The organism is Lysobacter capsici (assembly GCF_018732085.1).
In the GTDB taxonomy this organism is placed as follows: Bacteria; Pseudomonadota; Gammaproteobacteria; order Xanthomonadales; family Xanthomonadaceae; genus Lysobacter; species Lysobacter capsici_A.
In genome coordinates this window covers 458477-516147 of the sequence record NZ_CP076103.1, presented here as the reverse complement: position 1 = coordinate 516147, position 57671 = coordinate 458477, and the positions used below count along the sequence as shown (strand labels likewise).

At 66.0% G+C, this 57671-nt stretch carries 42 protein-coding genes, 2 tRNA genes, 3 rRNA genes and 3 pseudogenes (2 of these 50 running past the window's edge); 28 read left to right on the top strand and 22 right to left on the bottom strand.

Annotation, left to right across the window (positions count from 1 at the left end; translation table 11 throughout):
* Positions 1-612: pseudogene (locus KME82_RS02095) on the bottom strand (MOSC domain-containing protein); it reaches 95 nt to the left of the window's first position.
* Between the two features lie 390 nt (positions 613-1002).
* Here KME82_RS02095 and KME82_RS02090 point away from each other — a divergent pair.
* The 7 genes from KME82_RS02090 (at position 1003) to KME82_RS02060 (ending at position 7995) form a co-directional block, all read left to right on the top strand.
* On the top strand, positions 1003-1401 hold the full coding sequence (locus KME82_RS02090; protein ID WP_036112518.1) for a heavy metal-responsive transcriptional regulator: 399 nt from the start codon (positions 1003-1005) through the stop codon (positions 1399-1401).
* Entirely contained in the window at positions 1398-1655 is a 258-nt protein-coding gene (locus tag KME82_RS02085) for a YHS domain-containing protein (RefSeq protein WP_215497060.1), read from the top strand. Before KME82_RS02090 ends, KME82_RS02085 begins: the two co-directional genes overlap by 4 nt.
* Before the next feature lie 217 nt (positions 1656-1872).
* Positions 1873-2892, top strand: a complete 1020-nt coding sequence (locus tag KME82_RS02080; protein ID WP_215497059.1) for an HOASN domain-containing protein — start codon at positions 1873-1875, stop codon at positions 2890-2892.
* A 35-nt stretch (positions 2893-2927) separates the two neighbouring features.
* Positions 2928-3980, top strand: coding sequence for an HOASN domain-containing protein (locus KME82_RS02075; protein WP_215497058.1), 1053 nt, complete (start codon positions 2928-2930; stop codon positions 3978-3980).
* The gene (purB, locus tag KME82_RS02070; RefSeq protein ID WP_215497057.1) at positions 3964-5334 is read left to right on the top strand and encodes an adenylosuccinate lyase; all 1371 of its coding nucleotides are present in this window, start codon (positions 3964-3966) and stop codon (positions 5332-5334) included. The genes KME82_RS02075 and purB overlap by 17 nt, the downstream gene beginning before the upstream one ends.
* Positions 5335-5392: 58 nt before the next feature.
* Complete coding sequence (locus KME82_RS02065) at positions 5393-6850, top strand: class-II fumarase/aspartase family protein (protein WP_215497056.1); 1458 nt, start codon at positions 5393-5395, stop codon at positions 6848-6850.
* 71 nt (positions 6851-6921) lie between these two features.
* Positions 6922-7995: a class I SAM-dependent methyltransferase gene (locus tag KME82_RS02060; RefSeq protein ID WP_215497055.1), complete on the top strand. Its 1074-nt coding sequence runs from the start codon at positions 6922-6924 to the stop codon at positions 7993-7995.
* Positions 7996-8082: 87 nt separating this feature from the next.
* Here the strand turns inward: KME82_RS02060 and KME82_RS02055 are convergent, their stop codons facing one another.
* Entirely contained in the window at positions 8083-9456 is a 1374-nt protein-coding gene (locus KME82_RS02055) for an OmpP1/FadL family transporter (protein ID WP_215497054.1), read from the bottom strand.
* Between the two features lie 267 nt (positions 9457-9723).
* Here KME82_RS02055 and KME82_RS02050 point away from each other — a divergent pair, with 267 nt between their 5' ends.
* The 3 genes from KME82_RS02050 to KME82_RS02040 all read left to right on the top strand — a co-directional run bounded on the left by KME82_RS02050 (position 9724) and on the right by KME82_RS02040 (position 11567).
* A complete protein-coding gene (locus KME82_RS02050; RefSeq protein ID WP_036112535.1) occupies positions 9724-10419 on the top strand; it encodes a rhomboid family intramembrane serine protease in 696 nt (231 codons plus the stop codon).
* A gap of 147 nt (positions 10420-10566) precedes the next feature.
* Positions 10567-10884 carry a DUF1820 family protein gene (locus KME82_RS02045; RefSeq protein WP_036112538.1) on the top strand — a complete coding sequence of 106 codons (318 nt, stop codon included), beginning with the start codon at positions 10567-10569 and terminating at the stop codon, positions 10882-10884.
* Positions 10885-10925: 41 nt separating this feature from the next.
* Complete coding sequence (locus KME82_RS02040) at positions 10926-11567, top strand: hypothetical protein (RefSeq protein ID WP_215497053.1); 642 nt, start codon at positions 10926-10928, stop codon at positions 11565-11567.
* Positions 11568-12276: 709 nt separating this feature from the next.
* Here KME82_RS02040 and KME82_RS02035 read toward each other — a convergent pair.
* The 3 genes and pseudogenes from KME82_RS02035 to gpmI form a co-directional block, all read right to left on the bottom strand.
* On the bottom strand, positions 12277-13788 hold the full coding sequence (locus tag KME82_RS02035) for a S41 family peptidase (protein ID WP_215497052.1): 1512 nt from the start codon (positions 13786-13788) through the stop codon (positions 12277-12279).
* Between the two features lie 338 nt (positions 13789-14126).
* Positions 14127-15397: pseudogene (locus KME82_RS02030) on the bottom strand (murein hydrolase activator EnvC family protein).
* The gene (gene gpmI / locus KME82_RS02025) at positions 15397-16932 is read right to left on the bottom strand and encodes a 2,3-bisphosphoglycerate-independent phosphoglycerate mutase (protein WP_215497051.1); all 1536 of its coding nucleotides are present in this window, start codon (positions 16930-16932) and stop codon (positions 15397-15399) included. The pseudogene KME82_RS02030 and the gene gpmI overlap by 1 nt, the downstream one beginning before the upstream one ends.
* Positions 16933-17172: 240 nt before the next feature.
* Here gpmI and KME82_RS02020 point away from each other — a divergent pair, with 240 nt between their 5' ends.
* The 7 genes from KME82_RS02020 (at position 17173) to KME82_RS01990 (ending at position 24429) form a co-directional block, all read left to right on the top strand.
* Positions 17173-17838 carry a hypothetical protein gene (locus KME82_RS02020; protein ID WP_215497050.1) on the top strand — a complete coding sequence of 222 codons (666 nt, stop codon included), beginning with the start codon at positions 17173-17175 and terminating at the stop codon, positions 17836-17838.
* Between the two features lie 179 nt (positions 17839-18017).
* Complete coding sequence (locus tag KME82_RS02015; protein WP_252255589.1) at positions 18018-19796, top strand: M28 family metallopeptidase; 1779 nt, start codon at positions 18018-18020, stop codon at positions 19794-19796.
* A 137-nt stretch (positions 19797-19933) separates the two neighbouring features.
* Positions 19934-20395 (top strand): MAPEG family protein, encoded by a 462-nt coding sequence (locus KME82_RS02010; protein ID WP_215497049.1) that lies wholly within the window; start codon positions 19934-19936, stop codon positions 20393-20395.
* A 68-nt stretch (positions 20396-20463) separates the two neighbouring features.
* Positions 20464-21198, top strand: a complete 735-nt coding sequence (locus tag KME82_RS02005; protein WP_215497048.1) for a 2OG-Fe dioxygenase family protein — start codon at positions 20464-20466, stop codon at positions 21196-21198.
* Between the two features lie 109 nt (positions 21199-21307).
* Positions 21308-22423 (top strand): DJ-1/PfpI family protein, encoded by a 1116-nt coding sequence (locus KME82_RS02000; RefSeq protein ID WP_215497047.1) that lies wholly within the window; start codon positions 21308-21310, stop codon positions 22421-22423.
* A gap of 6 nt (positions 22424-22429) precedes the next feature.
* Positions 22430-23116, top strand: a complete 687-nt coding sequence (locus KME82_RS01995; RefSeq protein WP_215497046.1) for a response regulator transcription factor — start codon at positions 22430-22432, stop codon at positions 23114-23116.
* The gene (locus tag KME82_RS01990) at positions 23113-24429 is read left to right on the top strand and encodes a sensor histidine kinase (protein ID WP_215497045.1); all 1317 of its coding nucleotides are present in this window, start codon (positions 23113-23115) and stop codon (positions 24427-24429) included. The genes KME82_RS01995 and KME82_RS01990 overlap by 4 nt, the downstream gene beginning before the upstream one ends.
* 302 nt (positions 24430-24731) lie before the next feature.
* Here the strand turns inward: KME82_RS01990 and KME82_RS01985 are convergent, their stop codons facing one another.
* From KME82_RS01985 to tyrS, 7 genes are all read right to left on the bottom strand, one after another.
* Positions 24732-25955, bottom strand: a complete 1224-nt coding sequence (locus KME82_RS01985) for a right-handed parallel beta-helix repeat-containing protein (protein WP_215497044.1) — start codon at positions 25953-25955, stop codon at positions 24732-24734.
* A gap of 543 nt (positions 25956-26498) precedes the next feature.
* Positions 26499-26613 (bottom strand): 5S ribosomal RNA (gene rrf / locus KME82_RS01980).
* A gap of 171 nt (positions 26614-26784) precedes the next feature.
* A 23S ribosomal RNA gene (locus KME82_RS01975) occupies positions 26785-29650 on the bottom strand.
* A gap of 261 nt (positions 29651-29911) precedes the next feature.
* Positions 29912-29988: transfer RNA gene (locus tag KME82_RS01970), tRNA-Ile, on the bottom strand.
* Between the two features lie 19 nt (positions 29989-30007).
* A tRNA-Ala gene (locus tag KME82_RS01965) sits at positions 30008-30083 on the bottom strand.
* Between the two features lie 105 nt (positions 30084-30188).
* Positions 30189-31733 (bottom strand): 16S ribosomal RNA (locus KME82_RS01960).
* Together the 16S, 23S and 5S rRNA genes with 2 tRNA genes alongside form the textbook arrangement of a ribosomal RNA operon.
* Positions 31734-32530: 797 nt before the next feature.
* Positions 32531-33754 (bottom strand): tyrosine--tRNA ligase, encoded by a 1224-nt coding sequence (tyrS, locus tag KME82_RS01955; RefSeq protein WP_215497043.1) that lies wholly within the window; start codon positions 33752-33754, stop codon positions 32531-32533.
* A 196-nt stretch (positions 33755-33950) separates the two neighbouring features.
* Between tyrS and KME82_RS01950 the strand changes: the two genes are divergently transcribed.
* Both KME82_RS01950 and KME82_RS01945 read left to right on the top strand, forming a co-directional pair.
* Positions 33951-35432 carry a M23 family metallopeptidase gene (locus KME82_RS01950; protein ID WP_215497042.1) on the top strand — a complete coding sequence of 494 codons (1482 nt, stop codon included), beginning with the start codon at positions 33951-33953 and terminating at the stop codon, positions 35430-35432.
* Between the two features lie 285 nt (positions 35433-35717).
* The gene (locus tag KME82_RS01945) at positions 35718-36896 is read left to right on the top strand and encodes an anhydro-N-acetylmuramic acid kinase (RefSeq protein WP_252255588.1); all 1179 of its coding nucleotides are present in this window, start codon (positions 35718-35720) and stop codon (positions 36894-36896) included.
* Positions 36897-37048: 152 nt separating this feature from the next.
* On the opposite strand, the gene KME82_RS01940 is transcribed toward KME82_RS01945, so the two are convergent.
* From KME82_RS01940 to KME82_RS01930, 3 genes are all read right to left on the bottom strand, one after another.
* Positions 37049-37390: a hypothetical protein gene (locus KME82_RS01940; protein WP_235567800.1), complete on the bottom strand. Its 342-nt coding sequence runs from the start codon at positions 37388-37390 to the stop codon at positions 37049-37051.
* Positions 37391-37506: 116 nt separating this feature from the next.
* A complete protein-coding gene (locus KME82_RS01935) occupies positions 37507-38928 on the bottom strand; it encodes an AmpG family muropeptide MFS transporter (protein ID WP_215497041.1) in 1422 nt (473 codons plus the stop codon).
* Complete coding sequence (locus KME82_RS01930; RefSeq protein WP_215497040.1) at positions 38918-39691, bottom strand: exodeoxyribonuclease III; 774 nt, start codon at positions 39689-39691, stop codon at positions 38918-38920. The genes KME82_RS01935 and KME82_RS01930 overlap by 11 nt, the downstream gene beginning before the upstream one ends.
* 56 nt (positions 39692-39747) lie before the next feature.
* On the opposite strand from KME82_RS01930, the gene KME82_RS01925 reads away from it, so the two are divergent.
* From KME82_RS01925 to KME82_RS01915, 3 genes are all read left to right on the top strand, one after another.
* Positions 39748-40311 carry a GNAT family N-acetyltransferase gene (locus KME82_RS01925; RefSeq protein WP_215497039.1) on the top strand — a complete coding sequence of 188 codons (564 nt, stop codon included), beginning with the start codon at positions 39748-39750 and terminating at the stop codon, positions 40309-40311.
* Positions 40308-40964, top strand: a complete 657-nt coding sequence (gene pyrE, locus KME82_RS01920) for an orotate phosphoribosyltransferase (protein ID WP_215497038.1) — start codon at positions 40308-40310, stop codon at positions 40962-40964. The genes KME82_RS01925 and pyrE overlap by 4 nt, the downstream gene beginning before the upstream one ends.
* Before the next feature lie 146 nt (positions 40965-41110).
* Entirely contained in the window at positions 41111-41764 is a 654-nt protein-coding gene (locus KME82_RS01915) for a hypothetical protein (RefSeq protein WP_215497037.1), read from the top strand.
* An 842-nt stretch (positions 41765-42606) separates the two neighbouring features.
* Here KME82_RS01915 and KME82_RS01910 read toward each other — a convergent pair.
* The 4 genes and pseudogenes from KME82_RS01910 to coaBC all read right to left on the bottom strand — a co-directional run bounded on the left by KME82_RS01910 (position 42607) and on the right by coaBC (position 47259).
* The gene (locus tag KME82_RS01910) at positions 42607-44922 is read right to left on the bottom strand and encodes a phosphomannomutase/phosphoglucomutase (protein ID WP_215497036.1); all 2316 of its coding nucleotides are present in this window, start codon (positions 44920-44922) and stop codon (positions 42607-42609) included.
* A 231-nt stretch (positions 44923-45153) separates the two neighbouring features.
* On the bottom strand, positions 45154-45612 hold the full coding sequence (gene dut / locus KME82_RS01905) for a dUTP diphosphatase (protein WP_215497035.1): 459 nt from the start codon (positions 45610-45612) through the stop codon (positions 45154-45156).
* Between the two features lie 102 nt (positions 45613-45714).
* Positions 45715-45996: a hypothetical protein gene (locus KME82_RS01900; protein WP_215497034.1), complete on the bottom strand. Its 282-nt coding sequence runs from the start codon at positions 45994-45996 to the stop codon at positions 45715-45717.
* A gap of 31 nt (positions 45997-46027) precedes the next feature.
* Positions 46028-47259, bottom strand: a pseudogene (coaBC, locus tag KME82_RS01895) (bifunctional phosphopantothenoylcysteine decarboxylase/phosphopantothenate--cysteine ligase CoaBC).
* Between the two features lie 198 nt (positions 47260-47457).
* Here coaBC and radC point away from each other — a divergent pair.
* The 4 genes from radC (at position 47458) to KME82_RS01875 (ending at position 51774) form a co-directional block, all read left to right on the top strand.
* Positions 47458-48132 carry a RadC family protein gene (gene radC / locus KME82_RS01890; protein WP_215497033.1) on the top strand — a complete coding sequence of 225 codons (675 nt, stop codon included), beginning with the start codon at positions 47458-47460 and terminating at the stop codon, positions 48130-48132.
* 178 nt (positions 48133-48310) lie between these two features.
* A complete protein-coding gene (gene argS, locus KME82_RS01885) occupies positions 48311-49999 on the top strand; it encodes an arginine--tRNA ligase (RefSeq protein ID WP_215497032.1) in 1689 nt (562 codons plus the stop codon).
* Positions 50000-50896 (top strand): SPOR domain-containing protein, encoded by an 897-nt coding sequence (locus tag KME82_RS01880; RefSeq protein WP_215497031.1) that lies wholly within the window; start codon positions 50000-50002, stop codon positions 50894-50896.
* Between the two features lie 464 nt (positions 50897-51360).
* Entirely contained in the window at positions 51361-51774 is a 414-nt protein-coding gene (locus tag KME82_RS01875; RefSeq protein ID WP_215497030.1) for a hypothetical protein, read from the top strand.
* Positions 51775-52832: 1058 nt separating this feature from the next.
* Here the strand turns inward: KME82_RS01875 and KME82_RS01870 are convergent.
* The 3 genes from KME82_RS01870 to speA form a co-directional block, all read right to left on the bottom strand.
* The gene (locus KME82_RS01870; protein ID WP_215497029.1) at positions 52833-53717 is read right to left on the bottom strand and encodes an NAD(P)-dependent oxidoreductase; all 885 of its coding nucleotides are present in this window, start codon (positions 53715-53717) and stop codon (positions 52833-52835) included.
* A gap of 214 nt (positions 53718-53931) precedes the next feature.
* A complete protein-coding gene (locus tag KME82_RS01865; RefSeq protein ID WP_215497028.1) occupies positions 53932-54183 on the bottom strand; it encodes a YciI family protein in 252 nt (83 codons plus the stop codon).
* 14 nt (positions 54184-54197) lie between these two features.
* A complete protein-coding gene (gene speA, locus KME82_RS01860) occupies positions 54198-56087 on the bottom strand; it encodes an arginine decarboxylase (protein ID WP_215497027.1) in 1890 nt (629 codons plus the stop codon).
* A 253-nt stretch (positions 56088-56340) separates the two neighbouring features.
* On the opposite strand from speA, the gene speE reads away from it, so the two are divergent.
* Positions 56341-57195, top strand: coding sequence for a polyamine aminopropyltransferase (gene speE / locus KME82_RS01855; RefSeq protein ID WP_215497026.1), 855 nt, complete (start codon positions 56341-56343; stop codon positions 57193-57195).
* A 153-nt stretch (positions 57196-57348) separates the two neighbouring features.
* On the top strand, positions 57349-57671 hold the 5' portion of the coding sequence (locus KME82_RS01850; RefSeq protein WP_215497025.1) for a hypothetical protein. It continues 187 nt past the right edge of the window; the window shows 323 of its 510 coding nt (coding positions 1-323); it begins with the start codon at positions 57349-57351; its stop codon lies off the right edge, out of view.

Below are 57671 nucleotides of genomic sequence, written 5' to 3'. Positions count from 1 at the left end.
ACGGCAGCGCCAGCGCGGCGCGCAGCTCGTCGATGTCCAGGGTGCGCGTGTACAGCAGTGTCGCGATGCGCTGCAGCGTCCACCGCGGCCAAGGTCGTTCCAGCAGCGTGATGACCTCGCCGGTCTGGAGCACTCGGTAGTACCAGCCGGTGCGCCCGCTGGCCTGCATCTGCCGCGCCATGTCGGCCACCTCGAAACGATCGTTGAGCTTCAGCACGGCTGCCGGCCCTGGCTCACCTCCAGCAGCACGCCGCCGATGCGATAGCGATCGCCCAGGCAGACCAGCGCCTCGGTCAGTCCATGACTGCTGAAGTTCTCGCCGAACGCGCCAGGCTCGCGCAACAACGGGTGATCGCCGATCCGCTCGGCCCACCACGCGTAATGATCGCGCGGATAGTGATGCACCGCCTTGTCCGGCCCGCCATGCACGCGCAGATCGCCCTGCTCGTCGCCGTCCAAACCCGACTCGCCGACCCGCACGCGTCCTTGGAACGCGCGCTTGGCGATCGCGCTGACGCTGCCCGGACGCGTGTAAGGCCGGGCGCGGCCGCGCAGCAGCGCGTCGATAACGGTGTCGGGCTGGATCAAAACGATGGCGCTCTCTGACGTCATGGCCGGCGCGTACCCGGACCAGGTCCGCATCGCGGCGATGGCCGCATGCGGGTCGGCGTGGCCCGTGCCGCCATTCTCGCACCTGCGCGGGTCATGCCGCTGCGGACCAATCGTGCCCATGCGAAACCCGCAGCGCACTTGTCCGCGTTGCGCACGCCAATCCATCCACGACGAGCGCGCGGATGGACCAGACCGGGACTGCGATCGCGGGCAGCGTTCACGCGAACGCGGTCGCTCCGGTCCGGCCCGTTCAGCTCATCGTCCGGATACGCCGACTGTGAGAACTCGGTCAACGTTGCTGGAAGTCGGTCGCAAAAAGGCTTGACTCTGGACCATGGTCCAGACCGAACACTGTTTCAATACCCGCCACTGTGAACATGGAGGTGCGCAATGAAGATTGGGGAACTCGCGCAGCGCGCCGGGGTGGGTATCGACACGGTGCGCTATTACGAACGCCGCGGCTTGCTGCCGCTGCCGATGCGCCAATTGTCGGGCTATCGGCGTTTCGAGGCGAAGGACATCGCCCGGCTCCAGTTCGTGCGCAAGGCCAAGGCGCTCGGATTCACCCTGGAGGAAATCCGCGAATTGCTGGCCCTGTCCAGCCGGCGCGGCGGCGACATGGCGGGGGTCAAGGCGACGACGACCCAGAAGCTGGCCGACCTGGAATCCAAGATCGACGAACTTACACGCATACGCAACGGCCTGCGGACGCTGCTCAATTCGTGCCCCGGGCACGGAGCGGTGGAACGCTGCCCGATTCTCAACGCCCTGGGAGGGGATGAAACATGAGCGATACCCACGCGTCGGATACGCAATCCGACCAGGCCGAAGACGCGCCGCGCGATTGCTGCTCCGCCGCGCGAACCTGCAGCACCGTCGAGGCGACGCCGACCGCCAGCATCGATCCCGTCTGCGGCATGCAGGTGGACCCGGCCGCAACCCCGCACCGCCTCGCGCAAGCCGGTGTCGAACACTACTTTTGTTCCGCGCACTGCCTGCAAGCGTTCGCCGATTCCAACGCGCAGGCCTCGGCGGCGCGCTGAGGTCGGATTCCAGCGAGGTATGGGGAACGACTCCGGTAAGCGCAGCGGCCGCGCATAGCGACGCTATCCGCGCAGCCTGACACGCCGCCGAGTACCGCGCGGCATCCGGGGTTCTTGATTGCCAACCAACACCATGGTCGCGAGTCGATCGCGGCGCGTGTGCCTGCGCGCCGTTCATTCACAGCCAGCGGCCATTCGCCAGCAAACGGGGATACTCATGAACGAGACCAGCACGTTTCGCGATACCCAGCACGACCAACATCCTTCCGCTCAGGCCAATCCGGCGCCGGCCGAGGCATCGATCCTGCTGGCCGAGGCGCTGAAGCCGGGCGCGGCCAGTTCCCGGACCGCGCTCGCGGCCGACGCGCTGCTCGCGCTCACCCAGAAAGGACTCGAGGGCGACGCGGCCTGCTACGCGCAGTACCAATCCATCCTGCTCGACTTGCACGTGCCCGGCGAGCCTCGTACCGAACCGACCCGGCGCTGGCTGGCCAGCCAGATCTACCAGGTCGAGGACCGGTTCGCGCCGACGCTGCCCGACTTCCGCGTGTTGCCGGTGGATCAGTTCCGCGCCGCGGTCGATGCCGAGATCGCCTCGCGCACGCGGGTCAAGCATCCGATGTCGCTGCACCTGTTCCAGGGCGCGCCGCCGCTGCGCGACGTGCGCCTGTTCCTGCGGCATCACTGGAACCGCTCGTACAACTTCTACAGCCTGCTGGCCGAACTCGCGTTCCGGTTCGAGGCCATCCACGACGCCTCGGTGTTCTACCGCAACCTCTACGGCGAAGCCGGCGCGGAGACGCCCGACCGCGCGCACCCCACCTTGCTGTCGCAGCTGATGGCGTATTTCGACATCCCCTTGCGCATCGACTTCGCCGCGCTCGATCCGCTGGAAAAGGCCTACATCAACAACCGCATCCGCTGCGTCCGCCACACCGACATCGCCTGGGGCCTGTCGCTGGTGTACGCGGTCGAATCGGTCAGCTGCGTCAACCACCTGCGGATCTACGAACTGCTGCAGCGCATGGGCGTGCCCGAAGGCCCGAGCGAGTTCCATCGCCTGCACGGAACTCAGGACGAGATCGACACCGAGGAGATGTGGGAGCTCATCGCCAAGTTCGCCCATAGCGAATCGTTCCAGCGCACGTTCATGCAATCGCTGACGCGTCACTTCGACATCAATCGGGCCTACTTCGACATGTTGTGGCGACAGATGCAGGGACAGCACATCCACTAAGCCCCATTCCGCAAGGCGCCTGCCAAGGAGCGCGCATGTCGAACACTCGCAATCATTCGTTGCCACAGCTCGAAGCCCTTCAGACCAACCGCGCGCGCATCCTCGCCCGCGCGCTGGACCCCAGGGCGTCGTTCGCCCATCTGGAAACGGCGGCCAAAACATTGACCGAGCTCGCCGAAACCGCGCTCACGGGCAATACCGACAGCCAGGCCGAGTACCAGAAGCTGCTGTACATCCTGTCGTTGAGCGACGACACCGCCACCGCGCTCGCACGCCGCTGGCTGTGCAATTGGGCGTATCGCGTGGAGGAACGTTTCATTCCTCCCGCCGACATTCCCACGGCCCTGTCGGAGGCCGAGTTCCTCGCGCGGATCGAACAGGAGGTGGCCTCGCGCTCGCGCGAGAAGCACCCGATGTCGCAGTACATTTTCGAAGGCTCCGCCTCGCCCGCGCAGCTTCGGGTGTTCTTGCGGCGGCAGTGGTTCCGCACCTTCCGCCTGTACCGCGAAGCCGCGGACCTGCTGGTGAATCTGGTCGACGTGGACGACGCCGCGGCGCTCGGCCGCTACCTCTACGGAGAACTGGGCGAAGAGGACGACGTGCGCTCGCACCCGCGCCTGCTGGCCAAGCTGCTCGACGCCGTCGATCTCGAAGCGGACTTCCAGGCCGTCAGCACGATGCCCGAGGAAATCGCGTACTTGAACAACCGCGTGCGCAGCTTCCGCAATCCGGACGTGGGCTGGGGCCTGGCGGTGTTCTACATCACCGAGATCGTCGTGCCGGGCAATCACGAGAAGCTCTACAACGCGCTGCTCCAGGCCGGCCTGAGCGAAGACGCCGCCGAGTACTACAAGATCCACGTCAGCCTGGTGCCGCCGCGCGCCAAGCGCGAGTGGCAGCTGATCGCGCGGCGCATTCCCGATCCGGCCTTCCAGAAATCGTTCCTGACCTCACTGGCGCAGCACTTCCGGGTCGAGCGGGCGTACTACGACGCGGTCTGGAACGAAATGCAGCGCGTGGAAGTGCCATTGCTACAGCCAGTCAGTCAGCCAAGCAGCCGGACCCGCGACCATGCCGAGCCACGTTAGCGAATCGCGTATCTATGGCGGCGTGTATTCCGATCCCGAGTTCGCGGCGATCTTCAGCGATTGCAATCAGGTGCAGAAGTGGCTCGATGTCGAACGCGCGCTCGCGCTGACCCAGGCGCAGATGGGCCTGATCCCGCACGAAGCGGCGCAGGAGATCGCGCGCCGCACCGATGTGGAGTTGTTCGATATGGAGCGGCTGGGCCGCGAGAGCCGCGAAACCGGGCACATCCTGATTCCGACGATCTGGGCGCTGGCCGAGCGTTGCCAAGATGGATGGGGCGAGTACGTTCACTACGGCGTGACCACGCAGGACATCCTCGACACCGGACTGATGCTGCAGATCGCCGAAGCCTGGGAGCTCGTGCTGGCGCGGCTGCGTTCGATCCAGACCCATTTGCTCGCACTGGCGCGCAAGCACCGGCGCACGCCGATGGTCGCGCGTACTCACGGTCAGCACGCGCTGCCCACCACCTTCGGCTACAAGGTCGCGGTCTGGGTCGACGAGATCGACCGACATCTGCAGCGCTTCGACGAGGCGCGCGCGCGGGTGATGGTGGGCAACCTGACCGGCGCGGTCGGCACCATGGCCTCGTTCGGCGCGCAGGGATTCGAGATCCAGCGGCGCACCTTGGCCAGTCTCGGCCTCGGCGCGCCACGCACCAGTTGGCATTCCGCGCGCGACCGGATCCTGGAGGTCGGCGGATTGCTGGTGCAGCCCGCGGTCACGCTCGGGCGGATCGCCAACGAGATCTATCACCTGCAGCGCACCGAAGTCGACGAGGTCCGCGAAGGGACCGCGCCGGGAAAGATCGGCAGCAGCACCATGCCGCACAAGCAGAACCCGTCCACCGCCGATCTGATCAGCGCGCTGTCGCGCCTGATCCGGGCGCAGATGGTCGCGCTCACCGACGCGGCGTTTCACCTGCACGAACGCGACGGCACGGCCTGGCGGATCGAATGGGCCGCGTTGCCCGAGTTGTTCGTCTACACCGGCGCATTGCTCGCGCGCATGGACGAGATGTTGGCGGCGGGCCTGGACGTGCGCGAGCAGCGCATGCGCGACAACCTCGATCTGCTCGGCGGATTGATCCTGTCCGAGCGCGTGATGCTCGCGCTGGGCGGCCGATTCGGCAAGCAGACCGCGCACGAACTGGTGCATGAGATATCCATGGAGGCGCGCCGGCACGATGTTCCGTTCCGCGACGCCTTGCTCAAGGACGAGCGCCTGCGCGGCAGCTTCACGCCTCAGGCACTCGAAGATCTGCTCGATCCGGTCACCTACGCAGGACTGGCCGTGGAGATGGTCGACCGGGTCGCACGCGATGCGACCGGCCATCTGCGCGGCCGATCCTGAGCGGGCGACACCACGAAACGAGTTTCCAGTCAGCCCATTCTTGGATGGAGGGTATGCGATGGAACCACAGACCTTGAACGTGACGCCGCACCCGGCGTTCGCCGCGCGCCGCAGTTGCTCGGTGAGCGAGCCGGCGCTGGTGGACGACTGCCGGCACGAACACAGCCACATCCTGGATTCGAAGGTGCATGGCGGCGGCTATGCCGGCTCCGCGAGCCGGGCGATCTTCTGCGGCCGATGCCGGCTGCAGCGCTGGCTCGACGTCGAATCGGTGCTCGCGATGGCGCAGGCGGAAGTCCACATGATCCCGCTGCAGGCCGCGCTGGAAATCCAGCGCAGCGCGAAATTGTCGGCGATGAATCTGGACCAGATCGCCGACGGCGTGAGCAAGACCGGGCACTCGCTGATGCCGCTGCTGCGCGCGTTGCAGGACAACTGCAGCCCGAGCGCGCGCGAGTACGTCCATTACGGCGCGACCACCCAGGACATCCAGGACACCGCGCAGTCGCTGGAGATGCGCGACGTGCTCGACAGCGTCGACGTCGCGCTCGATGCCTTGATCGCACAACTCGCGGCGCTGGCGAACGCGCACCGCGGCTCGCTGATGGTCGCCCGAACCCATTCGATACCGGCCTTGCCCACCACGTTCGGGCTGAAAGTGGCCGGCTGGATCGACGAGTTGCTGCGCCATCGCGATCGCCTCGGACAGGCGCGGCAACGGGTGCTGGTGGTGCAGTTGTTCGGCGGGGTCGGCACGATGGCCGCGTTCGGCCCCGACGCGATGGCGCTGCTGAACGTGTTCGCCCGCCGGCTGTGTCTCGGCGTGCCGGACGCCGGCTGGCATGTGGCGCGCGATCGCGTCGCCGAGTTCGTCAGCGCGCTGGCGATGATGACCGCGTCGCTGGCGCGCGTGGCGGACGAGATCCGCACCTTGAACCGCTGGGAGATCGCCGAGGTGGAAGTGGGCTGGTCGGACCAGCAGATCGGCAGCAGCACGATGCCGCACAAGCGCAATCCGGAAGGCTGCGAGCAGGTCGTGGTGATGGCCCGCCTGGCCAAGGCGCAGGTCGTGCTCGCGCTGGACGCGATGATCCTCGAACACGAACGCGACTACCGCGGAACCCGCCTGGAGTGGTGCGCGGTCGCCGACGTCTCCCACTACGCGCTGACCGCGCTCGCCCTGCTCAGCGACACGATCGGCAAGCTCACCGTCAACGACGCGGCGATGGACCGCAACGCACACGCCTACGGCGATGCCATCTGCATGGAAGCGTTCGTGTTCGAGATGGCGAAGACACTCGGCAAAAGCAGCGCCTACGAAATCATCTTCGAACTCACCCAGGCCTGTCAGCGCGATCGGGTCTCGATCCGCGAAGCGGTCGAGGCCGATCCCAGAGTGCTCGCCGCCGTGGACGGGGGAAAACTGGCGCGACTGTTCGAGCCCAGGGCGCATCTGGGCATGGCCGAGACGATCGTCGACGGCGTACTGACCCAGATCGGCAACCGCCGTTTCTGAAGCATCCGATTTACCGGCCGCGATTTACCAGCCACGAACTACAAGCCGCATCACTCATCGGGGAGAAAGCAATGTCAGTGAGCATCGAAGCCGATCCGGCCAAGGTCCAGCAGTTTTCCGCGCGCATCATGGAGGATTACGGCAACACGCTGCGCGGCGCCATGCTCTATATCGGCGACCAGTTGGGCCTGTTCAAGGCCCTGGCCCAGACCGGCGCGGTGACGCTGGAGGAACTCACCGCGCACACCGGCCTCAACGCGCGTTATCTGCGCGAGTGGCTGGGCAGCATGGCGACCGGCGACTACGTGACCTACGACCGCCACAGCAAACGCTATCGCCTGCCCGACGAGTTCGTCCCGGTGCTGGCCGACGAGGATTCGCCCTACTTCGCCGGCGGCATCATCCAGCTGAGCGTTCCGTTCGTATCGATGGCGCCGCAGATCATCGAGGCCTTCCGCCACGGCGGCGGCGCGCCGGAAGAGGCCTACCCGGTTGAAACCTGGCAAGGCATGGAGCGCATGACCATGCCCTGGTACAAGCACTTCCTGGTCCAGCACTGGATACCGTCGCTGAGCGGGGTCAAGGAAAAGCTCGAAGCCGGCGGCAGCGTGCTCGATTTCGGATGCGGCAGCGGACTGGCCGCGATCACCATGGCGAAGGCCTTTCCCAACGCCACTGTCCTGGGCTGCGACTTCCACCTGCCCTCGATCGAACGCGCGCGCGCGAACGCGCACGCCGCCGGACTCGGCGACCGGGTGCGTTTCGAGGTCGCCGATTCCGATGCGCTGCTGGGCAAGAAATTCGACTTCGTAACCACCTTCGTGGTGATTCACGACGCCGCCGATCCGCAGCAGATGATGAAGGACCTGCGCACCTCGACCGCCGACGACGGCACCTACCTCATGGTCGAACTCAATCTGTCCGAAGAGCTGCACGAAAACATGAACCTGTTCGGCCGGGTGATGTACCCGCAGAGCACGCTGTACTGCATGACTTGTTCGCTGTCGCACGGCGGCGCCGGGCTCGGCGCGTTCATGGGCGAGACCCGTGCGCGCGACATGGCCGGCAAAGCCGGCTTCAGCCGCGTGCGCAAGGTCCCTTCCGATCGTCCGCCGCTGCCGGCCTTGTTCGAACTGCGGCCCTGAGCCGGGCGCCGGCCGTCGACCGGCCGGGCGCGGACAAAGAAAAACCCCGCCGAGGCGGGGTTTTTCGTCAAGCGATACGGCGCTGGATCAGAACTTGTACTGAGCGGCGATACCGAATAGATCGGCGTGGCCCTTGAACTTGCCGACCAGGGTCGAGCTGCTCGAGGACACCACGTTCACGTCCGGGCTGTCGATGGTGATGCGGGTGTAGGCCGCATCGACGCTCAGGTGCTCGTTCGCGTTCCAGGTCAGGCCGACCGAGTACAGCATGCGGTCGTTGTCGGGCAGACGCGGGGTGCGGTGAGTGTCGTTGGTCGGCGACTCATCCTTGGCGACGCCGCCGCGCAGGGTGAACGAATCGCTGAAGTCGTACTCGGCGCCGAGTGCGTACATCATCGTGTCGTCCCACTCGAACTTCTCGCTGGTGATCAGGTTGCCGTTGGCGCGCTTGATGTCCACCGACTGCAGCGAATGCCAATCGGTCTGCTGCGCGTCGAACATCATGCGGAACTGGTCGTTGAACGCATACGTCACGCTGACCGTATCGGTGCTCGGCGTGGTCAACGCCGCGCCGCCCGGGCCGCTGTCGTAGGTGGTCACGCGGCCGGCGGCGAACACCGCCGCGACGTTGCCCGGCTTGGTGAAGGTGATGTCGCCTTCCAGGTCGTGGTCGATTTCCGAGCGGTGCGAGTAGCCGATCGACAGCGCGTCGGTCGGCTTCCACTGGAAGCCGAGGATCCAGCCGATACCGGTGTCGTCGCCCTTGACCTTGGCCAGGCCGTCGTTCTTCTGCGGACCGAACGCGGCAGTCGCCGGGGTCGGCGTGAGGCACAGCGGACGGGTCTGCGGATTGGCGCAGATGCCCGAACCGAAATCGACGGCGTTGGTAAGCGTCGCTTCCGCGCGCTCGTAGACGAAGCCGGCGCCGACCGAGAAGCGGTCGGTGATCTTCAGCGCGGCCGACAAGGTCAGATCGATGGTCTTCACTTCCGACTCGATCGCGTTATAGCGGCCGACCCAGCTCGGGTCGTATTCGGTCTTCAGGCCGAACGGAGCGCTGAGCTGCGCGCCGAGGGTGAGCTTTTCGAACGCGCCGTGCAACGGCACGACGATCGACATCGCCGGAACCGGGGTCGCGTCGCCCGGGTCGCCGCCGTTGCCGCCGGTCAGCGGGGTGCCCGCGCCGCTACGTCCGCCGCCTTTGAACTTCGCGGTCAGGTCGATCAGGGTGACGTCGGTGCGGATGGTGGTGGTGTCGAGATTGACCATCGCAGCCGGGTTGTTCGACACGACCGAGGCGTCGTCCTGGCCGGTCGCGCTGCCGGCGAAAGCACGGCCCTGGTTCTTGACGCTGTTCTCGCGAATCTGGAAACCGGTAGCGCCGGCCGAACCGAAGCTGATGACGCCAGCGATGCCGAGCGCGATCGCGGTCAGGCGGGTGTAGCGGTGTGAGGGTTGCATGCGTGTAGTCTCCGTTGGAGTATTTTTAGTCTGTCTCGGCCGTGTGCGCGGAACCGCAAAATGCGAGCTCCGTGCCGCCGGAAACCCCTCCCGACGTACGACGCCGTATGCACTATAGCGCGGCTATTAACCGAACGCTAACAATACGCCCAAGACCGCAAAGCCGTCCCGTACCGATGTCGCAAAGCCAAGCCCAGCAACCACTTACCCATCTTTCGTGCCTTAATAGGGTAACTGTCGGCATTCCCGGCCGGCGGAGCTGAGCGCGTGTTCGTCACCATTCCCACGCGCGAGCGCACCCGGCTGCGTTGGGCCACTCCGCTGCTGTTCGCCTTGCTGTGGCTGTGTTTCATCGTCTCGGCGGTGGTCTTGCCGGACCCGGAGCAGCGCCGGCTGATGCTCGAGTGGGGTGCGCTGTCGGGCGGCCTGTCCAGCCCGCTGGCGTGGTGGGACGCGGTCCGCGACGGCAGCCTGCTGCGCCTGTTCAGCGCACTGTTTCTGCATGCCGACTGGGCCCATCTGCTCGGCAACCTGGTGTTCCTGCTGATCTTCGGCCTGCCGGCCGAGCGCGCGATGGGGCCGTGGCGGCTGCTGGCGCTGTTCCTGTTCGGCGGCGCGGTCGCCAACCTGGCCGCGGTGATCGCGATCGGCACGCCGGATCGCCTGATCATCGGCGCGAGCGGCGCGGTGTCGGCGTTGATCGGCGCCTACCTGGCGCTGTTCCCGAGCGCCAAGCTCGGCGTGGTGGTGCCGCTGGGCCTGTTCCTGCAATTCGTCAAAGTGCCCGCGCCGCTGCTGATCGGCGTGTGGGCCGCGTTGCAGGTGGTGTTCACCTTCATCGGCCCGGCCTTCGGTGCGGTGGCATGGTCGGCGCATCTGGCCGGCTTCGCGTTCGGCGGCGCGTTCGCCCTGATCGCCCGCGCCGGCATCGCGCGGCGGTTGCGGCGCAAGCGTGGGTATTGAGGGGCGGGAATCGGGAATGGGGAGTCGGGAATCGCAGGAGCCGCCCCGATGCTCTTGAGTTGCACCCGCAAGCCCCAACGCTGTTTTCAGATCGCGTCATCGCCGCTTTTACGATTCCCGACTCCCCATTCCCGATTCCCGGCCCTCATGCCCACCCTCTACAAAGTCACCTTCCTCAACGCCGGCAAGATCTACGAGCTGTACGCGCGCAAGATCGGCTCGGGTTCGCTGTGGGGGTTCACCGAGGTCAGCGACCTGGTGTTCGACGTGCATGAAGGCCTGGTCGTCGATCCGACCGAAGAACGCTTGCGCGACGAGTTCGGCAACACCAAGGTGTTGCACCTGCCGATGCAGAGCATCGTGCGGATCGAGGAAGTCGAGCGCAAAGGCCAGTCGGCGATCCGCGATGCGGCCACCGGCGAGAAAGTCGTCACCCCGTTTCCGTTTCCGGCCAAGCCGCGCTGATTGACTAGACTGAGGGCCGGCGAGACGCGGAGCAGCACGCGATGACCGGTAGCCCCTCCGACACGATCGAACTCAAGGACCGGCGCTTCGCGGTCGAACGCGCGCAGGTGCACGGCTGGCTGAACGACGATGCGAGCGGCGAGATCTGCTGGTCGATCGACGTGCGCGGCGTGGCGATGCGCTTCGGCGATGGCGAATTCAGCCAGGACCTGAGCCCGCATTTCTACGACGAAGCGATGCCGCTGCGGATCGACGACTGGCGCAAGCTCGAACACAGCGGCTACGTGTTCGATCTGGAAAGCGACGACGACGAGGGCGACAGTCTGCCGACCCTGTACCTGTGCTCGCACCTGTCGCTACCGCGCTCGCACCTGCGCCTGGGCGCGCGCCGTGGCCATCGCTTCGCCTTGGAGTGGCATGGACTGGCCGAGGCGAACTGGGACGAGGCGTTCGGCCGCGACCTGCCGTTCCGGATCGCGCTGGAGATCGAGTTCGCGCACCAGGAGGTGCGGTTCTGGCATCGCCATGACGAGGAAGACTTCGAAGCCGCCGCGCGCGCGGTGATGGCGCGACGCGGTTTGTCCGGCCAGTATTTGCGCTATCGCGACCACCGGCGTTTTCGCGACGATCCCGATGACGAGCATTACCGGTTGATCCGCGCGTTCTTTACGCCGATCGACTGAACCGCGCCGCGCGTTGCTGCGCGCCCAGGCCAAGACATCGGGACATCGAGGTCTATTGTGGGAGGGGCTTGAGCCCCGACGCTTTCGGCTCAGATGATGCGGATGTTTAGCAAACTGATCGAAAGGCGTCGGGGCTCAAGCCCCTCCCACAAAAAATTCCGCGACTCCATCGCGGGTCATTCGATCGAATCGATCGCGCGCCATCAATCGTGCGGACAAAGAAAGCCACGCGCGAACTTGGCACCGGCCAGCTCCACTTGTCGGCGAGATGGCGAGGTCTGTTGTGGGAGGGGCTTGAGCCCCGACGCTTTCGGCTCGGATGATGCGGATGTTCAGCCAACTGATCGAAAGGCGTCGGGGCTCAAGCCCCTCCCGCAAAAAATTCCGCGACTCCACCGCAGGTCATTCGATCGAATCGATCGCGCGCCATCAATGGTGCGAACAAAGAAAGCCACGCGCGAACTTGGCACCGGCCAGTTCCACTTGTCGGCGAGATGGCGAGGTCTGCTGTGGGAGGGGCTTGAGCCCCGACGCTTTCGGCTCGGATGATGCGGATGTTCGGCTAACTGATCGAAAAGCGTCGGGGCTCAAGCCCCTCCCACAAAAAAGGCTGAAGCTCCGCCCACAAAAAAAAGCCCGCAAACGCAAACACCCAGCCTGAGCCGGGTGTTTGTCTGCGAGCTGCAACCGCAGGGCTTCACCGCATCGATCAGCGCTTGCTCGCACCCGGCGTCACCGCCTTGCTGACCGCCGTCGGCGTTTTCGCGCCCGCGGGTTTCTTCAGTTCGGCCAGCGCCGATGCGATCGGCGCGTCGCCTTCGAGCACTTCGCCGGCATTTGTGCCGGGCGTGTCCTCTTCGTCGCCGTGCAGATGCCCGGGCAGGGTCGCTTCGGTGTAGCTCGGGCGGCCGTCGGCATCGGGCGCCTTCGGCGCGCGCAGCACCACGTCGGGCACGATGCCCAGCGCCTGGATCGATTTGCCGCTGGGCGTGTAGTAACGCGCGGTGGTGAGCTTGACCGAATCGCCGTTGTCCAGCGGCAGCACGGTTTGCACCGAGCCCTTGCCGAAGGTGCGGCTGCCAACCACGCGCGCGCGGCCGTTGTCGCGCAAGGCGCCGGCCAGCACTTCCGAAGCGCTGGCCGAACCGGCGTCGACCAGGACCACCAGCGGCGCGCCGTCGAGACGGTCGCCCGGGGTCGCGCTGAATTGCGCGTCGCTGATCGCGATGCGGCCGCGGGTGCTGACGATCTTGCCGCTGTCGAGCAGGTCGTCGGCGATCTGCACCGCCGAGGTCAGCAGGCCGCCGGGATTGCTGCGCAGGTCCATGACCAGGCCGCGCAGCTTGCCGCCCGACTGGGTCTTCAACTTCTCCAGTTGGGTTTCGAAATCCGCGGCGGTGTCGGCCTGGAACGCGCTGATGCGCAGATAGGCGTAGCCGGGTTCGAGCAGGCGGCTCTTGACGCTGGTGACGCGGATGGTTTCGCGCGCGACGGTCAGGTCGAAGGGTTTGTCGCGGCCTTCGCGCACGATGGTCAACACCACCTTGCTGCCGGGCGCGCCGCGCAGGGTGCTGGAACTGTCGCCTTCGTCGACCTTGAACGGCTTGCCGTCGATGGCGATGATCAGGTCGCCGGCCTTGATCCCGGCGCGCGTCGCCGGCGTGTCGTCGATCGGCGAGATGACTTTCAAGGTGCCGTCGGGCTGGCGCTGCAGTTCCACGCCGATGCCGTCGTAGTTGCCGCGCGATTGTTCGTCGAAGTCCTCGGCCGCGACCTTGTCGAGGTACACGCTGTGCGGATCGAGGTCGAGCAGCAGGCCGCGGATCGCCGCGTGCATGAGCTTGGCGTCGTCGACCGGTTCCACGTAGGCCTGCTTGACCGCGTTATAGACCGCGACGTAGCGGCGAATTTCCTCGATCGGCACCTTGGACTCGACGCTGTCGCCGTCCTTGCCGGGCTTGGCCTTGGCGGCCGGCGCGCGCGCGGGCGGCACCGGCTGGGCCGGGGTGTCGGTGTCGTCGGTCGGGTCGGTGTCGGCCGGGTTGGGCGCGGACTTGGGTTCGGGCTTGGTGTCGGTCGGCTGGGTGGCCGGGGCGGTCGAAGGTGCGGACTGGGGCGCGCTTTGCGGCGCGGCCGGCGCCTGCTGCGCGAACGCCAGCGGAGCGGCGCCCAGCGCCAGGGCGAGCGGTAGCAGACTACGCAGGGGGTGACGCAGGGACATGCACGCGCTCCAGAACGGGTACGAATCAGGTAGCGATAGGACCGCGCGAGGCGACCCGGGTTCGATCGATTATCTGCGCACGTTAAGCCGCGCGCTTGCAAGCTTTTGTTAAATCGTCGGCGAGGTGCGGATTTCGACTCCTCCGCGCGCGCTTGAGGTCTTTTGTGGGAGGGGCTTGAGCCCCGATGCTTTCGGCTCAGGCGAAGCAGTTGTCCGGCGATCTGAGCGAAAAGCATCGGGGCTCAAGCCCCTCCCACAAAAGACCTCTCAGTGCGCGGTGATCGGCATAGGTTCCGGCAGGGATATGGATCAGGCCCTTACCGCCGTAGCGTCACAGTTCAACGCCGCAGCCAGGTATTCGGATTGACCGGCTGCCCGCCGCGGCGCAATTCGAAATACAGCGCCGGCCGGCCGTGGCCGCCGGAACTGCCGACCGTGGCCACCGCGTCGCCTTTCTTGACCGTCGCGCCGGCGTCCTTGAGCAGGGCGTCGTTGTTCGCGTACAGGCTCATATAGCCGTTGCCGTGGTCGACGATCAGCAGCAGGCCGTAACCGGTCATCCATTCCGAATAGACCACGGTGCCGTCGGCGACCGCCTTGACCGTGGCGCCGGCCGGCGCACCGATCAACAGCCCTTCGCTGCTGCGGCCGTCGGGCATGGTGCCGCCGAAACCGGCCAGCAGGGCGCCCGACACCGGCCAGCCCAGGCCGCCGACCTGCGGCGCGGGCGCGCTGGCGACCTGCACCGGCGGTTTGCGCACCGGCGCGGGCTTGCCTTGCGCCTTGGCCGCGGCGGCGGCGGCGCGCGCGCTTCGCGGGCCTCGCGTTCGGCCTTGGCCTTGGCGGCGGCGCGACGTTGCGCCTCGGCGCGCGCGGCGGCCGCGCGCAACTTGGCCAGCAGTTGTTCCAGACCCTTGGCGTCGCGGCCGAGTTCGCGCTCGCGGGTGCTGCGGTCTTCGTATTTTTCGTTGATCTGGGCGACCAGCGCGGCGCGGGTCTTGCGGTCTTTTTCGAGCTGACCGAGCTGGTTGCGCTGCTGCTTGCGGGTGCTGTCGAGGCTGGCGCGGCGTTCGACGATCTGGCGCTCGAGCGCGTCGAGTTCGCGCAGTTGCGCGCTCAGTTCGGCGATGCGGCGGGCGCGATCGCGCTGCACATAACCGTGATACGCCAGGATGCGGCTGCTGTCGGCGACCTTGTCCTGCGACAGCAGTACTTTCAGCGGCGCGTCGTTGCCTTGCGCATACGCGGCGCGCACCAGCCTGGACAATTCGTCGCGCTTGGAACCCAAGGTCGCGTTGAGCGCATCGCGCTTGCTCTGCAGATCCTTCAGCGCGGCCTGCTCGCGCGCGAGCCGGGTCTCGGTATCGCGCAAGGCCCGATTGGAATGGCCGACCTGTTCGTCGGCCTGGCGCAATTGCTGCGAGGCGTCGCCGCGCTGGCCTTCCAGCTTGCGCCGTTCGGCCGCGACCGATTTGAGTTCGGTCTTGATCTTCTCGAGCTTGCGCTCGGCATCGCGGCTGTTGCTCTGCGCGGCCGCGTGGACGCTCAGGCTCATCGCCAGCGACCACGCCGCCAATCCCGCCAGCCACCACGCGCGCGCGCTGGCCATCAGCGCTCCAGCAGGCTCGTGCCGGTCATCTCGACCGGCTGGGCGAGGCCGAGCAGGTCGAGAATGGTCGGCGCGACATCGCGCAAGGCGCCGCCGCTGCGCAGGGTGGCCTTGCGCGGGCCGAGATAGACCAGCGGCACCGGGCCGACGGTGTGCGCGGTATGCGGCTGGCCGGTGCTCGGGTCGCGCATCATTTCCAGGTTGCCGTGATCGGCGGTGATCAGCAGCGCGCCGCCGACCTCCTGCACCGCGGCGGCGATCGCGCCGATCGCCTTGTCGACCGCCTGCGCGGCGAGGATCGCGGCCTGCAGGTCGCCGGTGTGGCCGACCATGTCGGGGTTGGCGATGTTGCAGATCGCAACGTCGATCGTGCCCGAGTGAATCGCCTCGACCAGCTTGGCGGTCACTTCAGGACAGCTCATCTCCGGCTGCAGGTCGTAGGTCGCGACCTTCGGGCTCGGCACCAGGATGCGGCTTTCGCCTGCGTAAGGATCTTCGCGCCCGCCGCTGAAGAAGAAGGTGACGTGGGCGTATTTCTCGGTCTCGGCGATGCGCAGCTGGGTCAGGCCGTTGGCGGCCAGCAATTCGCCCAGGGTGTTGTGCAGATCGTCGGGGCCGAACGCGACCGGCGCCGGCAGGCGCGCGTCGTATTCGGTCAGGCAGACGAAACGCGACAGCTTCGGCCGGCGCGCTGCGTAGCCGTCGAAGTTGGGATCGACGAAGGCCGCGCTCAGCTGGCGCGCGCGATCGGCGCGGAAATTCATGAACACCACCGCGTCGCCGTCGGCCATCGCGGTGGCGCCGTCGATCACGGTCGGAGCGACGAACTCATCGGTTTCGCCGCGCGCATACGCCGCTTCGAGCCCGGCCAACGCGGTCGGCGCGTGCTCGGGGCTGTCGGCTTCGACCATCGCGTTCCAGGCGCGCAACTGGCGATCCCAGCGCTTGTCGCGGTCCATCGCGTAGTAGCGGCCGCTGATCGAGGCGATGTGCGCGTTGCCGAGGCGGTCGCAAACATCCTGAAGGCGTTGCAGGCTCGGCGCGGCCGACTTGGGCGGCATGTCGCGGCCGTCGAGGAACGCATGCACCGCGACCCGCGCCACGCCTTCGCGCCGGGCGAGTTCGAGCATCGCGAAGATGTGCTTCTCATGGCTGTGGACGCCGCCAGGCGAGAGCAGGCCCATGACGTGCAAAGTCCCGCCCGACGCCTTCGCTGCCGAACAGGCCGCGCGCAATTCTTCGTTGACGTAGAAACTGCCGTCCTCGATCGCCGCGTCGATCCGGGTCAGGTCCTGGTAGACGATGCGGCCGGCGCCGAGGTTCATGTGGCCGACTTCGGAGTTGCCCATCTGCCCGTCCGGCAGGCCGACATGGCGGCCTTCGGTGTGGATCAGGGTATTGGCCTGCGACGCCAGCAGCGCATGCCAGTTCGGCAAGCTGGCCTGGGCCAGGGCGTTGTCGGCGGGGTCGTCGCGATGGCCCCAACCGTCGAGGATCAACAGCACTACGGGCTTGGGTCGGGCATTCGCTGACACGTGGGGGATTCCTATGACCAGGGGCAGGGGCCGCCGCAGGCGGATTCTGCGATTGTAGCGAAGCGGGCGATGAAGCCCCGGGGAACGCGGCGCAAGGTTGGGATCGGTATCCGCAAGTGCTTGATAGTGCTTGGCCCGGCACGCCCTGCGTCCACCGACATCACGAAATGCGCATTCGCCTTAAACCGATCGCGCGCTCGCCGCATCACAGACCTTGCCCACCAGACAACGGAACACGCCATGACGCGCACCCGCCTCACCCTCAGCCTGTCGGTCCTGATCGCCCTGTCCTCGCCGCTGGCGTTCGCCGACGACGGCATCAGCAAGGTCAACGGCAGCATCACCGTCGAAGCCAGCCAGCGCCAGGGCGACCTGGACACCGTCAACGGCAGCATCAAGATCGGCGACAGCGCCCGCGTCGGCAAGGCCGAGACGGTCAACGGCAGCATCAACGTCGGCAACAGCAGCCAGACCGGCGGCCTGGAAACGGTCAACGGCAGCATCCGCGCCGGCACCAACCTGACCGCGAACGGCGGCATCGAAACCGTCAACGGCAGCATCTTCGTCGATCGCGGCGGCACCGTGCGCGGCGACCTGGAGACCGTCAACGGCGCGATCGGCCTGGTCGATACCGACGTCACCGGCGGCATCGAGACGGTCAACGGCGACCTCACCGTCGGCGTGGATTCGCACATCAGCGGCGGCGTGCGCTACACCAAGCCCAACGGCATCCGCCTGACCAAGCAGCGCGACCCGCGCGTGATCATCGGACCGAACGCGCGCGTCGACGGCGCCTTGGTGTTCGAGCGCGACGTGAAGCTGTACGTCCACAGCACCGCCAAGACCGGCCCGATCCGCGGCGCCACCGCGATCGCGTTCAACACCGCGACCCCGCCGGCCGAGTAAGGCGGCGCCCGCGCCCCGTCCGGGTCGCCACGGCCACGGCCGCGACGATCCGGGCGGGGCGTTCGCATTGCGCCCGACCGCTCGGCGAGCGAACTGATCGGGACAACACCGCGAAACCGCAGCACCTAGAATGGACCTCCCCCACCCCCGGCCCCGCGCCGCTCCTGGAGGTCTCGACCTTGTTGCCGAAGCATCTGTCCCGAACCACCCCGCTGCTCACCGCCACCTCGCTGGTTGCCGCCGCCCTGGTCCTGTCGGCCTGCGACAAGACACCGTCCAAGCCCGATACCGGCGCGAGCGCCGCCACACCGGCCCCGGCCGTACCCGCCGGCGAGCACGGCTTCGACGGCGCGATCAACGCCGCCGACTTCGCCCAGCACGTCAAGATCCTGGCCTCCGACGAGTTCGAAGGCCGCGCGCCCGGCAGCGCCGGCGAGGACAAGACCGTCGCGTACCTGCAGGCGCAGTTCCAGCGCATGGGCATGAAACCCGGCAACGGCGACAGCTACTTCCAGACCGTGCCGATGGTCGAAACCACCGCCGACGAAACCACCTCGCTCAAGCTCGAGGTCAAGGGCCAGCCGCGCGAGTTGAAGTTCGGCACCGACATGGTGGTCGGCACCCGCACCGGCCAGCCGGAAGTGAAGGTCGACGGCAGCGATCTGGTGTTCGTGGGCTACGGCGTCAACGCGCCCGAGCAGCAGTGGAACGATTACGCCGGAGTCGACGTCAAGGGCAAGACGGTGGTGATGTTCGTCAACGACCCGGGCTTCCACGGCCAGGACGCGACCTTGTTCGAAGGCAAGCGGATGACCTACTACGGCCGCTGGACCTACAAGTTCGAAGAGGCCGCGCGCCAGGGCGCGAAGGCCGCGCTCATCATCCACGACACCGCCGGCGCATCGTACGGCTGGGACGTGGTCAAGAATTCGTGGTCGGGCGCGCAGTTCGACCTGCCGGCCAAGGACGATCCGGAACCGCGCCTGCCGGTGCAGGGCTGGATCAGCAACGACGCCGCGCGCAAGCTGCTCGGCGATCTGGGCCAGAACCTCGACCAGTTGTACCAGGCCGCCGGCAAGCGCGGCTTCAAGGCGATCGCGCTGCAGGCCAAGGCTTCGGTCGATCTCAAGAGCAAGATCAGCGAGAAGTCCTCGCGCAACGTGATCGCGCGCCTGGACGGCGCCAAGCGTCCGGACGAAGCCATCGTCTACATGGCGCACTGGGATCACCTGGGCAACCACACCGGCGAAGGCGGCCATGAAGGCCACGGTGCCGACGCCAAGACCACCGGCCCGGACACGATCTACAACGGCGCGGTCGACAACGCCTCGGGCGTGGCCGGCATCCTGGAAATCGCCGAAGCCTTCAGCAAGCAGACCCCGCCGCCGGACCGTTCGCTGCTGTTCCTGGCGGTGACCCTGGAAGAATCCGGACTGCTGGGTTCCAAGTACTACGTCGCCCATCCGACCGTGCCGCTGAACAAGACCGTCGCGGTGATCAACCTCGACGCGATGCCGATCATCGGCAAGGCCCGCGACATGACCGTGGTCGGTTACGGCAGCTCCGAACTCGAGGACATCCTCAAGACCGTCGCCGACGGTCAGAAGCGCGTGCTGCATGCCGAAGGCACCCCGCAGGACGGCTTCTACTTCCGTTCCGATCACTTCAACTTCGCCAAGGCCGGCGTGCCCGCGCTGTACGCCAAGGGCGGCGACGACCTGATCGACGGCGGCGTCGAAGCCGGGCAGAAGGCCCAGATCGACTACCGCGACAACCGTTACCACAAGCCGGCCGACGAGTTCGACGCGGCCTGGAAGCTCGACGGCCTGGTCCAGGACCTGGACGCGCTGTACGGCGTGGGCACGGTGCTGGCCGGCAACGAGCAGTGGCCGAACTGGTACGAAGGCAACGCCTTCCGCGCCGCGCACGACAAGCTGATGGCGCCGCCGGCGAAGTAATCCGCGCCCACGCGGCGGGTCGGTCCCGCGGGCCGACCCTCGCCGCACAGCGATCCGACGACGGCGCCCAAGGGCGCCGTGGTTTTTTCCGCTAGGCTTTAGCAGCCGCGGCTCGCGGTATGCCTGAAGGAACGCGCATGTCCATGTCCATCGCCTACTGGTGCGTGCTGATCGCCGCGCTGTTGCCGTATCTGTGGGTCGCCGTCGCCAAGGCCAGCGGCAAGCGCTACGACAACCGCGACCCGCGCGGCTGGCAGACCCGTCAGGACAACCCGCGTTCCCACGCCGCCTACGCCGCCCACCTCAACGCCTTCGAAGCCTTCGCCCCGTTCGCGGCCGGCGTGATCGGCGCGCAGATGACCGGCGTGGCCACCGACTGGATCGTCATCCTGTCGATCGTCTTCATCGTGTTCCGCGTGCTGCACGGCGTGTTCTATGTGCTGCGCCAGCCGAGGCTGCGCAGTCTGGCCTGGGTGGTGGGCTTCGGCTGCGTGCTGGCGTTGCTGGTCCTGGCCGCGCTGGCGGCGTCCGAAGATGCCAGCGCGCAGGTGGTGCTGCGTTTGCTCGACGGCTCGACGCAGGCCGGTTTGCCGAGCTAAATCCTTCGCGAACGCTGACCGCGTTCGCCATCTCCCCCGCCGCATCCCGCTGTCCCGAAGAGTCGCGAATGTCCCCCGCCCCGCGCACCGATCATGAAAACTTCGCGCACTCCCTGCGCGGCGACGGCTTCTGTTTCGTCGACGGCCAGACCATGCGCGGCCATCTGCTGCAGCACGGCTCGCTGCAGGATTGGCCGGCGTTCGCCGACAGTTGGAACGACCTGGCGCCCGACCAGTACCTGGCCAGCGTCGGCCGCCATCGCCGCCGCCGGCATGCGGTGTTCCGCGCCGGTCGCGACGGCGCGATCGAGCGCCAGCCGCATCAACCGCATTACCAAAGCCTCAATTACAACGCCCTGCAAGGCGATATCGAACGCTGGTTCGAGCCGGTGCACGACGCCATCGCCAGCGGCGCCAGCCTCACCACCGTGCTCGGGTTCTGCCGCGACTTCTTTTCCACGCTCGCGCCGCACACGCAGGCCTGGCATATCGAACTGCACCAGTTCCGCATCGAAGCGCGCAGCGACGAAGACGGCCAGCCCACGCCCGAAGGCGTGCATCGCGACGGCGTCGACTACGTGCTGGTGCTGTTGATCGATCGTCACAACATCCTCAGCGGCACCACCACCATCCACACCGCCGACGGCACCGAACTGGGCAGTTTCACCCTGACCGCGCCGCTCGACGCCGCGCTGGTCGACGACGCCCGCGTGTTCCATGGCGTCACCGCGGTGACGCCGCAGGACCCGCAACGCGAAGCGCATCGCGATGTGCTGGTGGTGACGTTCCGCAAGACGGCGTGACCGGCGCTCGATCGCGGCAGTAGCGCGTCGCAGCGGCACATCGCGGCGTTTGAAGTTTGATTCACAGCCGCCGCCGACACTGAGGCTCCCTCCTGTCGAGATCGCCTCCATGACCCTACATCGTGTTCGCCGCGGCGTACTCGCCGTGTCGCTGCTGCTCGCCGCTGTCCCCGCGATGGCCGCCGACAAGATCCTGATCGTGGTCAGCGGCGAAGGCCGCGACCAGGGCAAGACCCGGCCCGGCTTCGAGATGGACGAATTCGCCCAGGCGTATCTGATCTTCCGCGACAACGGCTATGCCATCGACGTCGCCAGCCCGAACGGCGGCCGCGCCGAGGCCGACAAATACGACGCGGCCGAAGCGTTCAACGCGAGCCTGCTCGCCGACGCCGACGCGAACGGGCTGCTCGCGGCCACGCGCAAGACCGGCGATCTCAAGGCCGCCGACTACGCCGCGGTCTACGTGGTCGGCGGCAAGGGCGCAATGTTCGACCTGCCCGCCGACCCGGCCTTGCAGCGCGTGGTGGCCGACGTCTACGAACGCGGCGGCGTGGTCGCGGCGGTGTGTCACGGGCCCGCCGCGCTGGTGGATGTGCGGCTCGGCAATGGCGCCTGGCTGGTCGACGGCAAGCGCATGACCGGTTTCAGCAACGAGGAAGAAGCCGTGTTCGGCAAGCGCTGGGCGAAGCAATACCGCTTCCAGCTCGAAGACGCGCTCAAGGCGCGCGGGGCGCAGTGGCAGGAAGCGGCGTTGATGATGCCCAAGCTGGTCGTCGACGGTCGCCTGATCACCGGCCAGAACCCGTACTCCACGCCCGCCGTCGCCGAAGCCATCGTCAGCACGCTCGGCCGTCAGCCCAAGGCGCGCACGCCGTGGCGCGACGAACGCACCATGACCCTGGTGCAGCGTGCATTGGACGGCGAAACCGCGGCCGTGCATAAAGCGCTCGCCGACGATCGCGACAACTATCACGTGCAGCTGATCGGCCTGCTCGGCTACTACCAATCGCAGTCTACCCAGGACCTGGCCGCCACCCGCGACGCGCTGGCGATCATGCAACTGGCCGCGCCGTACATGCCCGAACCGCAGTTGCGCCTGGGCATGGCCGAAGCGCACCTGCGCCTGGGCGATCGCGAACGCGCGCGCGCGCTGACCGGCGAGGTACTGGAAAGCCACCCCGACATGGCCGAAGCTAAACAACTGTTGCAACGCATCGGAAGCTGAGCGTCGATGGTGGAGCGTCTGCGCATACTCGTGGTCGAAGATCATCTGCCGCTGCGCACGGCGATGGCGGCAATGTTCGAGTCGCACGGCCATCGGGCGGATTTCGCCGCCGATGGCCGCACCGGCCTGCGTCTGGCGCTGGACGATCCGCCCGATGTCGTGGTGCTGGACCTCAACCTGCCCGGCCTGGACGGTCTGCGCGTATGCGCGCAGTTGCGCGAGCGCGCCGACCGCCGTATCCCGGTGCTGATGCTCACCGCACGCGACACGCTCGCCGACAAACTCAAGGGCTTCGAGGCCGGCGCCGACGATTACCTGGTCAAACCGTTCGCGGGCGAGGAACTGCTCGCCCGCTGCCTGGCGCTGTCGCAACGTCATCGCAGCGGCGAGCAGCACGTGCTGCGGATCGGTCCGCTCAGCATCGATCGCCGCGGCAACCACGCGCAACGCGACGGCGCGACGCTCGAACTGCATCAGACCGCGTACCGCATTCTGCTGATCCTGGCCGAAGCCTGGCCTCGCACCCTCACCCGCAGCGAACTCATGCAACGCGTGTGGGGCGACGACGTGCCGCAATCCGATCCGCTGCGTTCGCATCTGTATCTGCTGCGGCAGGCGCTCGACAAACCCTTCGCCTGGCCGATGCTGCACACCGTGCATGGCGTGGGCTTCAAGCTGCGCGATCGCCCATGAAACAGCCGCGGCGGCGCATGCGCAACCGCTTGATGATCGCGTTCGGCGGATTCGCCGTGCTCGTCGCCGGCGTGTTCGGCCTGTACGCGATGATCTTCATGTATGCCACCGAAGACGCGTTCTTCGACGCCGCGTTACGGCAGGAAGCCGCGGCCCTGGTGCAGGCGCATCGACGCGACGGCCGCTGGGAAACGCCGCGCAGCCCGTACATGAAGGTGTACACCGACGTCGCCCAATTCCCCGACGACTTGCGTTCGCCTTACCGCGACGAACCCTGGCGTCACGAATACGCCGGGCGCGACGGGCGCCACTACCACCTCAAGACCCTGCAGGCCGCCGATCCGGCCGCGAATGCGTGGTTGGTCGCCGAAGTCAGCCAGCAATTGGTGGTCCGGCCGATGCGCGACCGCATCCTGCAATTGCTGGCCTGGTCGGCGGCCGCGGTGTTCGCGTTGGCGTTGTTAATCGCTTACTGGCTGGCGCGACGCACCACGGCGCCGCTGGCGCGACTGGCGGCGCAGGTCGGCTCGATCACACCGCAGCATCTGCCGATACTGCCGATGCCCGAACGCGCCGACGATGAAGTCGGCTTGGTCGCGCGAGGCGTCGCCGAGCTGATCGAACGCATCCGCACCTTCATCGAACGCGAACAGGAATTCACCCGCGACGCCAGCCACGAGTTGCGCACGCCGCTGGCGGTGATCGCCAGCACCAGCGAGCGTCTGCTGGACGAACCCGGACTGTCGGCAGCCGGCCGTCAGCACCTGACTCATCTGCGCCAGTCGGCCTCGCAGCTCGAGCGGACTGTCGGCACGCTGCTGAGTCTGGCGCGCGAGTCGCAGGAGTCGGCGCTGACGGGCGAACCGGTGCCCGTGCTGCCGCTGCTGGAGCGGGTGATCCTGGACCAGGCGGTGCTGCTGGAAGGAAAGCCGATCGACCTCGATATCCAGGTACCGGCCGGCGTCCGCAGCGTATTGCCCGAACCGGTACTGCACATCCTGTTGTCGAATCTGATCGGCAACGCGTTCGCCCACACCGAAGCGGGCGTGGTGCGTATCTGGATCGACCATGCGAAAAACGGGGATCGCGCAAGCTTCAATATCGTCAACAGCGGGCACGCCGTTGAACCGGATTTACTCGCAACCCTGCACCGCCCGTTTCAGCGCCGCGAAGGCAGCGCCGGCCTTGGGCTCGGCCTGGCGATCGTGCAACGGCTGTGCGAGCGGTATCGGATCGGCTTGCGGATCGGGACCCACGACGGACTGACCCAAGTCGAGCTCGGCCTGGCGCCGGAAGGCGACCGCGCCTCTTGAGATGCGAACGATCGCAGCGCGGTGTCTGCGATCGTATTGACGGTTTAGCGGTCGCCCACCCGCTATTCCAACCCGCCATTTCAGCGGCGGCGGTCACTCGAACCTCGCCTGCGAACACCGGTCGATGGTTCGCGCTTACCGTGAAGCATTGGCGCCCAGATACCTGATATTTACCAAGCCCAACGCGATCGGCATCGCAACTTAAATCAGTTCGCTGAGTACGCTGTAAATTCGCCACCCTCGGAAAACGAGAAACTCACCGGTTTTCGGGCACTCTCATGCTTTCACATTCCAGTCGCCCGTCAGCGAATGAGATTGCTGGCTACGTTTAATGCGGTGCCGCCCGTCGATATCGCTGCGGCATTGCTCACGAAGTTGTTCCCCACAATCGTCACCATCGACGGATTCTCATAGAGATTGATGGCCAAACCTTTCATGTAAGTCACCATATTTCCGGTGAATACGATGTTCCCGCTGGTTGCGCGCAGATACATCCCTTGCTGCCCACCTGAGATCGTATTGCCGGTGATCACAATGCCTTGACCACCGATCTCGATCGCGGTTCTGCCTTCAGTCGCGTAGAACTGATTGTCGCTGACCGTTCCACCACCCGCATTTTCGTCGATTCGCAACGCCGTGTCCTGCAGGCTCGAGAACCAGTTGTCGTTGATCTGGAAATTGGACAGGCGATTGATCTGCAGGCCGATGGATCCGCCTCCGTCGAAATCGTTTTCCTGGATCTTCACCGACGGGATAGTCCAGTTGGCAGTTCCGTTGAGACTCGCGATGATGTTGCGCTGGCGCAGGCAGATGTTCCGGCGAAAGAATATCCCCTCGACGAAACCGTTTGCCGACAGTGCGGACGCGCCATAATCGAAGCGGTTGTCGTAGATCGTCGCATCCACCTGGCGATCGGCGCCCGGCCCGGAGCCGCTCAGCGTGACATGATTATTCCGGCACTTCTCCGATACGACGTTATGAATGTCGATCTGGTAACCGCGCTCGAACACCATGACGTCGTGGATCTTGTCGTCTCCATAGAAATAACAATCCTTGATCGTCACGATGCTGCACAACCGCGAGCGGATCATCGCGCCGGAATAGCAAACCTGGCTCTTGCCCATCAGGAAGCCACCGATCTGAATCCGGTAATACGCTGTGACTCCGTCGCCCAACACGATCGCATCGCCTTCAGCCCCATGGAGGAGTGTGGCGTTATCGCCGCTCAGCCACAGATGGTTGCGCGAAACATGCAAGGTTCCGTTGAAGCGATAAGTGCCGCTGGGAAAGCGGATGTCGATGGAACGCCCGGGACGCGAATCGATCGCGGCCTGGATGTATGCCGTGAGATCGACAGTATTGGATTCGTCGAAGATAGCTGCGTGCAGTTCCGGCGGGATGAAATCCAGCACCGAAAGCCGCTCCATGGTGGCCTGCGGAGCCGCGTCGGCGACGGTGGCGAATCCCGCAGCCGCAGTTGCGGCGGCTACTGCCAGCGGAGCTCCGATGAACTGACGTCTCTTCATTAGCTGTCCTTGTCGTATTTGTTGACGGTATGAAAATGATTTAGACCGCCTAATCAGATGAACGCCACCGCGATTTCACGTGGCGCCGCTGTGATGGCACCGCGAAAGAAGGCCGCAACCCAAACGCGGCTCAGGCGAAAGGGCGGGCACGTCTGCCGGAGACCGCGTGGATTCTGCCATTGGGCTGTCGCATCGATTGCATCGTTAAGGATTACATCTAAGACAACTTCAGGTTTCGCATGGAATATGTGATTTGGCAGGCCCCATAAATCGGGCCGCGGCACAACGGACCTAAGCGTCGCAAGCCGCGCCCGCGGCGCCGCACATACGACGCAAGCATGTTTGGTAGTCGCGGCTTACGCCGCTGGCCCCGGGGTATTCGCAGGGACATCGATTATCGGGGCGAACTGCGGCTCGAATATCGGCGGATCAACTCACGACCGGGCAGCCATGCTTTGCGCCGCGGAAGACTTCCTGCCGATGGTTTTGCTCCGCGCAAAGAAAAACGCCGCAACCAATGGTTGCGGCGTTTTAGGGTAAAGCCCCTGGCGATGACCTACTCTTGCATGGCTTAGGCCACACTACCATCGGCGCATGTGCGTTTCACTTCCGAGTTCGGGATGGGATCGGGTGGTGCCACACAGCTATTATCACCAGGGAGAGGGTGGAGGGTCGCAGGCTTCGATGGATTGAAGTTGCGCTCACGCTCACGTGGGTGTGCTTTAAACGGAATGAACCCCGTCGTCGGCGAATAAGTTGGAATGTAGCGAGCAGTATTTTGGGAGAAACGTCTTAACGTGTCAATGAAGCCAAGGCAACTTGAGGTTATATGGTCAAGCCACACGGATCATTAGTACAGGTTAGCTCAATGCGTTGCCGCACTTACACACCCTGCCTATCAACCACCTAGTCTTGATGGTTCCTTTAGGGGACTTAAAGTCCCGGGAGATCTCATCTTGAGGCGCGCTTCCCGCTTAGATGCTTTCAGCGGTTATCGCTTCCGAACATAGCTACCCGGCAGTGCCACTGGCGTGACAACCGGAACACCAGAGGTTCGTCCACTCCGGTCCTCTCGTACTAGGAGCAGCCCCTCTCAAATCTCCAACGCCCACGACAGATAGGGACCGAACTGTCTCACGACGTTCTGAACCCAGCTCGCGTACCACTTTAAATGGCGAACAGCCATACCCTTGGGACCGACTACAGCCCCAGGATGTGATGAGCCGACATCGAGGTGCCAAACACCGCCGTCGATATGAACTCTTGGGCGGTATCAGCCTGTTATCCCCGGAGTACCTTTTATCCGTTGAGCGATGGCCCTTCCATACAGAACCACCGGATCACTAAGACCTACTTTCGTACCTGCTTGATCCGTCGATCTTGCAGTCAAGCACGCTTATGCCTTTGCACACAGTGCGCGATGTCCGACCGCGCTGAGCGTACCTTCGTGCTCCTCCGTTACACTTTGGGAGGAGACCGCCCCAGTCAAACTACCCACCATACACGGTCCCTGACCCGGATAACGGGCCTAGGTTAGAACGTCAAGCACGACAGGGTGGTATTTCAAGGATGGCTCCACCACAGCTAGCGCCATGGTTTCATAGCCTCCCACCTATCCTACACAGACGAACTCAACGTTCAGTGTAAAGCTATAGTAAAGGTTCACGGGGTCTTTCCGTCTTGCCGCGGGAACGCTGCATCTTCACAGCGATTTCAATTTCACTGAGTCTCGGGTGGAGACAGCGCCGCTGTCGTTACGCCATTCGTGCAGGTCGGAACTTACCCGACAAGGAATTTCGCTACCTTAGGACCGTTATAGTTACGGCCGCCGTTTACTGGGGCTTCGATCAAGAGCTTCGCCTTGCGGCTGACCCCATCAATTAACCTTCCAGCACCGGGCAGGCGTCACACCCTATACGTCCACTTTCGTGTTTGCAGAGTGCTGTGTTTTTGATAAACAGTCGCAGCGGCCTGGTCACTGCGGCCCCCCTCAGCTATTAACCGTGGAGGGCGCACCTTCTCCCGAAGTTACGGTGCTATTTTGCCTAGTTCCTTCACCCGAGTTCTCTCAAGCGCCTTAGAATTCTCATCCTGCCCACCTGTGTCGGTTTACGGTACGGTCTGCGTAAGCTGAAGCTTAGGAGCTTTTCCTGGAAGCGTGATATCGGCAGCCTAGCCCTAATGGGCCGGTCCTTAGTCTCAACGTTGCTCCCCCGGATTTGCCAAAGGGAACCGCCTCAACTCTCTCACCAGGACAACCAACGCCTGGCCTGCCTAACCTTCTCCGTCCCTCCATCGCACTTACGCGAGGTGCAGGAATATTAACCTGCTTCCCATCGACTACGCTTTTCAGCCTCGCCTTAGGGGCCGACTCACCCTGCGTCGATTAACGTTGCGCAAGGAAACCTTGGGCTTTCGGCGTGCGGGCTTTTCACCCGCATTATCGTTACTCATGTCAGCATTCGCACTTCCGATACCTCCAGCAGACTTCTCAATCCACCTTCAACGGCTTACGGAACGCTCCTCTACCGCGCATCACGAAGTGATGCACCCCAAGCTTCGGTTTATCGCTTAGCCCCGTTAAATCTTCCGCGCAGACCGACTCGACCAGTGAGCTATTACGCTTTCTTTAAAGGGTGGCTGCTTCTAAGCCAACCTCCTGGCTGTCTGTGCCTTTCCACATCGTTCACCACTTAGCGATAAATTTGGGACCTTAGCTGTGGGTCTGGGTTGTTTCCCTTTTCACGACGGACGTTAGCACCCGCCGTGTGTCTCCCGGATAGTACGTGCTGGTATTCGGAGTTTGCCATGGTTTGGTAAGTCGCAATGACCCCCTAGCCATAACAGTGCTCTACCCCCAGCAGTATTCGTCCGAGGCGCTACCTAAATAGCTTTCGAGGAGAACCAGCTATCTCCGGGTTCGATTAGCTTTTCACTCCTAATCACACCTCATCCCCGTCTTTTGCAACAGACGTGGGTTCGGGCCTCCAGTTGATGTTACTCAACCTTCACCCTGGGCATGACTAGATCACCCGGTTTCGGGTCTACTGCCCGCGACTATGCGCCCTTATCAGACTCGGTTTCCCTTCGCCTCCCCTATACGGTTAAGCTTGCCACGAACAGTAAGTCGCTGACCCATTATACAAAAGGTACGCAGTCACTCTTGCGAGCTCCTACTGCTTGTACGCACACGGTTTCAGGGTCTATTTCACTCCCTTCACCAGGGTTCTTTTCGCCTTTCCCTCACGGTACTGGTTCACTATCGGTCGGTCAGGAGTATTTAGCCTTGGAGGATGGTCCCCCCATGTTCAGACAGGGTTTCTCGTGCCCCGCCCTACTCGATTTCATCGCATCAGCCCCTTCACATACAGGGCTGTCACCTTCTATGGCCGAGCTTTCCAACTCGTTTTGCTGAAGCTGATGCAACTTAAGGGCTAGTCCCCGTTCGCTCGTCACTACTTAGGGAATCTCGGTTGATTTCTTTTCCTCCGGGTACTTAGATATTTCAGTTCTCCGGGTTCGCTTCCAGCAGCTATGTATTCACTGCAGGATACCTATTGCTAGGTGGGTTTCCCCATTCGGACATCGCGGGATCAAAGCTTATTGCCAGCTCCCCCGCGCTTTTCGCAGGCTATCACGTCCTTCATCGCCTCTGACCGCCAAGGCATCCACCGTGTGCGCTTATTCGCTTGACCATATAACCCCAAGTTGCCTCGGAATTACACGGGTCCAGGGGTACAAAGCCCGGACTCGAATATAACGACTCAATTAATAAAGTGTCTTTCGACACTCGCCTTAGCCTCACGACACGTCATGGACATTCCGTCTCAAAACGCTCGCTACATTCCAGTTTTTCAAAGAACACTTGAAAGGCTTCAGCGCCTTTCCAGTTTCAAATCTTTATGTGTGTGCGCAATTCAGAAGTTTTGTCGCTGCTCTTTAACTCTTCACCAGGGTGGTGGGTCTGGGAGGACTCGAACCACCGGCCTCGCCCTTATCAGGGGCGCGCTCTAACCACCTGAGCTACAGACCCAAAACTGCTACTGGCTAGGTGGTGGAGCTTGTCGGGATCGAACCGACGACCCCCTGCTTGCAAAGCAGGTGCTCTCCCAGCTGAGCTAAAGCCCCATCGAAACGGGACGACTCCTCAATCGCCCTGTGGCGATCGGGAACTCTGAATGCAGGTCACTTGTGCGGACGTCTGGACAGGCAATTGGCTGTCTTTATGTCTCTAAAGGAGGTGATCCAGCCGCACCTTCCGATACGGCTACCTTGTTACGACTTCACCCCAGTCATCGGCCACACCGTGGCAAGCGCCCTCCCGAAGGTTAAGCTACCTGCTTCTGGTGCAACAAACTCCCATGGTGTGACGGGCGGTGTGTACAAGGCCCGGGAACGTATTCACCGCAGCAATGCTGATCTGCGATTACTAGCGATTCCGACTTCACGGAGTCGAGTTGCAGACTCCGATCCGGACTGAGATAGGGTTTCTGGGATTGGCTTGCCCTCGCGGGTTTGCAGCCCTCTGTCCCTACCATTGTAGTACGTGTGTAGCCCTGGCCGTAAGGGCCATGATGACTTGACGTCATCCCCACCTTCCTCCGGTTTGTCACCGGCGGTCTCCTTAGAGTTCCCACCATTACGTGCTGGCAACTAAGGACAAGGGTTGCGCTCGTTGCGGGACTTAACCCAACATCTCACGACACGAGCTGACGACAGCCATGCAGCACCTGTCTCACGGTTCCCGAAGGCACCAATCCATCTCTGGAAAGTTCCGTGGATGTCAAGGCCAGGTAAGGTTCTTCGCGTTGCATCGAATTAAACCACATACTCCACCGCTTGTGCGGGCCCCCGTCAATTCCTTTGAGTTTCAGTCTTGCGACCGTACTTCCCAGGCGGCGAACTTAACGCGTTAGCTTCGATACTGAGAGCCAAGTTGCTCCCAACATCCAGTTCGCATCGTTTAGGGCGTGGACTACCAGGGTATCTAATCCTGTTTGCTCCCCACGCTTTCGTGCCTCAGTGTCAGTGCTGGTCCAGGTAGTCGCCTTCGCCACAGATGTTCCTCCCGATATCTACGCATTTCACTGCTACACCGGGAATTCCACTACCCTCTACCGCACTCTAGTCAGCCAGTTTCCAATGCCATTCCCAGGTTGAGCCCAGGGCTTTCACATCAGACTTAACAAACCACCTACGCACGCTTTACGCCCAGTAATTCCGAGTAACGCTTGCACCCTTCGTATTACCGCGGCTGCTGGCACGAAGTTAGCCGGTGCTTATTCTTCCGGTACCGTCATGACATCGGGGTATTAACCCAATGCTTTTCTTTCCGGACAAAAGTGCTTTACAACCCGAAGGCCTTCTTCACACACGCGGCATGGCTGGATCAGGCTTGCGCCCATTGTCCAATATTCCCCACTGCTGCCTCCCGTAGGAGTCTGGACCGTGTCTCAGTTCCAGTGTGGCTGATCATCCTCTCAGACCAGCTACGGATCGTCGCCTTGGTGGGCCTTTACCCCGCCAACTAGCTAATCCGACGTCGGCTCATCTATCTGCGCGAAGCCCGAAGGTCCTCCGCTTTCACCCGTAGGTCGTATGCGGTATTAGCGTAAGTTTCCCTACGTTATCCCCCACAAATAGGCAGATTCCGACGTATTCCTCACCCGTCCGCCACTCGCCACCCAAGGAGCAAGCTCCTCTGTGCTGCCGTTCGACTTGCATGTGTTAGGCCTGCCGCCAGCGTTCACTCTGAGCCAGGATCAAACTCTTCACTTAAATGTTTCGATTCCAGCCTTGCGGCCTTCATCAATGCTTTGAGTGCAGACTTCGTTCCAGGCCAATTACTCAACTTACTCGCATTTGCATGCTTTCTTCTAAATCGTTGGACTCTGTTACGAACGTCTGCAAGATGGACAACTATCCACCCGCCAGACGCCCGCACAAGTCACCTGCGCACACTGTCAAAGATCTTTAGGAACCGGCCTCAGCGCCTTGTTCCGTCTCGTCACCGAAGTGCCCGAGGGAGCCGCACACTATACAGCAGTTTTCGTGAACGTCAACACCTGTTCGCGAACTTCTTGCCGCTTCCCAACTCGCCGAAACCCTTCGTTTCCGAAGCATTCCACCTCACCGGGCCGCGCATCTTACAGCATGTTTTCGACTCGTCAACACTTGTCGAAACCGCCGCTTTCCACGCGCCCCGCAACCCATAAACCGGTCAGCGGGCCGCGCATCTTACAGCAATGTTTCAGACCGTCAACTCCTGTCGAAACCGCTGCTTTTGCGCGTCCCCGTCAACCAATCATCCGGTCAGCGGGGCCGCGCATTATGCAGATCTGAATAGGGCTTGGGAAGGGGTTTTGCGAAAAATGAACAGGGAATTTTTTGCCCTGCATCAAAACCTATGCGCGACGGGGGCTCTCGGCGGGTTCGCGACTTGGTGGCCCTCACCCCGGCCCTCTCCCGCAAGCGGGAGAGGGAGACAAGCACGGCTCTCTTACAGGACCTATGCGATCTTCAGCTGCGCCTCGCCGAGGCGGCAGCCCAGCTTCCGCCGGGAATCAGGCCATGACTCAGGCTGCTACCAGGCGCACCCGGGCGAAATTGCGCTTGCCCACCGCCAGTACCCCCTCGAACCCCGGGCCGAACACCTGCTGCGGGTCTTCCACGACGTTGCCGTCGACCTTGACCGCCCGCTCCTTGAGCTTGCGATTGCCTTCGCCGTTGCTGGGGGTCAAGCCCGCGGCCACCAACAAGGCGGCGATCCGCAGCCCCTCGGCCGGCACGGCCACGTCGGTCAACGGCAATGAAGAGATATCGCCCTCCCCGCGCACCGCCGCATTCCAACCGGCGACCGCGGTCTCGGCCGCCTGCTCGCCGTGGAAGCGCGCGGCCAGCTCGCGCGCCAGGCGCAGCTTGAGGTCGCGCGGGTTGAGCTGGCCGGCTTCGATCTGGCCCTTGAGGCTCGCCGCCTCGGCGATGCCGATCTCGAAGCTCAGCAGATCGATCCAGCGCCACATCAACACGTCGTCGATCTTCATGGTCTTGGTGACGATGTCGATCGGCGGCTCGTTGATGCCGATGTAGTTGCCCAGCGACTTGGACATCTTGTTGACGCCGTCCAGGCCTTCCAGCAGCGGCATGGTCAGCACGATCTGCGGCGGTTGGCCGTGGTGCTCCTGCAGGCCGCGGCCCATCAACAGGTTGAATTTCTGATCGGTGCCGCCGAGCTCGACGTCGCACTTAAGCGCCACCGAGTCGTAGCCCTGCACCAGCGGATACAGGAATTCGTGGATCGCGATCGACTGCTGGCCGGCGTAGCGCTTGGCGAAGTCGTCGCGTTCGAGCATGCGCGCCACCGTGTGCTGGCCGGCTAGGCGGATCATGTCGGCGGCCGACATCTTGCCGAACCACTCGGAGTTGAAGCGGACCTCGGTGCGCTCCTTGTCCAGCACCTTGAACACCTGCTCGGCGTAGGTCTCGGCGTTGGCGAGCACGTCCTCGCGGGTCAGCGGCTTGCGGGTGACGTTCTTGCCGCTGGGGTCGCCGATCATTCCGGTGAAGTCGCCGATCAGGAAGATCACCTGATGGCCCAGGTCCTGGAACTGCCGCATCTTGTTCAACAAGACGGTGTGGCCGATGTGCAGGTCCGGCGCGGTCGGGTCGAACCCGGCCTTGATCCGCAGCGGGCGGCCGAGCTTGAGCCGGGCTTCGAGCTCCTCGCGCTTGAGGATTTCGTCGGCGCCGCGGGCGATCAGGTCGAGGGCTTCTTGGGTGGTGGGGGGCGCGCTGTTCAAAGGCTGGACTCAAGGACGGTCCGCGAGCGGCTTTTTGTTAACGCCGTCACGAATTCAGGTTAAGTGTGAGTTAAACGAATTGGTACCCGGCAGTGGTGAAAAACCCTATTCAGCTCAAGGGTTTGACGCGTACTGCTCGCGTGTCTATGGTAACGCCGCTACGCGGCCTTCACACCTCGACACGAGGGATCCATCCATGACAGTACCCGAGCAGGCTTCCAGTGTGGGCGCCGAACGACGCGAACGACTGAAAGCCTTGCGTGAAGCCGCGTTGAAACGACCGGTGTTGGCGCGGCATATCTCCGATGGATTCAACGGTCGCTGGTCGGGCCGGCAATGGGTGCAGGCCGGCCTGTTCGCCACCCTCGGCATGATGGTCGCCGCGATCGTTCCCGGTTTCAGCCAGTCCACCGCCTCGGTGCGCGCGCACGAGCCGCGCCAGTCGCTGGCGCTGGCGTTGCCGCCGCTGACCCTGGCGCGCCTGAAGGGCGAGACCGGCGACAGCTGGCAGCTGGTCCGGGTCAACCGCGGCCAGACCTTGAACTCGGTGTTCAAGGACATGGACATCCCGACCTCGACCATGCGCCAGATTCTCGAGCAGCCCGGCGCGAAGGAAGCGCTGATGCGGATGAAGCCCGGCACCGAACTGGGCTTCGACATGCCGGTCAACGGCGCGCTGCGCACCTTCCGTTACGACAAGGACGACAGCCACCGGATCGAGCTGAGCCTCACCGGCGACAAGATCACCCAGAAGGTGATCGCGCGTCCGACCGAAACCCGCACCGTGGTGCTCAGCGGCAAGGTCGGCAAGTCCTTGTTCCGTTCGGCGCGCAAGGTCGGGCTGACCTCGGCCAACATCAACACCCTGACCGACGACATCTTCAAGTACGACATCGACTTCAACGAAGACGTCGGCACCGACGACCGTTTCAGCGTGGTGGTCGAGCAGACCTGGCGCGAGGGCGAGCTGCTCAGCACCGGTCCGATCCTGGCCGCGACCTTCACCAGCGAAGGCAAGCTGCACACCGGTTTCCGCTTCGATCGCGGCGGTAAACCCGAGTATTTCACCGGCGACGGCCGGCCGCTGAAGAAGAGCTTCATCCGCATGCCGATCGCATACGCGCGGTTGACCTCGGGCTTCGGCTCGCGCCGGCATCCGGTGCTCGGCAACATCCGCATGCACATGGGCGTGGACTACGCCGCCGGCACCGGTACGCCGATCATGGCCGCGGGCGACGCGCGCGTGCAGTTCATCGGCTGGAAGGGCGGCTACGGCCGCGCGGTGATCCTCGATCACGGCCGCGGCTACACCACGCTGTACGGGCACATGTCGAACTTCAGCAAGGTCAAGCCGGGGCAGCGCATCGCCCAGGGCACGGTGATCGGCTATGTCGGCAGCTCGGGCCTGGCGACCGGGCCGCACCTGCATTACGAATTCCGCGTCAACGGCGTGCATCGCAATCCGCTGTCGGTGACCATGCCGCCGCCCGAGCCGCTCAGCGGCGCGGCGCTGGCGCAGTTCCGCAGCCAGACCAGCGTGGCGCTGGCGCGCATCCGTCAGGTCGAGAACGTCATCTACGCCGATGCCGGTCCGGCGCCCGCGCCCGCGCCGGCCCAGCAGGCCACGCCGTCGATCAAGCAGGTGGCGAAGAAGGTGGCCAAGTCGCGCAGGGCGTAAGTCCGGGGCGACTGTCTGCATACGCGAAAGGCCTCTTCGGAGGCCTTTTGCTTTTTTGAAGTGCGATTACGTGGGTTTCCCCCTGTAGGAGCGGCGCGAGCCGCGACCGCGACATCGCGTTTGCGTCGAATGCGCGATGTCGCGGTCGCGGCTCGCGCCGCTCCTACCGTTAGTATCCAGCGACCGATCGATTGGCTTTAGGAAACTGCGTTGTGGCTGATAACTCTTCGATCCCGGCGGGCACCGGCGCGGGTGAACCGGCTTCAGGCCTTAGGAAACCACGTCGTGGCTGACAATTCTTCGATCCCGTCGGGCACCGGCGCGGGTGAACCGGCTTCAGGCCTTTATCTTGGCCTGATCTCCGGCACCAGCGCCGACGGCATCGACGCCGCGCTGGTGCAGTTCGAACACGGCGCCGCGCCGACGCGCTGCGCGCTGGTGCTCGGCCGCACCTACCCGTGGCCGGACGATCTGCGCGAACGCCTGGTCGCGCTCGGCCAGGGCGGCGATGCGCGCTCGCTGGAGGAACTGGGCACGCTCGACATCCAGGTCGCGCAGGCGTTCGCGCAGGCCGCGCTGGCGCTGATCGACGAGGCCGGCGTGGACCGGCGCGCGGTCGCGGCGATCGGTTCGCACGGGCAGACCGTGCGCCATCGCCCGGCGGGCGCGCGCTTCGACGGCCAGCACCCTTTCACCTGGCAGATCGGCGACGGCGCGGTGATCGCCGAACGCACCGGCATCGCCACGGCCGCGGATTTCCGTCGCCGCGATGTCGCCGCCGGCGGCCACGGTGCGCCGCTGATGCCGGCCTTCCATGCCGCGCTGCTGCATTCGCCCGACGAGGACCGCGTCGCGCTGAACCTAGGCGGCATCGCCAATTTCACCCTGTTGCCGGCGCGCGGCGAGGTGCGCGGGTTCGACACCGGACCGGCCAACTGCCTGATGGACGCCTGGGCGCTGCGCCATCTGGGCCGGCCCTACGACGCCGACGGCGCGTTCGCGGCCCAGGGCGAGGTCGATCCGTCGTTGCTGGCGCGGTTGCTCGATGAGCCCTGGTTCGCGCTGCCGCCGCCCAAGAGCACCGGCCGCGAGCAGTTCCATCTGGATTGGGTCGACGCCCGCCTGAGCGGCGGCGAGCGGCCGCAGGACGTGCAGGCGACCTTGCTCGAACTCAGCGCGATCAGCATCGCCGACGCGCTGCGCGCGCATCAGCCGGCGACCACGCGGGTGCTGGCCTGCGGCGGCGGGGTGCGCAACACCGCGCTGCTGGCGCGGCTGGCGGCGCGCTTGCCGGGGGTGACGGTGGAATCGACCCAGCAGTACGGGCTGGACCCGGATTTCGTCGAGGCGATGGGCTTTGCGTGGCTGGCGCGGCAGACCCTGGCGGGGTTGCCGGGGAATCTGCCGAGCGTGACCGGAGCGCGGGGGTTGCGGGTGTTGGGGACGGTGCATCCGGCGGGTTGAGGCGGTGCGGCGGGATACGCGGCGACAAGCCGCGGTGTTTGCGGTCTATGCCGGGGGCTGCGTTTTCGAGGTATGCGCGGTTGCGCGGTCGCGGCTCGCGCCGCTCCTACACGGGGCCGTCGATGCGGCGACGGGGCTTGCGGCGCGGCGAGTCAGGCCGAATCGGGGGTGCGCGGGCGGAATTCTTCCAGCAGTTCCAGGCTGCTCAGGTCCGGGCCGGCGCTGCGCGGTTTCGGCGCTTCCTGCGGTTCGGCGCGGCCGATCAGCGAGAAGCCCGGATCGCTGGGGATTTCCTGCAGCGCCGCGATCGCTTCCTGCAGCGCGTCGGCGTCGTGATCGTTGAAGCGCCCGACCATCTCGGCCTCGACCACGAACAGCCCGCTCTCGATCAGATGCAGGGCGGTGCGCTGCAGACTCCAGCCACGCGCCTCCGCGACCCGACGCAGGCGGTCGGCCAGGATGGCATCGAGGTTGTGCAGGATGATATCGGTCACTGTCGGGCAAGTTGCCACCGTTCGCGTGTCGTTAGCAACACGAAGTTGGCCGAATCGCGTTCAGGAACACGACTTTGCTTAAACGCCCGGGCACCGCGGGGGTGCCCGAGCGCGGCTTACGCGCCCGGCGCGGTGATCGGCGCGATCGTCGGCGGCCGTCGTATCGCCAGCACGATGCACAACAAAAGTGCAGGAATGCCAAGCACCGCGGTGCCGACGAAGAACAGCGAATACGCCTCCAGCAGGCTGCGGTCGACCGCGAGATGTTCGACCGCCACGCCCGACAGGCCTTTGAGCACCTTGCCCAGCAAGGCATAGAACGAGCTGAGCAGCGCGTACTGGGTGGCGGTGTAGCCGACGTTGGTCAGGCTGGACATGTAGCCGACCAGGGCCACGCCGGTGTAGCCGTTGCAGAAGTTGTCGATCACCATCGCCGCGGTGAACACGCCGGTGTCGTTGCCGTGCAGGGCCAGGTAGGCGAAGGCGAGGTTGGAGCCCGGGCCGAGCACCGCACCGGCGATCAGGGTCGGGATGAAGCCGAACCGGACCGCACTCAGGCCGGCCGCGGCCACGCCGGCGATGGTGGCGAACAGCCCGAACGAGGCACGCACCTTGCCGACGAGTTCCTTGTCCATGGCCAGATCGGCGTAGAACGGGTTGGCCATCGGCCCCATCAGGAAATCCGGCAACCGGTACAGGCTGATGGTCAGCAGCATCAGCAAGGCCCAGTGGCCGTGCTCGCGGAAGAAGGCCAGGAACGGGCCGACCAGCGCGTCGAACAGGCCGCGCGGGGTAAACAGCGCCGGATGCGGGGTGGCCGCGGCGAGCACGCTGGCGGCCGGTTCGCGCGCCATCAGCGTCGCCACCACGCCCACGCCCATCAGCAACGCCATCACGTCGTACGACAGCGCCCAACCGGCGTGCGCGGCGAGGATCAGGATCATCGCATCGGTGACCAACAGCGCGCCGCGATAGCCCAGCGTGGCGGTCGAGGTCAGCAAGCCCTGCTGCTCCGGACTGTCCGCGCTCTCGATGCGCCAGGCGTCGATCACGATGTCCTGGGTCGACGACGCGAACGCCACCACCAGCGCCAACGCGCCGAACACCATCAGTTGATCGAGCACCAGCCCGCCCAGCAGCAACTGGCCCTGGCGCGGCTCGATCATCGCCATGCCGACCAGCGCCGCCGCGGCGACGCCCTGCGACAACAGCATCCAGCCGCGCCGCCGCCCCAACCAGCGGCCGAGCACGGGCGCGTCGAGCTTGTCGATCAGCGGCGCCCACAGGAATTTCAGCGAGTACGCCAGGCCGACCCAGGACAGGAAGCCGATCATCGACAGCTCGATGCCGTTTTCGCGCATCCAGTAGCCGAGGGTGTTGCCGACCAAATAGATCGGGATGCCCGAGCTGAAGCCGAGCAGCAGCATCACCAGCACCTTGGGCTGGCCCAGGTTGCTCAGCACCCGCCGCCAGCCCGAAGGCTGCTTCGCCGGGGCCGGTGACGCCGCCGCTCCGGCCGGGCCGGGCTCAGAGGTCATAGTCGACGCAGAACGGGGCGTGATCGGAGAAGCGCGGGTCTTTCAGGATCGAGCAGGCGCGCAGCGTGTCGCGCAGGTTCGGGGTGGCGAGCTGGTAATCGATGCGCCAACCCACGTCGTTGGCGCGCGCGGCGCCGCGGTTGCTCCACCAGGTGTAGTCCTGGCGATCGGGATGCAGCGCGCGGTAGGTGTCGACCCAGCCGCTGTCTTCGCCGCACAGGCCGTTGAGCCAGTCGCGCTCGGGCGGCAGGCAGCCGGAGTTCTTCTGGTTGCTGGTCCAGTTCTTGATGTCCAGGCGGCTGCGCACGATGTTCCAGTCGCCGCACAGCACGTACTGGCGGCCGCTGGCCAACCACTCGTCCAGAACGGGTTTGAGCCAGTCCATGACCTCGAACTTGAAGCCCTGGCGGAGCTCGCCCGACGACCCGGACGGGATGTAGAACGAAACCACGCTCAGATTGCCGAAGCGCGCCTCGATGTAGCGGCCTTCGTCGTCGAACGGCGCCCAGCCCAGCGCGGTGCGGACTTCGTCGGGCTCGCGCTTGGCGTAGATCGCCACGCCGCTGTAGCCCTTCTTGGTGATCGCGTCGCGGAAGAACGCGCGGTAGCCGTCGGGCAGGAACGCCGGGCCGGTGAGCTGGTGCTCCTGGGCCTTGGTCTCCTGGACGCACAGCACGTCGGCGTCCTGGGTCTTGAACCAGTCGAAGAAACCTTTGGTCGCCGCCGAACGCAGGCCGTTGGCGTTGAAACTGATGATGCGCATGCGCGCTCCGGGGCACGAAGTGCGCACGATCATAGCAACGGCCGGGCGCGGGTATCATGCCCGGCATGACCGTGGCGACCGACGTTTCCAGCCCAGCCCTGGCGCGCGTGAGCGTGTGCGTGGTCTCGCCGATGCTGGCGCCGGCGGTGCGCGCGCTGCAGGTCGCGCCCGAACAACTGCCATACGTCGGCCAGACCGCCTACAACCTCGAACAAACCCGCCTGGACCGCCACAGCGAAGCCATGGCGGTGCTGGCCGGCGAGCGCGTGGTCGGCTTCTACCGCCTGGACTTCAGCGTCACCGCGATCGCCGGCCGCCCGCTCGGCGAACCCAGCGTGGGCCTGCGCGCCTACGTCATCGACCAGCGCGAACAAGGCCGCGGCTACGGCACCGCGGCCATGCGCGCCTGCGCCGACGACCTGCGCCGCCGCTATCCCGAGCGCCGGCTGCTGGCGCTGACGGTGAACGTGCGCAACCGCGCGGCCTATGGCGTCTACCTCAAGGCCGGTTTCTTCGACACCGGCGAGCTGTACCACGGCGGCTCGGCCGGGCCGCAGCACCTGATGCTGCTGCGGCTGGCGCCCGCCGCTCCTTCTTCCCCCACTGCCCCGACCCCATGACCGACCATCGCACCCGCTTTCTCCAACTCGCCCTGCAGGCCGACGCCCTGCGCTTCGGCGAATTCACCCTCAAGTCCGGGCGGGTCAGCCCGTACTTCTTCAATGCCGGGCGCTTCGATACCGGCGCGGCGCTGGCCGGGCTGGCCAGTTGCTATGCCGATGCGATCGACGCGCACGGCCTCGACTTCGACCTGCTGTTCGGCCCGGCCTACAAGGGCATCCCGCTGGCGACCGCGCTGGGCTGCGAGTACGCGCGCCGCGGCCGCGACCTGCCGCTGGCGTTCAACCGCAAGGAAGCCAAGAGCCACGGCGAGGGCGGCCTGCTGATCGGCGCGCCGCTGGCCGGGCGCCGGGTGCTGATCGTCGACGACGTGATCACCGCCGGCACCGCGATCCGCGAAGCGCTGGGGTTGATCGGCGAGGCCGGCGGCACCGTGGCCGGCATCGTCATCGCGCTGGACCGGCAGGAAGCCGTGGACCCTGCACAATCCCGACGCTCGGCGGCAGAAACTGTCGCAATCGAACACGCGCTGCCGGTGATCGCGATCGCCAGCCTCGACGATCTGCTCGGTTTCACCGGCGACAGCGCGCAGTTCTCCAGCCAGCGCGAGCGGCTGCTGGCCTACCGCGCGGCGTACGGTCGCGGCGACTGATCGCCGCCGATGCAGGGCCGGCGAGCCGGCCGCGGCGTTGGACACGGGGAATCGTGATGCACGGCACGCCCGAAAAGCAGATCATGGCCCGACTCTTGCTTGATGCTTGGTCGACAGATCGCAGCATTCGAAGGCGGAACGGCGACATGAACGCAACTCACTCCCTGATCGCCGGCGCGCTGCTGTTCGCGCTCGCCGCCGCGAGCGCGGCCGCCGCCGACCCGAAAACGGCCAGCAAGAAGCTGTACTGCTGGAACGAAGACGGCCGCAAGGTCTGCGGCGACGCCCTGCCCGCGCACGCGGTCGACAGCGCGCGCACCGAGATCAGCGCCAAGAGCGGCCTGCCCACCGCGCGCGTCGACCGGACCCTGACCGGCGAAGAACGCGCCGCGGCCGAACAGGCCGCGCGCGAAGCCCGCAGCGCCGCCCTGGCCGCCGACGCGGCCAAGCGCCGCGACCGCGCCATGGCCGAGTCCTATGCCACCGAGCAGGACCTGCGCAATTCGTTCCAGGAGCGCATCGTGCTGCTGGACGAGACCGTCAAGGCCTCGCAGTACGGCATCGTCGGCCGCCGCCAGGCCCTGCTGAGCCTGCTGCGCAAGGCCGGCGAAGCCGAGCTGAGCGGCAAGCCGGTCGGCAAGACCCTGGCCGAGAACATCCGCGGCCAGCACGACGAACTGCTGCACCAGCAGGAAGTGCTCAAGCAGCAGGTGCTCGAACGCAGCCTGGCCGACCAGGACCTGACCGCGGCCTTGGAGCGCTACCACGCGCTCAAGTCGCAGGCGCCGGGCGGCGGTTGATCGCCGGCCTCGGACAGGCCGCGAACACAGACCATGCAACGCACGACGCCGCGGATTACCGCGGCGTTTTTGTTTCCGAATCGGGGATGCTCCCGCAGCTCCCATCGCAGGGCACGCCGCGGCCAAGCCCCTGTAGAAGCGGCGCGAGCCGCGAACGCGCAAGACGCCGATAGCGGCGCGGGTATCGAGGTGTCGTGGTCGCAGCTTACGCAGCTCCTGCAGCGAGGTACGCCACGGCCAAGCCCGGCAGGAGCGGCGTGAGCCGCGACCGCGCAAGGTACCGATAGCGGCGCGGGTATCGAGATGTCGCGGTCGCAGCTTGCGCAGCTCCTACAGCGGGGTACGTTACGGCCAAGCCCCTGTAGGAGCGGCGCGAGCCGCGACTGCGCAAGGTACCGATAGCGACGCGGGTATCGAGGTGTCGCGGTCGCAGCTTGCGCAGCTCCTACAGCGAGGTACGTTACGGCCAAGCCCCTGTAGGAGCGGCGCGAGCCGCGACCGCGCAAGCCGCCGATAGCGGCGCGGGTATCGAGGTGTCGCGGTCGCAGCTTGCGCAGCTCCTACAACGGGGTACGTTACGGCCAAGCCCCTGTAGGAGCGGCGCGAGCCGCGACCGCGCAAGCCGCCGATAGCGGCGCGGGTATCGAGGTGTCGCGGTCGCAGCTTACGCAGCTCCTACCGTCGGGAACTCACTGGCGACGCTCACGCAGGAACGGCGCAGGTCATCGCCAAACGCATCAGCGGGAGCCCGATCGCTCGCGAATCGACAGCGCTCCCAGCTCCACAACGCAAAACGCCGCGGCCCAAGCCGCGGCGTTCGCGTTTCACGCTCTAAACCACACTCAGAACGGCAGCTTCAGATCCGGCTTGATCGCGTGCAGCTGGGCGCGGAACGCGTCCTGGATGCGCGCCATCGCGTCGTGGCTGTCGGCGTCGAAGCGCATGACCAGGATCGGGGTGGTGTTGGACGCGCGCACTAGGCCCCAGCCGTCGGGGTAGTCCACGCGCAGGCCGTCGATGGTCGACAGACGCGCGCCTTCGAACGAGGCCTCGTTGCGGAAGCGCTCGACGAAGCTGTGCGGGTCGCCGTCGGGCGCGTCGACCTTGATCTCCGGGGTCGAGATGCCGTTAGGCAGCGCGTTGAGTGTTTCGGTCGCGGTCTGCGGCTGGGCGGCGAGGATTTCGAGCAGGCGCGCGGCCGAGTAGATGCCGTCGTCGAAGCCGTACCAGCGCTCCTTGAAGAAGAAGTGGCCGCTCATCTCGCCGGCCAGTTCGGCGTCGGTCTCGCGCATCTTGGCCTTGATCAGCGAATGCCCGGTCTTCCACATCAGCGGGCTGCCGCCGTGACGCAGGATGTGGCCCGGCAGGCGGCCGGTGCATTTCACGTCGTAGATGATCATCGCGCCGGGGTTGCGCTCGAGCACGTCGGCGGCGAACAGCATCAGCAGGCGGTCGGGGAAGATGTTCTGGCCGTCGCGGGTGATCACGCCCAGGCGATCGCCGTCGCCGTCGAAGGCCACGCCCAGATCGGCGTCCAGGCGCGCGACCATCTTGATCAGGTCGGCGAGGTTGTGCGGCTCGCTCGGATCGGGGTGATGGTTGGGGAATTCGCCGTCGATTTCGCAATACAGCGGGGTGACCTCGGCGCCGATCGCCGCCAGCACGCGCGGGCCGATATCGCCGGCCACGCCGTTGCCGGCATCGACCACCACCTTGAGCGGGCGGTCGATCTGGATGTCGGAGGCGATGCGCTGGACGTAGTCCTCGGAGATGTCGCGCTGGGTCAGCGTGCCTGGCTCGGCCGCGGTGTGCAGGCGGCCGCCGACGATGCGCTGGAACAGGTCGGTGATGGCCGCGCCCGACAGGGTCTCGCCGCCGACCACGACCTTGAAGCCGTTGTAATCCGGCGGGTTGTGGCTGCCGGTGACCGACACGCACGAACCCGCGCGCAGGTGGTACGCGCCGAAGTAGATCACCGGGGTCGGCGCCATGCCGATGTCGACCACGTTGCGGCCGGCCTTGCGCAGGCCGGCGATCAGGCCCTCGATCATGGCCGGACCGGACAGGCGGCCGTCGCGGCCGACCACGATCTCGGTCAGGCCCTGGTCGTGCATGACCGAACCGATCGAGTGGCCGATCAATTCGGCGATGCCCGGGTCGAGGGTCTGGCCGACCACGCCGCGGATGTCGTAGGCGCGGAAGATGCCGCCGTCGATGGAGACGGCGCGGGGCGCAGCGGTCGAATTTTCAGTCACGTTTCCTGCCATGAGATCCAGCGGTGAGGCGCTCATGGTTTCAGCCAGCGTCTGAACCGGGCCTTCATCCTCGACCGGCGCGACCGCGCGTCCCAGGCGCTGACGCACGCGCATCAGCACGAACGCGAGCAGCGCCAGCACCACCGCGGCGATGAAGCACGGCAACGCGCCCAGGCCGAGCGGGCCGCCGGCGGTATCGGGCACCGCCGCGGCCACGCGCAGATCGCTGCCGGGGATCTTCGCCGCCATCGCTTCGGCGCCGTTGCCCAGCGCGGTGTCGCCGCGCTCGATCACGCTGAAGCCGCCCTGGCGCAGGGCCAGGTAACTGCTGCTGTCGACGTCGGCCTTCTCGATGCCGTCGCTGATGCGCTGCAACGGCAGTTGCACATAGGCCACCGCGACCAATTGCTCGCCCACGCGCGCCGGCGCGGCCAGGGCCAGCACCGGCTTGCCGCCTTCGCGCACGATCGCCGCCATCGGCTTGTCGGCGACGATCGCCGCCTCCATCGCCCCGAGCCGGCCGTAGCCGCCCTTGGGCAACTGCGCGTAGTCGCTGGCCAGATCGATCGGCAGCACCACCACGGCCTTGGCGCCGGGCCAGTTCTTGGTCAGCGCGGCGGCCGCGGCCGGGTAGTCGCCGGCCTGCAGGGCGGCCTGGGTCTCGGCCGCGTCGATGCGGTCGCGCAGGCGCTTGTGTTCGACCCCGAGCGCGTCGTGCGCGGCCGCGACGGCGATGTCGCGAACGCGGCTGAGGTCGTTGCGGCGCGAAGAATCCAGGTGCTGCTGCACACCGGCCCAGCCCAGCCACAGCGCCAGCAGCGCGCACAGCACGGCCACGGGCAACAGCACCGGCTTGAGTTGCGCCGCCGATACCTGCGGCTTTTCTAACTTGATATCCACCATTGCCAGAGCCCCTTCCCCAATTCGATACGTGCATCGTCGGCGCGTGCAACCGGGCCGACCGAACCGCGGCGCCCAGTCTGCACTGTAAGACGCCCGCGGTTTCGTCGACTGCGCCTCGCCGCGCGGATTGTGCGTGGCGACGGCCCACGGCCTTGCGTGTGGATCGCCGGCGATTACTCAGCACGATGACTACCTAGCACGATGCGTGCCAGGGTCACCACGACTACGCCGTCAACGCAGGCCGGTGTGTCCGAAACCGCCGTCCCCACGGCGGCTGGCTTCGAATTCCTCGACCACCTGCAAGCTCGCGCGCACGATCGGCAGCACCACCAGCTGGGCGATGCGATCGCCGGGCTGGATCGTGAACGCCTCGCGGCCGCGATTCCACAGGCTGATCAACAGCGGGCCCTGGTAGTCGGCATCGATCAGGCCGGTGCCGTTGCCGAGCACGATGCCGTGTTTGTGGCCCAGGCCCGAGCGCGGCAGGATCACCGCGCACAGGGTCGGATCGCCGAGATGGATCGCCAGCCCCGACGGCACCAGGGCCGCGTCGCCCGGATGCAGCTGCAGCGACTGATCGAGCGCCGCGCGCAGGTCCAGCCCGGCGCTGGCCTCGGTGGCGTAGGCCGGCAACGGCCATTCGCTGCCGTAGCGGGTGTCGAGGAGTTTGAGTTGCAGGCTGTGGTTCATCAGGTCCAGGCGTCCGAACGAAAGAAAGAGAAGCCGGCGGGTCGTGCGCGGATCGGCGCGAGCGTCCGCGCGCGGCCGTGATCGGCCGATCGCCGCGCCGGCTCAGCGCGGCGAAGCGAGGTCCTGCGCCACCACCAGTTGCCGCAGTTCGGCTTCGCCGGCGGTAAACCGGTTCATGTCGTACACCAGATAGACCGAGCCCCGATTCGGCACGCTCTCGAAGCCGATCGCCGGCAGCACCTGGCCGTGACGGTCGAGCGCGCGCACCAGCCGGTGGCAATAGGTCTTGGCCGGGCCCTTGGTCCCATGCACCGCGGCGTAGCCGTCGCGCAGGACCGCATGGACCGCGTCGAGCACGTCGTCGGTGGTGCTGAAAATCGTCATGGGCGCCTGCTGTTAGGGAAATGCACGTCGCTCAGGCCGGCCAACGGGTGAGGATCAGGTCGAGCAGTTGATCGGCCAGCCGGGTCTTGGGCGCCGGGCCGAGCGCGAGCGCGCCGTCGGCCCAGTACACGGTCAGCGCGTTGTCGTCGCTCTCGAAGCCGCTGCCGGCGACGCCGACGCGGTTGGCGGCGATCATGTCGACCCGCTTCTTTTCCAGCTTGCCGCGCGCGTAGAACTCGACGTCGTGGGTCTCGGCGGCGAACCCGACCACCAGGGTCGGACGCTGCGCATGCACGGCGACTTCGGCCAGGATGTCGGGCGTGCGCACCAGTTCCAGGGTGAGCTGCTCGTCTTTTTTCTTGATCTTGCCCGGCGCGACCTGCGCGGGGGCGTAGTCGGCGACCGCGGCCGCGCCGATGTAGGCATCGGCCGGCAACGCGGCGATCACCGCCTCGCGCATCTGCCGCGCCGAACGCACGTCGATGCGTTCCACCCCGGCCGGGGTCGTCAGCGACACCGGGCCGGCGACCAGCACCACCTGCGCGCCGCGCCGCGCCGCGGCTTCGGCGATCGCGAAGCCCATCTTGCCGCTGCTGCGATTGCCGATGAAACGCACCGGATCGATGTCTTCGAAGGTCGGGCCGGCGCTGACCACGATCCGGCGGCCGGACAGGCTGGCCGCGCTCATGGCTGCGCTCCGGCGAGCGCGGTCACGATCTCGTGCGGTTCCAGCAGGCGTCCCGGGCCGGATTCGGGTTCGGCCATGCGCCCCTCGGCCGGGCCGAGAAAGCGCACGCCGCGGCTGCGCAGGGTGGCGACATTGGCCTGGGTGGCCGGATGGCCCCACATGCGGTGGTTCATCGCCGGGGCGACCGTCACCGGGGCCTCGGTGGCCAGGCACAAGGTGCTGATCAGGTCGTCGGCGAAGCCGTGGGCGAGCTTGGCGATCATGTCGGCGGTGGCCGGCGCGATCACGATCCGCTGCGCCCAGCGCGCCAGCTCGATATGGCCCATCGCCAGTTCGGCCGCGTCGTCCCACAACGAGGTCCGCACCGGATGGCCGGACAAGGCCTGGAAGGTCGCGGTGCCGACGAAGCGGGTCGCGTTTTCGGTCATCGCCACGCGCACCTGCGCGCCGGCGTCCTGCAGGCGCCGGACCAGATCGGCGGCCTTGTACGCGGCGATGCCGCCGCAGACGCACAGCAGGATGCGCTGATCGCGCAGCGGCGGGGTGGAATCTTGCGGAATGGGATCGGGCGCCATGGTCGGCCGGTGCTTCTCGGTGATTCTCGGTGCGGTCGTTGCAGGATGTGCGCGTTCGGCAGGCACGTTCCGGCGCGGGGCGCGATGCGCCCGCGACGGCGGCCGGCAAATCCCTACACCCGCTCGGGGCTCTAGCTTACCCGATGGCCCTGTCCGCCCCGATGCCGGCCGCCGCGACCGGGCTTGCACGATGCGGCCATGAGAATCCACGAATGGCCCAGCGCGGAACGGCCGCGCGAAAAACTCCTCGCCCACGGCGCCGGCTCGCTGTCGGATGCCGAACTGCTGGCGCTGATCCTCGGTTCGGGCCTGCGCGGCTTCGACGCGGTCGGCACCGCGCGCCAGTTGCTGACCGAGCACGGCCCGCTGCGCGACCTGCTGGAGCAGCCGCCGGCCCGGCTGATGCGCATGCGCGGGATCGGCTCGGCCCGCGCCTGCACCCTCAAATCGGCGCTGGAACTGGCCGCGCGCTGCCTGCGCGCCGACCTGGAACGCGGCTGCGCGCTGACCGACCCCGATTCGGCCGGGCGCTACTTCGCCCAGCACCTGCGCGGCCGCCCGCAGGAAGTGTTCGCGGTGCTGTACCTCAACAGCCGCCACAACGTGATCGGTTTCGAGGAGCTGTTCCACGGCACCATCAACGGCGCCGAAGTCCACCCGCGCGAGGTCGCGCGCCACGCCCTGCAACGCAACGCCGCGGCGGTGATCGTCGGCCACAACCACCCCAGCGGCAACGCCGAACCCAGCCTGGACGACCGCAACGTGACGATCCGGCTCAAGCAGGCCCTGGCCCTGCTCGACATCCGCCTGCTCGATCATTTCGTGATCGGCGACGGGCCGCCGATGTCGATGGCGGCGCGCGGCTGGGTGTAGGGGCGGGGAATCGGGAATCGGGAATCGGGAATCGGGAATCGGCAAAAGCGTAGACCCACGACGGCCTGCGACGCCCGAATTTCAGATCCCCAGGCGCGGCCGGACGCGGCGCGCAATCGGTTCGGAACCAGGTAAAATGCGCGGTTCCGTAGCACCCTGCGAATCGCGAAGTCTCCCTGTGAAAGCCACTCTCCATGCGCTCGTCGCACAGGCCATCGACGCCCTGCGCGCCGCCGGCACCCTGCCGGCCGACCTGTCCACGCCCGATTTCGTGATCGAGCGTCCCAAGAGCCGCGCCCAGGGCGACTTCTCAACCAACGCCGCGATGCTGCTGGCCAAGCCGGCGCGCAGCAATCCGCGCGAGATGGCGCAAAAGCTGCTCGACGCGTTGCCGGCCAACGCCGATATCGCCCAGGTCGAGATCGCCGGCCCGGGCTTCATCAACTTCCACGTCGACGAAGCCGCCTGGCGCCGCCAGATCGGCGAGGTCTTCGCGCACGGCGCCAACTACGGCCGCAACACCAGCGGCGCCGGCCATCGCGCCGGGGTCGAGTACGTATCGGCCAACCCGACCGGCCCGCTGCACGTCGGCCACGGCCGCGCGGCGGTGATCGGCGACTGCATCGCGCGCGTGCTCGACGCCAACGGCTGGGACGTGACGCGCGAGTTCTACTACAACGACGCCGGCGTACAGATCAACAACCTGGCCATCTCGACCCAGCTGCGCGCGCGCGGCCTCGCGCCGGGCGACGAAGGCTGGCCGGAGAACGCCTACAACGGCGACTACATCGGCGACGTCGCCCGCGCCTACCTCGACGGCGCCACGGTCGAATTCGAAAACCACCGCGTCACCGGCAAGGGCGACATCGACGACCTCGACGCGATCCGCCAGTTCGCCGTGGCCTACCTGCGCCGCGAACAGAACGCCGACCTGGCCGCCTACGGCGTCAGCTTCGATGTCTACTTCCTGGAAAGCTCGCTGTACGAGCAGGACAAGGTCGAGGAGACCGTGCGCGAGCTGGTCGCCCACGGCCACACCTACGAGGAAGGCGGCGCGCTGTGGCTGCGCAGCACCGATTTCGGCGACGACAAAGACCGGGTGATGCGCAAGTCCGACGGCACCTACACCTACTTCGTGCCCGATGTCGCCTATCACCTGAGCAAGTGGCAGCGCGGCTACGAGCGCGCGATCACCGAGCTGGGCTCGGATCACCACGGTTCGCTCGCGCGCGTGCGCGCCGGCCTGCAGGCGCTCGACGCCGGCATCCCGCAAGGCTGGCCCGAGTACGTGCTGCACCAGATGGTCACGGTGATGCGCGGCGGCGAGGAAGTGAAGCTGTCCAAGCGCGCCGGCAGTTACCTGACCCTGCGCGACCTGATCGACGAAGCCGGCCGCGACGCGGTGCGCTGGTTCCTGGTCGCGCGCAAGCCCGATTCGCAGCTGACCTTCGACATCGACCTGGCGCGCTCGCAATCGCTCGACAATCCGGTCTATTACGTGCAGGTCTCGCACGCGCGCATGTGCGGCCTGATGCGCCAGCTGGCCGAGCGCGGCCTGTCCTACGACCCGGCCCACGGCCTGGCCCAGGCGCTGGACCTGAACGACGCCGCGGCGCACGAATTGATCGTCACCCTGCTGCGCTACCCGGACGTGGTGGCGGTGGCCGGACGCGACCTGGAACCGCACCAGATCGCCGGTTTCCTGCTCGAGTTGGCGCAGACCTTCCAGACGTATTACAACGATCATCAGTTCCTGGTCGACGACGCCAACCAGCGCCACGCGCGCCTGGTGCTGGCGATGGCGACCCGCCAGGTGCTTGCGAACGGTCTGGCGCTATTGGGGGTCAACGCCCCGGAGGTAATGTAAGTGGCAGCACGACGCGGTAAATCGCAGGCCAAGCGCAACAACCAGAACAACGACAGCCTGCCCGGCTGGGCCTGGGGCGTGCTCGGCCTGTTGCTGGGCGTGGTGGTGATCCTGGTCGCCCCGAAATTCCTCAAGGCCGACGGCGGCGACGGGTTCTTCCGCCCGCAGCCCAATCCCGACGCCCAACCCGCCGCGGTCACCGCCGACGAAGAATCGGTCGCGCCCGAAGGCAACACCGCCGCCGCCAAGCCGGCGTCCAAGACCGACGGCAAGAACGGCAAGCCCGACAAGGGCGACAAGGAAGGCTCCGGCTACGACTTCTACACCCTGCTGCCGGGCAAGGAAGTCGAAATGAGCGACGCCGAACTGGCCGCCACCGAGGCCGCCGAGGAGCAGCGCCGCGCCGCGCAGCAGCGCAAGAATCCGCAGCCGGCCGCCGTCGCGGCCACGGCCGCTGGCAATCCCGCCGCGGCCAGCCCGGCCACCGCCGCGCCGGCCACCGCCAGCCTGCCCAAGCCGGTCGACACCATCGCTCCGCCGCCGTCGCAACCGGCCGCGCCGCCGACCCAGGTCGCCAGCGCGACCCCGCCGGCCAGCGTGACCCCGAAGCCGCCGACCGTCGCCGCAACCCAGGGTCCGGCCGCGGCCGCGGCGGCCAACGACAACACCAGTTACGTGCTTCAGGCCGGCGCGTTCCAGGCCTCCGGCCAGGCCGAGGAAATGAAGGCCAAGATCGCGATGCTCGGCCTGGGCGCGCGGGTCGAATCGGCGCAGATCAGCGGCAAGACCGTTTACCGCGTGCGCATGGGGCCGTACGGCACCGCCGGCGACCTCGCCGACGCCAAGCGCAAGCTCGCCGACAGCGGCTTGCCGGGGATGGCGATCAAGGTTCAGTAAGCCGCCGCGCGCGGCGTTCGGATGTCATCAAAACGCCGGGCCATGTGCCCGGCGTGTTGTTGCCTACCCCGGATGCATGCGGGGCGGCCGCGCGATTGCATCCTGCGCGACGCCGCGCAACCAAGCGCGCGATCGCGAGGCGCATTCGACGGCGACCATCCGCCGTTGGCGGAATCTTCGCCATGCGACCTCCAGCGATGTGCCCGTTCGGCTTTCGCATAAGTATCGAGCGTCCCCGTTCATCCACCTCGCGCGTGCCCGGCGGCAGGCCACCTGGCATGTCGCGGGTTTGAGGCTCGCGACGGCCGCCGGGAACGCAACCCATACGCCCGATTGCGCGCAACCGTGCGTCGGCTCAGCGCTGCCTTCCGGTCGGGTCGGCGGCGACAGCGCGACGCCGGTCACCCTGCCTCGCGCGTGCGGCGAAGTAGACTGCGCCGGCTAATGAAGTCGTTGGGGAACGGATGGACAAGCGCATTCTTCTGGGCTGCCTGAGCGCGGCGGGCATGTTGTTGCTGTTCGGCATCTTCACCAAATACCTCGGCCTGGATTCGCGCCAGGCGATCCAGACCGGCCTGGGTGCGATCCCGCTGATCGACGTATTCGCGGCCCTGATCGCGATGGGCATCGGCGGCGCGATCGCGCGCCACGCGCATTTTCGTTGGGTCGCGCTGCTGTTGATGGTGGCGATGTGGAGCCTGACCTTGTTCGCGATCGTGTCGATGGCGATGCCGGACAGTCCGTTGCCGATGCGCACGATGGTGGGGGCGTTGCGCTACAACGCGCTGGCGATCGTGTTGAGTCTGTCGGCGGCGTTCGGCGGGGCGTTGCTCGGGGAGCGGATCATGCGGCGGGGCAAGGGGTTTGCTACCCGTTGATCGGCGACGTTGTGCGTCGCTCTGCATGGGTCGCATTTTGCGAGGCGTGCCGGATCCGGCGCTTGCGGCAACGTGCCGGTCGATTAGCCGCTCGCGCCTGAAGCCATAGACGCGGCTCGATCGACCATCGCAACCAACGAAATCGCCCCGCTCTATGCGGGGCGATTTGCTATTGAAGTTTTGATCCTGATCTTGGCTTTCGCTTTGCGTGACTTGAGCCTGAAGCCGAGCCGCTTATCCGTGGTCCACCGAAGCCCCTGTAGGAGCGGCGCGAGCCGCGACCGCGCCATCACGACAACTTCGAAGCCTGCGCCGTAGCCGTGATTCGCGGTCGCGGCTCGCGCCGCTCCTACAGGGAGGCCATGTAGCTTTCGCCTGAAGTCTTGCAGTTCATCCAGCGCTGCGAGGCCACTACCTCGCGAGAACAAAAGCACACCCGGAGGGCGGCGCACAGGGATGTGCGCCGTGCGCCACCGGGACAGGATGTCCCGTGTGGCGCATGCCTGCGTCGGCACCGATCGTGCGGGCTGTTGATTCAAGAAAAAGCGTTTTTCTTTGAATCAAGGGCCCGCAAGTGCGGAGCTTCCGCGGGCATGCACCACACGGGACATCCATGTCCCGGTGGCGCACGGCGTGCATCCTGCACGCCGCCCTCCGGGTGTGCGCTTGCTAACGCGAGTTACAGGCGGCGCAGCGCTGGATGGACTGCGCCACTTCCGGCTCAAGCACAAAGCCAAATCCGAAGCCACGGAAAATCTCGACAGCAACGGCAACGGCAATCCAAGCGGCAAGCGGCAAGCGGCAAGCGGCAAGCGGCAAGCGGCAAGCGGCAAGCGGCAAGCGGCAAGCGGCAAGCGGCAAGCGGCAAGCGGCAAGCGGCAAGCGAAAATGATGCGCGCAGCAAGGCATTGCGATGCAAGCACCGCGTTGACGGCAAGCAAGCGACAAATCCCCAAGACCGTCATCCCCGCGAAGGCGGGGATCCAGAGCCGGGTCGTTGCGACCCGGCCGCGTCGATCAGCCTCGATGAAACCGGCGCGCGCAGCGCGCGCCGAACCTCACGCCTGTTCGGCGTCGGACTCCACCACCGCACGCGCACGCTTGAGCGCGATCAGCGCCGAGGTATCCGACTCACCGTGCCCGCGCTCGATCAGTTCGGCGTAATCCGCCGCGGCCTGGTCGATGGTGTTGGTGCGGATGCCGCTGTCGCGCGCGATGCCCTGGACGATGCGCAAATCCTTGAGCATGTGCTGGCATTTGAAGCCCGGCGCGAAATCATCGCGCAGCATGGTCGCGCCGCGCTTGTCGAGGAACCAGTTGCTGGCCGCGCCGGCCATCAACGTCGGCAGCAGGCGCTCGGGTTCCAGGCCGAGCTTCTCGCCCAGCGCCAGACCTTCGCATACCGCTTCGTTGATGCCGGCCACCAGAATCTGGTTGATCGCCTTGGTCGCCTGACCCGCGCCGGTACCGCCCATGTGGGTGATGCGCGCGGCGTAACTGTCGAGCACATCGCGCACGCGTTCGAGCTGCGCTTCGTCGCCGCCGACCATGATCGACAGCTTGCCGTTGCGCGCGCCCTCGGCGCCGCCGGACACCGGCGCGTCGAGGAAGCCGATATTGTGCGCGGCCAGCATCGCCGCCGAACGGCGCGCGGTTTCCAGCGAGACGGTGGAATGGTCGACCACGATCGCGCCGGGCTTGAGCACCTCGGCCAGGGCGGCGACGTTCTCCAGCACGTCCGCGTCCAGCGACACGCACAGGATCACCAGGTCGCAATCGGCGAAATTCGCCGGCGAACGCGCCGCGCGCACGTCCAGCTCCGACGCCAGCGCGTCGGCCTTGGACTGCGTGCGGTTGCCCACCGCGGTCAACACGCCCTTGCCATGCACATAACGCGCCATCGGCGCGCCCATGGCTCCCAGACCGATCACCCCTACTTTCATTTCAACCTTCTGCCCGTTCGGGCGCTTGATGTTGCAAAAACCATGATTCGGCACGACCGGACGCCAGGCCCGGCCATCGTGCCATGCGGCAACGCCGCGTTGCTGCGACCGATCTCATACGCGTACACGCGAACCCGTCCACGTATACGCAACCGCGACCCCTATCTGCCTGAACGCGCAAGCATCGACGCGGTGAAGCCGACGCGACGGCCGTTCAGGTCAGCCATTCGTACACGTCGACCCGCGACGAACCCGTGATGTGCAGCGGGTCGCCGAAGGCCAGCACGCGGGCCTGTTCCAGGTCGACCGCGCGCAGCACGTAGGCGCCGCCGCTCTTGTCGGAAAAGCCGCCGGCCAGCTCCAGTCGGCCCTGCTCGCGCAGGCCGTCGAGGAAGTCGCGATGCGGCCCGATCTGCTCGCTGTCGAACTGCGGCAGGCGCATGGCCATGACCAAGTAACGATTCATTGTCTCGTACCCGCTCAAGCCAACGGCGCGTCGCTGAGATAGGTGTAACCGGTCAACCCGGTTTCCAGCGCCTCGTCCAACCACGCGGCTTCGTCGGCCGGCAGATTCGCCGCGGCGACCTTGTCGCGATACGCCTCGCGCAGGTCGGCCAGCTTGTAGCCGACGTAGTCGAGCATGACGTCGGTGGTGTCGCCGCGGCGCTGCTGCGCCAGGCGGTAACCGTCGCCGTCGACCCGCACTTCCACCGCGTCGGTGTCGCCGAACAGGTTGTGGATGTCGCCGAGGATTTCCTGATACGCGCCCACCAGGAAGAAACCCAGCCGATAGCTTTCGCCCGGCTTGAGCGCATGCAACGGCAGCGAGCTGTCCAGGCCTTCGTTCTCGACGTAGGTGTCGATCTTGCCGTCCGAATCGCAGGTCAGGTCGGCGATCACGCCGCGCCGGTCCGGCATTTCGTTCAAGCGCTCGATCGGCGCGATCGGGAACACCTGGTCGATCGCCCACACGTCCGGCATCGATTCGAACACGCTGAAATTGACGAAGTACTTGTCGACCAGGCGCTCGTTGAGTTCGTCGAGCAGATCGCGATGGCTCTTCTCGCCCACGTCCAGGCGCGCGCGCACCGCATGCGCGATCGCGTAGAACAGATCGTCGATGCGCGCGCGGTGGGTCAGATCGATCTGGCCGAGCGCGTACAGCGACAAACCTTCGCCGTGATGGTGCTGGGCCTCGTGAAACAGCTCCACCGCCGGGCGCAGGTCCAGTTCGTCGTGGATCTCGCGCAGATGGCGGATCACCGCCGGCTCGTCGTCGTGCGACGGCGGCACCCGGCCTTCGGGCGCTTCCTCGATTTCCGAGACGTTGGCGACCAGCACCGCGTGGTGCGCGGTCATCGCGCGGCCGCATTCGGTGACGATGCGCGGCGGGGTCAGGCCGTATTCCTGACACGCCTCGGCCAGCGGCTGGACGATGTTCGACGCGTACTGATTGACGCCGTAGTTGATCGAGCAATAGCTGCGCGAACGGGTGCCTTCGTAATCGATGCCCAGGCCGCCGCCGACGTCCATGTAGCGCACGTTGGCGCCGAGCTTGGACAGTTCGATGAAATAGCGCGTCGCTTCGCGCATGCCGTTGGCGATGTCGCGCACGTTGGAGATCTGCGAGCCCATGTGGAAATGCAGCAGGCCCAGGCAGTCCTGCAGGCCGCTGTCGCGCAGTTGCTTCCACAGGTCCAGCACCTGGCGCGGGCTCAGGCCGAACTTGGCCTTGTCGCCGCCGCTGTTCTGCCACTTGCCGGCGCCCAGCGAGGCGAGCCGCATGCGCACGCCCAGGCCCGGCTTCACGCCGAGCGCCTTGGCTTCCTCGAACACCAGCTGCAGTTCCGAGGGCTTCTCGACGACGATGTAGGTTTCCATGCCGAGCTTGCGCCCGATCAGCGCCAGGCGGATGTACTCGCGGTCCTTGTAGCCGTTGCAGACGATCAGCCCGCCCGGCCGGCTCAGCGCCAGCACCGCCATCAGCTCGGGCTTGCTGCCCGCTTCCAGGCCGAAGCCTTCGCCGGCGTGCGAGGCCAGGGTGCCGGCCACGCCGTGATGCTGGTTGACCTTGATCGGATAGACCGCGGTGTAGCCGCCGGCGTAGTCCCAGTCGCGCATGGCCTGGGCGAAGGCGCCCTGCAGCGCGCCCAGGCGATCGCCGAGGATGTCGGGAAAGCGCACCAGCATCGGCAGCTTGGCGCCCTGCGCGCGCGCGGCGTCGACGACTTCGGGCAGGGCCACGGTCGGACCGCGCTCGCCGCGCGGCTTGACCACGATGCGGCCGGCGCCGTCGATGTCGAAGTAACCTTCGGACCAATGCGGGATCGAATAGGTCTTGCGGGCCTGATCGAGCGACCAGTCGGACATCGGCGGGCTTTCCAGAAAACCGTGGGGAAGACGCATTCTACAGGCCGCGTCCGGCGAGGGGGCCCCCGCGACCGGGAACCCGCCGGCGCGGGAGCCGAATCGGCACATTCGCCGGTCCGGACGGCCGCCTCGCGACGAACGTTCATGCGGGTTCGCTACAATCCGCGCCCCAAGCCCGGATCGCTCCCGGGCACGCGCCGGGCCATCGGACCCGGGCGATCCGCGATTTCGCCTCAGCTCAGGAAGCAAGCGCATGACGACCGAACCGACGTGGCATTACGAAAACTTCGAGCCGACCGGCTCGTCCATCGGCTATCGGATCACCCGCAAGCTCGATGAAGTGCAGTCCCCGTTCCAGAAGATCGAGATCTATGAGACGACCGACTGGGGCAACCTGATGCTGATCGACGGCGCGGTCATGCTGACCACCCGCGACAACTTCCTCTATCACGAGATGATGTCGCACCCGGCGCTGTTCACTCACGCCGCGCCGAAGAACGTGGTCATCATCGGCGGCGGCGACTGCGGCACCCTGCGCGAAGTGCTCAAGCACGACGGCGTGGCCGAGGCGGTGCAGTGCGACATCGACGAACAGGTCACGCGCATGGCCGAGAAGTGGTTCCCGGAGCTGTGCGACCGCAACGGCGACGCGCGCGCGCAGTTGCTGTTCGACGACGGCATCGCCTACATGGCCAACCGCCCGACCGGCAGCGTCGACATCATCATCGTCGACTCGACCGATCCGGTCGGCCCGGCCGAGGGATTGTTCAACAAGGCCTTCTACGAAAGCTGTTTCCGCGCGCTGCGCGAGGACGGCATCCTGGTCCAGCAGTCCGAGTCGCCGCTGATGCTGCTCAAGCTGATCCAGGAAATGCGCACCGAGATGGGCAAGGCCGGCTTCCAGTCGTTCAAGACCCTGCCGTTCCCGCAGCCGTGCTACCCGACCGGCTGGTGGAGCTGCACCCTGGCGCGCAAGAGCGCCGGCGGTTTCGAATTCCGCGAAGCCGACGCGAAGGCCAAGACCTTCGACAGCAAGTACTACAACGCCGGCATCCACCACGGCGCGTTGTCGACGCCGGCATTCGTGGCGCAGGCGCTGGGCGAGTAAACCGCCGTTCAATGCCGACCAAGGCCCCGCATCGCGGGGCCTTTTGCTTTGCGCGCAGCCCGGCGCACACTGGCCGCAACGACAACCCGCGCGCGGCGCCCAGGCATGAATCGTTTCGATAACTGCATCGAAATCCTGTCGCGCATCGCGACCATGCAACTGCGTTGGCCCAAGAACGACGACGCTGCCCAAGCCGGGCAGTTACTGGCCGAAAGTTACCTGTCGCTGGAGTCCCGGCAGGCGGCCGATCTGCGCGCGCTCATCGACGACGCCATGCGCCGCACACTCCTGGGCCTGGCGATTCGCTGCGCCGAGAAGGCGTTGAACAGCGGCGATCCCGCCTGGGTGCGCACGGCGTTGATCCTGCAAGCCATCGAGGGATTCGACTACGACTACCGCGAGAGCCTGCGCGCCGCCGTCCCGATCCGCTATGCCGCGTGGAAGACGGCCGCGCCGGTCGGTCGCTGGCTCGGCGA

What these genes read in the sequence shown, in the direction of transcription:
- KME82_RS02090 (WP_036112518.1), top strand. Translation starts at nt 1,003, where the DNA reads ATGAAGATTGGGGAACTCGCGCAGCGCGCCGGGGTGGGTATCGACACG.
- KME82_RS02085 (WP_215497060.1), top strand. Translation starts at nt 1,398, where the DNA reads ATGAGCGATACCCACGCGTCGGATACGCAATCCGACCAGGCCGAAGAC.
- KME82_RS02080 (WP_215497059.1), top strand. Translation starts at nt 1,873, where the DNA reads ATGAACGAGACCAGCACGTTTCGCGATACCCAGCACGACCAACATCCT.
- KME82_RS02075 (WP_215497058.1), top strand. Translation starts at nt 2,928, where the DNA reads ATGTCGAACACTCGCAATCATTCGTTGCCACAGCTCGAAGCCCTTCAG.
- purB (WP_215497057.1), top strand. Translation starts at nt 3,964, where the DNA reads ATGCCGAGCCACGTTAGCGAATCGCGTATCTATGGCGGCGTGTATTCC.
- KME82_RS02065 (WP_215497056.1), top strand. Translation starts at nt 5,393, where the DNA reads ATGGAACCACAGACCTTGAACGTGACGCCGCACCCGGCGTTCGCCGCG.
- KME82_RS02060 (WP_215497055.1), top strand. Translation starts at nt 6,922, where the DNA reads ATGTCAGTGAGCATCGAAGCCGATCCGGCCAAGGTCCAGCAGTTTTCC.
- KME82_RS02055 (WP_215497054.1), bottom strand. Translation starts at nt 9,456, where the DNA reads ATGCAACCCTCACACCGCTACACCCGCCTGACCGCGATCGCGCTCGGC.
- KME82_RS02045 (WP_036112538.1), top strand. Translation starts at nt 10,567, where the DNA reads ATGCCCACCCTCTACAAAGTCACCTTCCTCAACGCCGGCAAGATCTAC.
- KME82_RS02040 (WP_215497053.1), top strand. Translation starts at nt 10,926, where the DNA reads ATGACCGGTAGCCCCTCCGACACGATCGAACTCAAGGACCGGCGCTTC.
- KME82_RS02035 (WP_215497052.1), bottom strand. Translation starts at nt 13,788, where the DNA reads ATGTCCCTGCGTCACCCCCTGCGTAGTCTGCTACCGCTCGCCCTGGCG.
- KME82_RS02020 (WP_215497050.1), top strand. Translation starts at nt 17,173, where the DNA reads ATGACGCGCACCCGCCTCACCCTCAGCCTGTCGGTCCTGATCGCCCTG.
- KME82_RS02010 (WP_215497049.1), top strand. Translation starts at nt 19,934, where the DNA reads ATGTCCATGTCCATCGCCTACTGGTGCGTGCTGATCGCCGCGCTGTTG.
- KME82_RS02005 (WP_215497048.1), top strand. Translation starts at nt 20,464, where the DNA reads ATGTCCCCCGCCCCGCGCACCGATCATGAAAACTTCGCGCACTCCCTG.
- KME82_RS02000 (WP_215497047.1), top strand. Translation starts at nt 21,308, where the DNA reads ATGACCCTACATCGTGTTCGCCGCGGCGTACTCGCCGTGTCGCTGCTG.
- KME82_RS01995 (WP_215497046.1), top strand. Translation starts at nt 22,430, where the DNA reads ATGGTGGAGCGTCTGCGCATACTCGTGGTCGAAGATCATCTGCCGCTG.
- KME82_RS01990 (WP_215497045.1), top strand. Translation starts at nt 23,113, where the DNA reads ATGAAACAGCCGCGGCGGCGCATGCGCAACCGCTTGATGATCGCGTTC.
- KME82_RS01985 (WP_215497044.1), bottom strand. Translation starts at nt 25,955, where the DNA reads ATGAAGAGACGTCAGTTCATCGGAGCTCCGCTGGCAGTAGCCGCCGCA.
- KME82_RS01950 (WP_215497042.1), top strand. Translation starts at nt 33,951, where the DNA reads ATGACAGTACCCGAGCAGGCTTCCAGTGTGGGCGCCGAACGACGCGAA.
- KME82_RS01935 (WP_215497041.1), bottom strand. Translation starts at nt 38,928, where the DNA reads ATGACCTCTGAGCCCGGCCCGGCCGGAGCGGCGGCGTCACCGGCCCCG.
- KME82_RS01930 (WP_215497040.1), bottom strand. Translation starts at nt 39,691, where the DNA reads ATGCGCATCATCAGTTTCAACGCCAACGGCCTGCGTTCGGCGGCGACC.
- KME82_RS01925 (WP_215497039.1), top strand. Translation starts at nt 39,748, where the DNA reads ATGCCCGGCATGACCGTGGCGACCGACGTTTCCAGCCCAGCCCTGGCG.
- pyrE (WP_215497038.1), top strand. Translation starts at nt 40,308, where the DNA reads ATGACCGACCATCGCACCCGCTTTCTCCAACTCGCCCTGCAGGCCGAC.
- KME82_RS01915 (WP_215497037.1), top strand. Translation starts at nt 41,111, where the DNA reads ATGAACGCAACTCACTCCCTGATCGCCGGCGCGCTGCTGTTCGCGCTC.
- KME82_RS01910 (WP_215497036.1), bottom strand. Translation starts at nt 44,922, where the DNA reads ATGGTGGATATCAAGTTAGAAAAGCCGCAGGTATCGGCGGCGCAACTC.
- dut (WP_215497035.1), bottom strand. Translation starts at nt 45,612, where the DNA reads ATGAACCACAGCCTGCAACTCAAACTCCTCGACACCCGCTACGGCAGC.
- KME82_RS01900 (WP_215497034.1), bottom strand. Translation starts at nt 45,996, where the DNA reads ATGACGATTTTCAGCACCACCGACGACGTGCTCGACGCGGTCCATGCG.
- radC (WP_215497033.1), top strand. Translation starts at nt 47,458, where the DNA reads ATGAGAATCCACGAATGGCCCAGCGCGGAACGGCCGCGCGAAAAACTC.
- KME82_RS01875 (WP_215497030.1), top strand. Translation starts at nt 51,361, where the DNA reads ATGGACAAGCGCATTCTTCTGGGCTGCCTGAGCGCGGCGGGCATGTTG.
- KME82_RS01870 (WP_215497029.1), bottom strand. Translation starts at nt 53,717, where the DNA reads ATGAAAGTAGGGGTGATCGGTCTGGGAGCCATGGGCGCGCCGATGGCG.
- KME82_RS01865 (WP_215497028.1), bottom strand. Translation starts at nt 54,183, where the DNA reads ATGAATCGTTACTTGGTCATGGCCATGCGCCTGCCGCAGTTCGACAGC.
- speA (WP_215497027.1), bottom strand. Translation starts at nt 56,087, where the DNA reads ATGTCCGACTGGTCGCTCGATCAGGCCCGCAAGACCTATTCGATCCCG.
- speE (WP_215497026.1), top strand. Translation starts at nt 56,341, where the DNA reads ATGACGACCGAACCGACGTGGCATTACGAAAACTTCGAGCCGACCGGC.